Here is a 57,671-nt window from a genome sequence, read left to right on the forward strand (position 1 = left end):
CGCGACCGGCTGGCCGACGCCTTCGTCGTCACCCATCACGTGAGCGGCGGAAGCGCGGACATCGCTCTCGACTTCTACCGGCGGCTGCCGGCCGGCGACTACCGACTCGAGATCCGCGCCGAGGATCACCTGAGCCGCGGGCTGCTCCGGATGAGTCGCGCGCTCGAGGTGCCGGCGCTCGACGTGCCGCCCGGCGTCCCGGGCCTCGGCCTCCTGAGCCGTCGCGAGACGATCGTGCTCAACCAGTTGCCGAGCGTCGAGTTGCTGGCGCCCGAGGGCCGCGTCCTCGGTTCGACCGTCACCGCCCGTGTCGTCGCCAGCCCGGCCGTCGCTCGGGTCGTCTTCCTGCGCGACGGCGAGACGGTCGCAACCGCCCACGCCCCTCCCTTCGTGCGAGACCTCGAGTTGCCGAGCCGCCGCCACCGGATCGAGGTCCAGGGACACGACGCCGCGGGAGGGCTCCTGGCACGTCACGCACTGGAGATCGAGCGGGAAGAACACCCGTTCTCCATCGCGCTCGAGCGTCCGGATCCGACGTTCATCGAGGAGGCGCTCGACCTGTCCGTGCGCGTCGACGTCCCGTCCGGCCGAGAACTCGACCGCGTCGACTGCCATCTGGACGCCGCACTCCTCCAGACCATCACGTCGCCGCCCTTCCGTTGCCGGGTTCCGGCCGGACCGCGCCTGCCCCTGAGCTTCGTTCGGGCGGCCGCAACGCTCCGCACGGGCGAGACTGTCGAGAACCTCGTCTTCCTCGGGTCGGGAGCACCGGAAGAGATCGAGGTGCGCCTCGTCGACCTGCTGGTCTCGGTCGGAGGCCGGCGGGCGGGGCCCGCAACGGGACTCGACGCAGTCGACTTCCGCGTACTGCACCGGGGCGTCGAAGCACGGATCCGCGACTTCCGGAACCTCGCCGACCGACCACTCACCGTGGCACTGCTGATGGACATCTCGAGTTCCATGGGCCGCGGCGTCCGCGTCGCCGCAACCAGTGCCCAGCGTTTCTTCGAGGGCATCCTGACCGATCGCGACGCCGCCAGCCTCATCGTCTTCAACCACGACCTTGACCGTCTGGCGCCCTTCTCAGGCGACACGCGCCTGCTCCACTACGCCGCCGAGGCCCTGCGGGCATGGGGCTCCACCCGGCTCTACGACGGAATCGCCTATGCCGTCTCGTCCTTCGCCGGTCGTCCCGACCGGCGTGCCCTGGTCGTGCTCAGCGACGGCGCCGACACGGACAGCAATCTCGACTTCGAGACCGTGCTGGCGCAGGTCGAACTGGCCGGCGTCGTCGTCTATCCGATCGCCCTGCGGGTCAACGACCCGGCCACTGCCGAGGCTTTGGAACGCCTCGCGGATCGCACCGGCGGCCGCTACCACGCCGCCGCTTCCGTCGAGGACCTGGACCGCATCTACCGGGAGATCGAGCGCGATCTCCGCTCCCAGTACCTGATCGCTTTCGAACCGCCGCCCGGAGTCGAGGCGCGCGCCGACGGGCTGCGGGACATTCAGGTCGAGGTGTCGCGGGCGGGGCTGACAGTCACGGGAGTGAGGAGTCGGGGAAGATAGGCACCGAGGAACGTAGACTGCCGGAATGAGCGGGGCACGAGCGGCGATGGGGGCGATCGAGCGCGCCCTGATCCGGCCGTGCCGCGAGGCGGAGGGCAACGCGGGCTTCTGGCTCTTCGTGAGCCATCTCGTCACTACGTTCGGCATCGCACTGTCGAACTTCCTGCTCTTCTTCACCCTGATCTGGGCAGCCGTCCGGCGACGGCGGCTCCACTTCGCGAACGGCGACGAAGACAGGAGACGGAGGCGGCGGCTCCTGCTCCCCCTCGCCGTCTACTCCGGCTGCTTCGTGCTCTCGGCCGTCTTCTCCTACGGGCCGGCGACCAGCCTGGGCGAACTGTCCACGCTCTTCTCCGTCCTGACACTGCCGCTGGCACTGCTGCTCGTTCGGGGCGAGCGCCAGGTGCGGGTCGCCATCGCATCCGTCGTCGGGATCTCGGCCGTGCTCGCCGTCTACGGCCTGACCCAGTTCGCGTTCACGGACTACGGCCCCCTCCACCAGCGGATTCCCGGTCCGTTCTCGCACTACATGACCTTCTCCGGCGTCCTGCTGCTCGGTCTCGCGCTGATCGCCGGCCGCCTCAGCAGCGCGGGCGGCTGGCGCTCGCGCGTCAACTGGGTGGGTCTGGCGCTCGTCGGCGGCACGCTCGTCCTGACCCAGACCCGCAGCGCCTGGCTCGGCGCTTTCGCTCTCGCGATAGCGGCGATGGCCCTTCAGCGCCGCCGCGTCTTCCTGAGTTTCGCCGCCGCGCTGGTCCTGGCCGCCGCCTCGCTGGCCGCCGTGGCGCCTACCGTGTGGCCGACCTACTGGCAGCGAGCGACTTCGATGGCGGAGGTCCGCTATCCCTCGAACTACGACCGGTTGTGCATGCTCTGGGCCGGTGGCCAGATGATCGTCGATCGACCCCTTACCGGCATCGGCCCGGCCATGGTCCGCGAGTGGTATCCGGTCTACCGGCATCCGACGTCGGTTCGGGCGCGTGTGAAACACCTGCACAACACGTTCGTCCACATGGCCGCGAGCCGCGGCATACCGTCCCTGGTCGCCTATCTCTGGCTGATGGCCGCGGCGGCAGCGGTGGCGTTCGAGGGCTATCGCCGCGAAGGCGGCCGGGCCGGGCCGCGGGCCGACCTCTACCTGGGCGTCCTGTTCGCCCTCCTGGCGCTGAATGTGGCCGGTCTCTTCGAAGCGAACTGGCGCGACACGGAGATTCAGCGCTGGGCGCTGCTCCTGCTGGCCCTGCCGGTTATTCTCCGCGCTCCAAACGACCAGCCCGGAGGTTCGGCATGCACCTCGAACGCCTCAGCCTGATCCAGCTCCTCGACCTTCTGGCGGCGCGGGAGATCTCCTCCGCCGAGTTGATGAACGCGACGCTGGATCGCATCGAGGCCACGCACCCGAAGCTGAACGCCGTCGTCAGCCAGCGTCCGCGCGAAGAGTTGCTGGCCGACGCCCAAGCGGCCGACGCGCGACGCTCCGCCGGCGACGCGCGGCCGCTCGAGGGCGTGCCCCTCGGCGTCAAGGACCTCGAGGACGTGGCCGGCATGGTGACGTCGATGGGCTCGCGGGTGTTCCGCGATCAGGTCGCCGACACCGATTCGACCCAGGTGGCGCGGCTGCGAGGCGCCGGGGCGATCGTCGTCGGCAAGACGAACACTCCCGAGTTCGGGTTCACGGCGATCACCAAGAACCCCCTGTTCGGTGTCACGCGCTCGCCCTGGAACCTGGAGCGCACTCCCGGCGGCTCGAGCGGCGGTTCCTCCGCGGTGCTGGCGGGTGGAGTGCTGCCACTCGTCACCTCCTCCGACGGCGGCGGCTCGATCCGGATTCCAGCCAGTTTCACCGGCGCGTTCGGCCTGAAGCCCAGCCAGGGCCGGATACCGCGCGGGCCAATGAAGGCCTGGGACTACGGCAGCACCGCGGTCTACGGTCCCCTCACCCGCACAGTGGAGGACGGGGCCCTGTTCCTCGACCTGGTCGCCGGCCCCTCGCCCTGCGATCCGGGCTCGTTGCCCCACCCGGGTCTGAGCTACCGCGAAGTGCTCGAGTCGGGCCTCCCGTCTTCCGTCCGCATCGCATGGTCACCGGACCTCGGATACGCAAGGGTCCAATCGGACGTCGCACGCGTGGCCGCGGACGCGGCGGCTGCGTTCGATCAATCCGGCCTTTCGGTCGAACCGCTCGAGGACCACGTCCCCGGCGGCCCACCGATGCTCACGGCGGCCTGGGGCACGCTCGGCAACTTCCTGATCGCCGGCCAGATCCACGAGCCGCTTCGCAACCGGCGCCAGGACATGACGCACTCGTTCGCGGAGGCGCTGGAGCGCTCCTGGGAAATGACGCCCGAGACGTTCGGCGCCGCGGCGCGTGAACGGGCTCAGCTGAATCTCTGGTGCAGCGAGGTCTTCAATCGCTTCGATCTGCTGCTGACGCCGACGGTGCCCTACGACCCGCCGCCCGCGCGCGGTCCCTTCCCGACCCAAACCGAGGGCAGGGAGCAGGTGCCGGCCGGCGTCGCGGCGTTCACGATTCCGTTCAACATGTCCGGCCACCCGGCGGCGACGGTGCGCGCCGGCCTGTCCGACGCCGGCCTGCCGGTCGGCCTGCAGATCGTCGGACCGCGACACCGGGACGACCTGGTGCTCCGGGCCGCCCGCCTGTTCGAGCGCGCCCGTCCCTGGCACCCGAACTGGCCGGAGGTCTGAACTCGGCCGGCGCGCGGCCGAACATGGCTACAGCTTGCGCGGCATGCCGCCGTCGATGTTCACCATCTCACCGGTGAGAAACCGGGCCTCGTCCGAGACCAGGAAGAGCACGACGTTGGCGACGTCCTCGGGCATGCCAGGACCGGGAATGATCTGCATGTGTTCGAACATCGGCTTGAACCAGTGGTCGCCGGCCGGATTCGTCGCGCCGGGCGTGATCACCTGTCCCGGCCGCACGCAGTTCGCACGGATGCCGTGGCGTCCGCCCATGCTCGCCAGGTAGCGAGTGAACGCGTCGACACCCGCCTTCGCCGCGTAGTACGACGAGGATGGCAGTCCGCCGGCCAGTTCCTGGATCGCCTCGCTGAAGCCCGTGGTCGCCGCCAGGGACGACATGTTGACGATCGCGCCGCCGCCGGCTGCCAGGAGATGCGGCCAGACCGCCCTCGACATGTAGAAGGTGCCCGTCAGGTTGACCCGGATGACTCGATCCCAAACCTCGTTCGACTCGTCGGGGAAGTTCTCGCCTGCTCCGCCGCCGGCGTTGTTGAAGAGGATGTCGACGCGTCCGAAGTGGTCGACCGCCGCGGCGACAGCCGCTTCGACAGCCTCGGAATCGCCAACATCGCAGGCAAGGAACTTCGCGTCGCCGCCGGCAGCCCGGATCGCATCCTGGACCTCGACACCCTCCAGCTCGCGCCGTGCCATCAGCGCCACGCGGGCGCCTTCCCGGGCGAAGGTCGTGGCGGTGGCGGCGCCGATGCCGCTGTTGCCGCCGGTCACGATCGCCACGCGCCCTTCGAGTCTTCCGCTCATCGTCTGTGCTCCATCGGTTGGTTTCGGAAATCAGGGAACGACGGTCACCTTGACCGCGCCCGAGCGCTTGTCGCCCGCGATCTCGAAGGCGCGCTCGATCTCATCCAGCGGCACCTGGTGGGTGAGCAGGCTGTCGTAGCCGTTCCCACCCGCAATCAGTATGTCCACCGCCTCGGCGAAGTCGACTTCCCCCGGCCGCCGCGAGTAGCAGTTCGACCATTGCAGGCGCGCTTCCTTGCCGAGCAGCACGAGGGGGTCGAGGGTCAGGAGGCCCATGAACACACCGAGTACGCAAATCGTGCCGCCCGGTGCGAGCGCGATCCCCGCCGCCGTCATCGTGTCTGCCAGGCCGCCTACCGTCTCGACCACGAGATCAGCGTCGTATCCGGTCAACTCTTCTGGAGAGCCGGCGTCCAGCACCTCGTGCGCGCCGAGCCGCTTCGCAGACGCGGCCTGGTGCGGGTGACGGGCCGTGATCGCCACGTGACCGAAGTCCCAGGCCCGGGCCACCGCGACCACCGCGAGACCGATCGAACCGGCACCCAGGACCAGCAGCTTCGCCGGCGGCTTCTCCCGGTCCACGCCCGCGAGCCGAAGTCCATGGACCCCGACCGCAAAGGGTTCGGCGAGGGCGGCAAGAGACGGCGGCAACGAATCTGGAACGCGGTACAACCGATGGGCCGGCACAACGACGGCATCCGCGAAGCCGCCCGGCCGCCGCAGGCCGTAGAGCTCGAGTTCCCGGCAGATCGAGTCCCGGCCCTCGCGGCACGGGTCGCAGTCACCGCAGGATGCGAGTGGCTCCACGACGACCGGTTCTCCCGCTTCGAAGCCTGAGACACCTGCTCCCAGGTCGTCGACAACACCGGCCATCTCGTGGCCCATGATCGAGCCCGGTTCGATGATCGGCTTCGGACTGTGAACCAGATGCAGGTCGGTCCCGCACAAACCGCAGGCGGTGATCCGAAGCCGAACCTCGCCCGGGCCCGGTTCCGGTAGCGCCCGCTCGACGAGCGCTACTTCACCGGGGCCGCGATAAACGCCCGCGCGCATCGCGCGGATCGTAACAACGGCCTGAGATCAGAAACCGAGTTCGGAACAGTCGGCCGCCTCGCCGTTCACGGTGCAGGCGCAGTCGCCGTCCGTGCAGTCGACGTTCACTTCGCATTCGCCGGAGTCGCCGCAGGCCGAGGCCGCGAACTCGAAGGAGTTCGCGTTCTCGACATCGACCGTGCAGTCGTCGCCATCCTCGCAGTCGACGGTCACCTCGATCACGCGGGCGTCGGCCTGGCCGTCGGAGGCGGCCGAGACCGCGCGGGACATCTCGACGCGTCGCTCCCGCTCCTCCAGCGTGGCGCTGATCTTCTGCATCCGGCCATCGCGCCAGACCTCGAGCACGACGGTGTTGCCATCCTCGTGGCCGCGAATGGCGCGCGCCAGCGCCGCTGCGGATGCGACCGGCTCGCCGTCGACGGCGGTGACGATGTCGCCGACCTCGAGGCCGGCACGGAAGGCCGGGCTGCCGTCGACGAGCTTGCCGACCATGACGCCCGCGTCCTCGGGGACGCCGAAGTGAGTGCGAAGCTCCGGAGTCAGATCGGAGAGCTGCACGCCGAGAAACGCGCCGCCGCCGTGCCGCAGGTGCAGCCGCGAACCGCGCTCGCCGAGCCGCTGCATCACGCGGTGCACACGGTGCCGGATCGACTCGCCGGCTTCGCCGTCAGCCTCGTGTGCCTCGATCAAGACTACGTCGTGGCCGTCAGCCTCGTGTGCCTCGATCATGACGACGCCGCGCGCGCCTTCCTCGACCTCGGCAACCCACTCGTTGTCGCCGTCGCCCTCCTGGAGAACCTGGACGTCGCCATCGTCGCCAACGAAGATCAAACGGCGGCTCACCTGCTCTTCGCAGTCTTCGCCGTCCGCGCACTCGACGACCTTCTGCACCTGGATCTTGCGGACCTTCTTCTCTTCCCCGTCTTCGGCAAGGGCCGGCGCCACGACCGCCAGTGCCAGACCGACCACCAACCAGAGCTTCATTCTCGACATCGTTCGATTCCTCTCGTGTCTCCGCGTTCGTTCCACCCGGCTCACGCCAGTCTACCTTCGCGCCGTGCCCCGTCTCCGGAACCCGCCGCTGTATGGAAAACGCTCGTGCTCGCGAATTCGTTCCCGGGGCCGGGGCTCAGGAGTCCTCCATCGACGCCCGCACCGTCCGCAGATCCTGGAGCGCCGCCTTGGCCATCGAACCGCCGTCGCGCGCCACCTCGACGAAGCGGAATCCCTGCCTGATCCGCTTGGGGGCCTCCTTGACCGTGCCGGCGACTCCGGCGAACAGACCGTGACGCTTGCAGCCGTCGAGGATCTTCTCGATCGCGGCGGTGAACTTCTCGTCCTCCTGATCGGCCGCCGGCCGTAGCCCCAGCGACACGCTGAGGTCGCTCGGCCCGACGTAGACGCCGTCGAGGCCCGGCACGGAGAGGATGTCGTCGAGGTTGTCAAGCGCCTGCTGGGTCTCGATCATCGGGATGCAGTAGATCTGCTCGTTCGCTTCCTCCAGGTAGTTCCCGCCGTAGAGCAGACCGGCGCGGAACGGACCGAAGCTGCGCTTCCCGCGCGGCGGGTACCGGCAGGCGGCCGCCGCGGCTTCCGCCTCCGCACGGCTGTTCACCATCGGAATGATGATCCCGTGGGCGCCGGCATCAAGCATCTTGCCGATGATCCCGGGCTCGTTCCACGGCACCCGGACGATCGGCGTCGTGTCCGACGCCGTCATCGCCTGCAGCATCTCGGTGGCGCGCTGGTAGTCGACGAGGCCATGCTGCATGTCGATCGTCGCCCAGTCGAAGCCAAGCCGCGACATCAGCTCGGCGCTGTGCGTGTCCGGGAACGCGAGCCAGGCGCCGAGCGCCGGCTCCCCCTTGTCGATCTTGTCGCGCAGACGATTCTTCATCGGCATGGCCTACGACCCCTTCCTTCGAGTTTGCGTTGGTGTGGCGGCGAATACTACGAATTTGCGTCGCCGAGCGCACGAGACCGGCTCAGGGGATAAGCGATTCGTCAGGTTCGAGAGACGCCGCGAAGCCCGCGAGCAGATCGGCCGAGTGATCGATGTCGTCCAGCGAGATCGTCTCGACGGCGCTGTGCATGTAGCGGTTCGGGACGCTGATCAGCCCGGTCGCGACGCCCGCGCGGGTGATCTGAATCGAGTTCGCGTCGTTCGGCGCCGCCCGGCCGAGCGCCGCCAACTGGAACGGGATCTTCTCGGCTTCCGCGACTGCCTCGAGGCGGTCGCTGACCTTCGGGTTCATGTTCGGGCCGCGAACGATGACCGGCCCGCCGCCCAGCTTCAGGTCGCCCTCTTGTCGCTTGCTGATCGTCGGGCAGTCCGTCGCGTGTGTCACGTCGACCGCGATGCCCACGTCGGGGTCGACGCCGTGAGTGCTGGTCCGAGCGCCACGCAGACCGATCTCCTCGCAGACCGTCGACACCGCGTACACAGCCACCTTCGGGTTCTTCCTGGCGACGCGCCGCAATGCCTCGATGACCACCCACAGGCCGGTCGTGTTGTCCATCTTCGGGGCGTTCGCCAGGCCGTTGCGCATCTCCTGGAAGCCGAGGTCAAGCGTCACCGGATCGCCGACCCGCACCGCGCTCTTCGCGTCGTCGCCATCCGTCGCGCCGATGTCGAGCCAGAGGTTCTCCATCTTGACCACCCGCTTGCGTTCCTCCATGTCGAGCAGGTGGATCGGCTTGCGGGCGATGACCGCCGGAACCGGACCGTCCTTCGACCACACGGTCATCCGCTGGCCGATGAGCTGTTGCGGATCCCAGCCGCCGATCGGCTGCACCCACAGGAAGCCCTTGTCATCGATGTAGCTGACGATCAGGCCGATCTGGTCGCAGTGGCCCGCGAACAGCACGCGGCGACCGTCCGGCTTCTCGCCGGCCTCGACGTTCACCGCCGCGATCACGTTGCCGTGAACGTCGGTCGAAACGTCGTCGGCGAACTTGCCCGCGTAGGCGCGCACGACTTCCTGTACCGGCTCCTCGTGGCCCGAGGGGCTCGGCGCGGCCAACAGATCAGTAAAGAACTTGCGTGCTGTCTTGTTCACTTGCTACTCCCAGTCGCTACTTCGCCCGACCGCAGGTCACGGTCGGGCGACTACCGCGGCTGTCCGGTGTTCCTGGTGTCTCCGACTCTCAACGTCCTCTGCGGCGCTGGCGGCTGCTGTACGACCTCAAGGCGCGCAGGAGGTCGATCTTACGCAGAGCGGGCCAGTGCGTGTCGCAGAAGTAGTACTCCGAGTAGGTGCTCTGCCAGAGCAGGAAGCCGCTCAGGCGAACCTCGCCGCTGGTGCGGAGGATCAGATCGGGCTCGGGCTGGCCGGAGGTGTAGAGGTAGCGCTCGATCGACGAGGCGCTGAACTCGTCCGCGACCTCGTCGAGTGATTTGCCGACCGCCGAGTTGTCGAGCAGATAGTTGCGGAAGGCGCTCGCGATCTCCTCCCGGCCGCCGTAGGCCATCGCGATGTTCAGCCGGTAGCGGTCGTAGCCGCTGGTGGCCGCTTCCGCCTCCCGGATCGCGGTCTGGAGGCTCTCCGGCAGAAGTTCGACCTGTCCCAGGAACCGCACCCGGATGCCCTTCTGATGGACGTCGTCGTGGTTCGTGAGTTCCCGGGTCTTCTCCTCGAACAGATCGAACAGCGCCTGCACTTCCTTCGCGGAGCGATTGAAGTTGTCGAGCGACATGCTCCACACCGTGACGGTCGAGACGTCCGCCTCGTAGCACCAGTTGAGTACTTCCCACAGCTTCTCGGCGCCCCTGAAATGGCCCGCGCTGACGTTGCCCAGCCCCTGCTGGCGCGCAAAGCGCCGGTTGCCGTCCATGATCAGGCCGATGTGCTGGGGCAGGCGCCAGGTCCGCACCTTGGACTCGAGCCGACGCTGGTAGACGACGTAGAACGGCCACTTGATCAGGGCCTTGACACGGCGCCAGAGTTCGCTCGCGGGCCGTGTTTCGCGCACAGGAACGGCGCCTGACGGGGCGGAATCGAAGACGCTCACCGGGAATCTCCCCGCCGGTCGGACGGCTGGTCACACGGAAGCCGCTTCACGCCTGCAAGTCTCTCTCTTCGCTGTGTTACTTTCCACCGGCACTCAGCCGCCGCCCTTCGCCCAACCACCGAAGCCGCCACGAGGCCACGCAACAGATGCCATCGCGGAAGCCACGGGAGTCGACCCGGCATCATAGCGACGTTGGAAGACACCGGGGCGAGGCGTTTCGGAATCCGGTTCGGGATCGACAACGCCGCGCCTGGCGTTCGATCTTCCCGATCCTGTCACTTTTCGCTCTCGCCGGCCTGACCGGGCCCGCAAAGGCTGCGGCACCGGCACTCGAGACCACCGACGGCACGGAAGCACTGCGTCTCTACCTCGACTGCGACTGGGGCTGCGACTTCACGTTCCTGCGTACCCAGATCACCTACGTCAACTGGGTGCGCGATCGCCAGGACGCCGAAGTCCACGTCCTCGTGACCATCCAGGGCGGCGGCAACTCGCGCGAGTACACGTTCAACTTCATTGGTCTGGAGCGCTTCGAAGGCACCGATCAGAGGCTGATTCACGCGTCGTCGTACACCGACACGGACGACGAACGCCGGCGCGGCATCCAGCGCCTCCTCGAACTGGGTCTGGTGCGCTACGTGCTGGAGACGCCGCAGGCCGCAGGACTCGTCGTGGAGTTCCAGAACGGGGAAGCGGAGGACGAGCCACACACCCTGGTGGTGGACGACCCCTGGAACCACTGGGTCTACCGCCTGCGCCTGAACACCGACTTCCGAAGCGAGGATCGCAGGGACTCGCAGTCCTACCAGACGAGCGCTTCGGCGGGCCGCACCACGGACTTGTGGCGGATGGGAATGGGCGTCTTCTACTCCTACCGGGAGAGCAACTTCGAGTTCGAGGACGGCAGCACCTTCAAGAACGTCTCCCGGAGCACGAGCTACTTCGGCCAGGTGATCCGTACCCTGGCCCCGCACTGGGGCGTGGGCGTCGGCGCCAGCAGCAGGCGCTCCACTTTCCTGAATCTGGACAACTCCTACCGCGCGGCAGCGGCCATCGAGTACAACTACTTCCCCTACAGCGAGTCGTCCGAACGCGAGTTCACCTTCGCCTACTTCATCGGGGGCACCCGTCTCGACTATGAGGAGGTCACGGTCTACGACAAGCTGGAGGAGACCTACACGGACCAGGGCGCGTACATCGCCTTCGGCATGGAACGGCCCTGGGGCGAGGCCCACCTCGACCTCCAGTACAGCCACTTCATCGACGACTTCGATCGCAGCCGGATCGAGCTCAGTACCGATATCGAGTACCACATCGTGCGCGGGTTGAGCTTCGACGTCTACGCCGGCGTGTCGCGGATCCGGGATCAGATCTACCTGCCGAAGGGCGGCGCGACGGACGCCGAGGTCCTGGTCGCCAGACGGCAGTTGGAGACGGACCTCTCCTTCCGCGGCGGCATCCAGCTCCGGTACACCTTCGGCTCGATCTATAACAACGTCGTCAACTCGAGGCTGAGCAGCGAGAGCGGCGGCTTCTCGCGCATCTTCTAGATCTCGCAACGCGGCCCGCGGGCGCCGCTCCGGTATCGTGGACCGCGTGGCTGTCGTCATCGCCGGTGGCGGCGACATCGCGTACCTGCTTGCGTCCTCCCTTGCGCGGGAGGAGGACGTCTTCGTCATCCTGCCGACGGAGGCCGCCCGCGACCGGTTCGAGAACCTCGACCTGCAGATCACGGTGGGACCGGCGGCCAGCCGGTCCGTTCTCCAGCACGTAGGGCTCTCCGACCGCGACACCTTCGTCGCCTGCGCCGACTCCGACGAGCGCAACATCATCGCCTGTCTGGCGGCGCGCGGCCGGGCGCAATGCACCACGTACTGCTTCATCACGCAGGACGAGCACCACGAGAGCTTCAACGACCCTGAGCAGACCACTCTCGAGGAGGTCATCGACCACCTGATCTGGCCGCAGTGGTCGCTGGCCCGGGAGATCGGCCGCATCGTGCTCGAGCCTCGGGCCCTCGATGTCGAGAGCTTCCACCGCGGCCGCATCTGGCTCGTGGAGTACAGGCTGGAGGCCGACTCTCCGCTCTGCGGTCCCACCCTCGCCGAGGCGCCCCTGCCGCGCAACACCCTCATCGTGAGCCGGGTACGCGACGGCAAGCTGATCGTGCCACGCGGACTGGACCGCCTGGAAGCCGGCGACAAGGTGCTCTTCATGGGCCGGCGCACACCGCTTCGCCAGGTGGCGAAGCGCTTCTTCGCCGCTCCCGAAACCGTGGTCCGCAGCGTGACGATCGTCGGCGCCGGCCGCACCGGCCGACTCCTCGCGCGCGAACTCACCAGCGGCCTGTGGCCGGAAGTGAAGATCATCGAGTCCTCGCGACGGCGCTGCGAGGACATCGCCGACCAGGTGGGCCGGGCGATCGTCTTCCACGGCGACGGAACAGACCTGAGGCTGCTGGAGGAGATCGGCGTCGCCCGCAGCGATGCGCTGGTTGCCATGGCCGGCGACGACCAGACCAACCTGCTCTGCTCCCTGATCGCGAAGCAGCTCGGGATCCCGAAGGTGGTCACGGGCGTCAGCAACGAAACCAGCAGCGCCCTGTTCGAGCGGGTCGGCATCGACGTCACCCTGAACGCCCGATCCGCCGCGATCGCCGAGGTCCTCCACCAGATCCAGGCGCCCCGGCTGGAGTACCGCGCGACGCTCGAGGACGGCCTCGCGGAAGTCGTCGAAGTCGTCGTTCCGGAGGACTTCGAGGCCCGTCGCCTGAAGGAGATGGACATGCCGAACGGCGTGATCGTCGGCGGAGTGCTGCGCCAGTACAACACCATCGTGCCCGGCGGCGAAGACGAGGTGCGGCCGGGCGACCGTCTCCTGATCGTGACCACGACGGAGAGTTCGGGACTCGTCGGACCGACCTTCGGCCTGACGCCCGGGGCGGCCTGACGGGCGGCGCGAGCGAGCGTGCGCGGCTCACTGGTACTTCGCACGACCCTGGCCCTGGTCGGCTGCTTCGGCGTCGTCCTGCTCGCGCCCTCCGCGGTCGAAGCCGCCTATGGCAACGGCCGCAGCGCGACGGGTTTTCTCGGCGCCGCGGTCGTGGCCATCCTGCTCGGACTCGGGTCTCGCCTGTTGCCCGGGCGGGGCCTGGAGATGCGACGCATGGAAGGGCTCGCGACCGTCGGCATGTCCTGGCTGTTGCTGGTCCTGATCGGCGCCGCTCCCTACGTCGTGAACGGCTTCGATCCCGCCGATGCGCTGTTCGAGTCGATGTCCGGCCTGACCGGGACCGGCGCCACGATCCTCACCGACTTCGACGCGGCCAGCGAGGGCGTGCTGCTGTGGCGCAGCCTGAGCGAGTGGGTGGGGAGCATGGGCATCATCGCCCTCTTCATCGCGGTCCTGCCCGCGCTCCGCATCGCCGGCCGCCAGATGTTCTTCGCCGAGGCTCCCGGTCCGACGGAGGAGCGACTCACGCCCCGCATTCGCAACACGGCCGTGGCCCTCTACACCCTCTACGTCGGCTTGACCGTCCTGGAGACCGGACTCCTCGTCCGTCTCGGCATGCCGCTCTTCGACGCCGTCTGCAACTCGCTCTCGACCGTCTCGGCGGGCGGCTTCTCACCGCATCCGAGCAGTATCGCGGGGTACAGCAGCCCCGCGATCGAGTGGACGGTCATGGCGTTCATGCTCCTCGCCGGCGCCAACTACGCGTTCCAGTTCCAGGCCATCCGGGGGCGGCCGCTGACCCTGCTGCGCAGCGAGGAGTTCCGCCTCTACCTCCTGATCGTCCTCGTTGCGACCCTGCTCCTGGCGTGCACGCTGAAGAGCGACGAGGTAGCCCTGTGGGACTGGATCAGGGCCGGAGCGCTGTCCGAGGAGACTCTGAGGCGAGCGGGCTTCCAGGCGCTGACCCTCATCACCACGACCGGTTTCGCCACGGAGGACTTCGCGCTCTGGTCGGGAGCGAGCCAGACGATTCTCCTGCTGCTCATGTTCTGCGGCGGCTGCGGCGGTTCGGCAGCCGGCGGGCCGAAACTCGTGCGTATCTGGCTGATCGCCAAGTCATCTCTGCTCGAGCTGTTCCACACCGTCTTCCCGCGCGCGGTGCGGCCCCTGCGACTCGACGGCCGCCGGGTCCCGGAGGATGTGATCCACGCCATCGTCTCCTTCCTTCTGCTCTACCTCGTCCTGTTCGCCCTGAGCGTCGGAGTGGTCGGGCTGACCGGCGTGGGAATGGAGACCGCCGTGACCGCCAGCATCGCCACGCTCGGCAACATCGGCCCCGGGCTCGGGGATGTCGGCCCGTTCGACAACTACGCCCACTTCCCGGCGGGGATCAAGGTGTATCTCTCGCTCAACATGTGGATCGGGCGGCTCGAGATCATCACGGTCCTGATCTTCCTGCACCCCGCCGCCTGGCTCGGCCTCCGCTGGCGCTAGCGCGGCCGAAGGTCCAGAAGCCAGCGCTTCGCGCCGGATGCCGGCGAGGACGCCGGCGCACCCAGTTTCTGCCGCGCAGGCTCCCAGGCGCGCTGAAGCCGCTGCTACAGTGCCCGCCCCATGGAACTCCTGGCATCCGGCTACACCCTGGTCGAAGGACCGCGAGTCGACGCGGAAGACCGCCTCTACTTCAGCGACGTCCACAACGGCGGCGTCTATCGCCGCAGCCCGAACGGCGAGATCGAAACCGTCGTGCCGAAGCGCCGCGGCGTCGGCGGCATCGCGCTCCACGCCGACGGCGGCATCGTGTGCTCCGGCCGCAACATCTGCCACGTCCGGGACGGCGTGACCCGGATCCTCTTCGACCCGCCTGACACGCCCGGCTTCAACGACCTGTTCGCCGACTCCCAGGGCCGCGTCATCTGCGGAACGATGCGCACGAGCCCGTTCACCGGCGAGAAGGAACGGACACCCGGTGAGTGCTGGCGGATCGAGGCGGAGGGTGAAGCGACCGAGCTCTACGGCGACATCAGCCTGACCAACGGCATCGGCTTCTCGCCGGACGGCCGCACCCTGTACCACGCCGACACCGCGCACAAGCATGTGGTCGCCCACGACGTCACGGACGACGGCCGGTGCGTCAATCGGCGAACAATCGCCGAGCCCGACCGCGGCCGCCCCGACGGCCTCGCCGTCGACGAGGAAGGCTGCCTCTGGGTCGCCTGCGTAGCCGGCGGCTGCGTCACCCGCTTCGATCCCGCGGGCCGGATCCTCAGCCACCTGGAGGTACCCACGAGGAACATCACCAGCGTCTGCTTCGGCGGCAGCGACCGGCGCGACCTCTACGTCGTCACGACCGGCGACCCGGACGAGCCTGGAAGCAGCGGCTCGATCTTCCGGACGCGGTCGGCGGTGGCCGGGCTGCCGGTGCCGATGGCGACGATCTGAGTCGCAACGGCTCCACGACATGCCAGAGAAACCGCCAACTTCAGCCCAGCCACGGCGACCCACCGCCGCTGGCGCGGCCCCAGACCCCACCCGTTCGGCGGCTCAGGAAGCCAAGACTCACCGACTCGCACCTGTGGAAGAGAGTCCCAGACCCGCCGACGACACCCGCGCCAAGCTCGCGGAACGCGGAATCTCAGAAGAAGACGTCGCCGACGCCATCCGCTGGGCCCGCTCCAACGAGTAGCTAGCCACGTACCGGCCACTTTGAGGCAAAGGAGAAGGGGGAGGCGCCAACTCTACGGATCGAGATCCGCCACCCACGTAAGCACTTCGCCCTCGCCGGCCAGCAGCACCGTCCCCGGCATGACGCGAAGCCGCCAGGGCGTCAGGCGCAACACGGCGAACCCCGGACTGTCGGGGCCGTCCCATCCGGGGATCATCGCCGGGTCGTAACCGACCGGTGGAGGCGTCGACTTGAAGAGGTTCCAGGTCCGCTCCCGCGTGGGCAGGTCGAACGCCCACTCCGCCCGGCATTCCGCCACGCATGTGTCGTGGTTCTCGGTCCAGTAGTTGCACGAGATGTAGGGACTGGTCTCGAGGTGTGCGCGCTTGGTTGCCGTCGGGCCGGTACCTATCCAGCCGGTGAGGACGCCGTCCTCCCACTCCCAAATGGGGTGCAGGACGCGTGAGCGGGGCCGGTTCGCCCGGTCCACAGTCGCGGCCGAACACCAGACGATCCGGTGAGCCATGTCGACGAACGCCGGGGCCACTTCGGACAAAGATGTGGACAACTTCGGTTCCTCCTGATGCCGAGAGAGCGGCCGGACGTTAGCAGTGGACAGAATCCACAGGCCGACACGCGCATCGCTTGTACGATAGGCATCGGCAGAGTCGTGCCCTCCAATCCTGGAGATCCCGAAGATGGGTAAAGAGCAGTCTGGTAGCGGGACCACCCACGGCACCGACCTTCAGGTCCGCTTGACCCGCGCCCTAGAGCCGCGGCCTGAGATTCTCGACGCCTACCTCTTCGGTTCGCAGGCGCGGGGCGACGCGGGCACCCTGAGCGACATCGATGTCGCCGTGTACATCGACGAAGACCTGGCCGAGCCGGGGCCGTACGGCTACGACGCGGAACTCATCACCGACCTGATGACGGAGCTGGGAACGAACGCTATAGACGTCGTCCTCCTGAACCGGGCACCGCCACTGCTCTATCACCGCGTCCTGCGCGACGGGAAACTGCTGGTGACCCGCGACCTGAAGTCCACGACCACCCGCGCCGGCTACGCCCTTTCGCGCTACTTCGACTTCTTGCCGCAACTGAAGAAGCAGGCGGACGCACGCCGCTACGCGAACAGGAGCCGTCAGGAGTGAGCCCGGGCCAGGTCCAGCCGGAGATCATCGAGCGGCATCTCACCGCGCTGCGCGGGGCACTCGGAGAGCTCGAGCGGCACGCAGACGCCTCGGTGCGGTCACTGCGCACTGACACGAGCCTGCGCTGGGCGGTAGAACGGGGCCTGCTGCTCTGCATCCAGAACGCACTCGACATAGCCAGCCACGTTGCGTCGACCGAAGGTCACGACCCGCCGACCTACGGAGACTCCATCGACTCCCTCGTCGCGTCAGGGGTGCTACCTGCGGAGTTCGGCGAGAACTTCCGCGCCGTGGCCGGCTTCCGGAACATCATCGTCCACGGCTATCTCGACCTCGATCTGAACCGCGTGGCCCGGTTCCTGGGTGACGATCTGAACGACTTCGAGGTTTTCGCTCAGCACATCGAGCGCTGGCTCGAGGGCTGACGCCGGGCCTGGGAGCGAACTCGCCCTTCAGCTACGAACCCAGCCGCTCGATCTCGTAGACCACCCGGCCGGACACGTCGCGGTGCCGCAGGACGATCCGCGGCTGCTCGTCAGTCCAATCGACATCGACACTGAGGAACCCGCCGCCGACGCGGTGGAAGCGGTGGTACCCGGGGTCTTCGCCCGGCGTGCCGCCGGCGTGGGCGTCGCTGGCCGGACCCACCGAGAACTCGTCCAGCCCCGTCTCCGGGTGGACCGAGTGGTACTGCCAGTGGCGGTCGCCGACGATGACGAGGAACCGCTCGTCCAGGTTCGCGCGAAACCACTCGCGGACTTCGTCGCCTTCGTGGCTGAAGGCGGCGTTGGCGTGGTTGTCGGCCTTGTTCGTCCGATCCGGACCGACGATCGGCGTGGGCGACACGAGGATCTTCCAGTCCGCGTCGCTCGCGAGCAGGGAGTCCCGAAGCCAGCGCCACTGTTCGGCACCCCAGATCGTCTTGCCGGGACCGTCCGGCATGTCGTTGGGTGAGCGGAAGTCGCGGCCTTCGACGAGCCAAAGCTGCAGGCCCTTGCCCCAGCGGACGGTCCGGTAGGGACGTTCCGGCGCCGGCATCTGCTCGACGAACACCGCAAGACCCTCCTCGAAGGTCATCGGCGCGGAAATGCCGGGTTCGATCGCCGGCCAGGAGTCGTTCAGGAGCAGATCGTGGTCGTCCTTGAGCCAGTAGCCCGGCACTGAGCGCAGGAAGGACGCGATCGCCGGCAGGGTGAACATCCGTTGCCAGTGGTAGCGCGCCAGCTCGACGGTGGTCGCCCGCGGCGACTCGTTGTCGTAGTACACGTTGTCGCCGATGGACAGGTAGAAGTCGGGCCGGCCGGCGGCCATCGACGGATAGATCTGGAAGCCGTCCGGCCGGTCGCGCCGCCCGTAGTACTGGCAGGTCATCGCCGCAAACCGTACGGGCAACCGCTGGTCAGCGGCCGGCGCGGTGCGGAAGGTCGCGGTCTCGACCGCCGTCGCGGGCGCCTCCGCATTACCGCCCGCAGGCCGCGCCTCGACCGTAACCACGTAGCGAGTGTTCGGAGTCAGGCCGTGGAACGTCGCCTGGTGCGTGAAGTCGCGTTCGGCCCCGGTCGAGCGCCAGCCGGGGATCCGTCTCGCCGGGATGCCGTTTGCCTCGCCCGCCGGCACCGCCGGTCGCAGCACGACCCGCACTTCGCCCGGTGCGCCGGGCACAGCGCCTTCGAGGGACGACACGTCGGTGCCCGGCGCCAGGGTGACGACCGGCCGGCCCGAGATCTCCCGGCCGGCGCGCCGTAACGGCTCGGCCGTCGTTCGCGTCCAGACGATCGCCGAGTCCACGCCGACTTCTCCCACGCGAACGCCGCTCGCGAGAAAGACCCCACCAGCCTGGGCTTTGACCGCGGTCGTGCCTGCGGCGGCGCCCACGAGGGCCAGGAGAACCACCGCTCCGAAGGCCGAGCGGCAACGCACACGAGGCCGGAACGACATGATCACTCCGCCGAACCGCCCAGGTCGAGCGCGCGAGGCTCCTCCACCCCTAACCGCAGCCCAGCACTCCGCCGTCGACGGTGAACGTCTGGCCCGTCGTCCACGAACCCGCACGCGAGGCGAGGTAGACCGCGATCCCCGCGCAGTCGACCGGCTCGCCGAGGCGCCGGAGCGGTGTTCGCCCGGCGACCGCCTGCTCCCGCTGCGGATCCTCCCACAACGCGCGGGCGAAGTCCGTCTTCACCAAACCGGGGCAGACGGCGTTCACACGGATGTTGTCGGGACCGAATTCTGCCGCGAGATTGCGCGCGAGCTGCATGTCCGCCGCCTTGGAGATCGCGTAGGCGCCGAGCACCGCGTTGCCCCGAAAGCCGCCGACCGAGGAGACGATGACGATCGATCCGTCCTTGCGCTCCTGCATCTCGGGAATCACCATCTGGCACAGCCAGTGGACGCTCCTGATGTTGACCTCCATCACCTTGTCGAAAGCCGAGTCCGGAATGCCAAGGCTCGATCCGTAGTACGGATTGACCGCGGCGTTGACGACGAGATTGTCGATCTTCCCCCAGCGCTCGCGGGTCGCCGCGACCAACCGTTCCAACTGATCCTTGTGACCGACGTGACAGGGATGCGCGATCGCCTCGCCGCCGCTCTCATTGATCGCGGCCGCGACCGCCTCGCAGGCATCCGCTTTGCGGCTCGAGATGACGACCTTCGAGCCGAAGGCAGCCAGGGCTTCGGCCATCGCCTTGCCGATGCCCTTCGTCGATCCGGTGATGACGCTCACCCTGCCGGTGAGGTCGAAGAGATCCTTCATCGTACGCTTCTCCTTGGTCGAGGGTCGAGGGCCGCAGAGGGTAACAGCCCGCGGCCGCTGCTACAGTCCCCGCCGCGATGACAGACGCCCCACGCTCAAGCCACCCGCCTCTGAATCCGATCCCGATGCGGGTCGGCATGACCGCGCCCGAGGCCTTCCCGGCGGCCGAGATGGCCGAGGCGGCCGGCCGCGCGATCCTAGACATCGGCAAGGACTTCGCCTTCTACCCCGGCGACCTGGGTCATCCCGGTCTGCGCGAGGTGTTGGCCCGGCGCGAAGCGGATCGCGAGGGCACGGACTTCGACCCCGACGAGATCGCGCTGACCAACGGCTCCATGCAGGCGGTGACGCTGGTGGGCAGGGTGCTGATGGAAGAGCCGGGCGACATCGTGATCACCGAAGAGACGACCTATTCGGGCACTCTCGGCGCCTACCGGGGCCTCGGCTACCGCCTGGTCGGCGTGCCGCTCGACGAGCAGGGGATGGACATCGGCGCGCTCCGCCGGACACTGGAGAACCTGACCGCGGCCGGTGAAAAGCCGCGCTTCATCTACACGCTGCCGACCTACCACAACCCGACGGGCGCCGTGATGCCCCGCCAGCGCCGACTCGAGATGATCGAGGCCGCGCGCGACTACGACGTCCTCCTGGTCGAGGACAATTGCTACGGCGACGTCCACTACGACGACGCGCCGCGGCCGCCGCGGAGCCTCTACGCGCTGGCAAGCGGCGAGGGCGTCGTCTACATCGGCTCGCTGTCCAAGATCCTCGGCGCCGGCGTTCGCATCGGCTATCTCCTGGCCAGGCAGCCGCTGCAGCAGCGGTTTCTCGACGAGCGTTTCGACGCCGGCCAGAGCACGCTGTCATCCAGCATCGTGGCGGAACTGCTGCGCGGCCGCCTGCCCGCGCAGATCGAGCGCAACAACGCCGCCCTGCTGCCGAAACGTGACGCCTTGCTGGCCGCGCTCACCGAGCAGCTCGGCGGCATCTGCACCTGGCGAAAGCCGGCCGGGGCCATGTTCCTTTGGGTCGGCCTGCCCGAAGAGGTGGACCGCGAAGCGCTGTTCGCGCTGAGCGAGCAGCGCGGCCTCGAGTACGGCTACGGCGCCGCCTACCACGCAGGCGACGAAGACGTGCCGTTCCTGCGTCTGGCGTACGCCTGTCCCTCCGTCGGCAGGATCCGGGAGGGAGTCGAGTTGCTGACCGGCTGCCTGCGGGAACTCGCGCCGGGGCGTTTTCCTCAATCCACGTAGCCCAGCGCCCTGAGGCGCCGGCGCACGTCCTCGTCGAGTTGGTCGTCCTCGATCTCTTCCGCGGATTCGACTTCGTCGGCCAGGTTCCGCTCGGTCAACAGCCCGAGCATCCGTTCGACGATATCCGGCCGTTCGGAGGCCAGGTTCTCCAACTCGCCTGGATCCGCATCCAGGTCGAAGAGCATCGGCTTGGTTCCCTGGGAGGGTGACTGCGGCAGCACGAGCTTGTAGTGGCCGCGCATCACGGAGGCGGCACGGTGACCGTCGACGTCGAGGTGGGTGTAGACATCCGGCGGATCGTCGCCGCGGCGGCGCGCCGCCAGCAGATTCCGCCCGTCGTTGGGCGGCGCCTCGATGCCGAGATAGCCGAGCAGCGTCGGCAGGACGTCGACGTGCTGCGCCGGCGCTTCCACGCGGCGCGGCGGCACGCCGGGCAAGCGCATGACGAGCGGGACCCGCAGCACCTCCTCGTAAAGCGAAAGCCCGTGCTCCCAGCGGCCGTGCTCCGCGAACTCCTCGCCGTGGTCGGAGACGTAGATCACCGCCGTATCCTCGTCCAGGCCACGGACCGACAGTTCGTCCAGCAACTCGCCGAAGGCACGGTCGTTCTGGGCCACCTCGGCGTCGTACAGCCGCGAGAGGGCCTCGGCGGTCCCCGGCTCGGGCTCCACTTCGCCACGGTTCAACCCCAGCAGGTAACGGACCGTGCGGTAGTGCGCCGGCGCGCCGTCGGCCTCGAACATCTCCTCGAACTCCGGCGCCGGGTCGTAGGGGCCGTGGGGGTCGATCGCGTGCAGGAAGAGGAAGAACGGCCCGTCCGCGCTCTGCCGCTCATCGAGCCACAGGCGAACACGGTCCAGCATCGTCTCGTCGCGCTCGCGGTCCTCGCTGCGGAAGCGGGTGAAGCCCTGTGCGAAGCCGAACGCACGGCCGACGTTCGGGTTGCGGACGAGCCCCAGGCCCTCGTAGCCGTTGGCGGCCAGGATCTCGGCCAGGGTATCCGCGTCCTCGGGCAGCACGGAACGCCGGCCGACGGTGCGATGCGCCGGCGGCAGCAGGCCGGTGAACAGGGACGCCACGGCCGGCCGGGTCCACGAAGACTGGGCGTAGGCGTTCTCGAACAGAACGGCGCCAGCCGCGAACGCGTCGAGTCGCGGCGACGTCGGCTTCTCGTAACCGTAGACGCCGAGACGGTCCGCACGGACCGTGTCCACGACGTAGAGCACGATGTTCGGCCGCCGCGGCTCGGACGTCCCGTCCGGCGGCCCGGCGCCGCAGGCGGCCAGCGCGACGGCCACCGCCGCTCCACCCACCAGGCGACAGACGGAACCGGCGGCGCCGCTCAGCGCAGCGAGCGCCAAACGTGAGTCGTGCAATGGCGAAGAGGATGGCGGCATGTCGACAGGAGGGAGCAGCGGCCGGCCCGACCGTAGCAAGTCCCGGCCTGCTACCCTCCGCCGCGATGAACTCCCTTACCGCTCTCGCTTCTCCGCTGATCTCGGCCACCGCGCTCGTGGTCGGTCTGATCGGCGTGCTCGAGGCCCGGTTCGGCCTGGTTTCGCCCCTCCTCGGCTTCGCCCTGTTCTCCTTTCTGATGCCCCTGGGCGTCTTGTTCGGCCTGCTCCTCGGGTTGATCGGCCTGCTCCGGACCCGCCGCAACCAGCGCCGTGGCGGGGCGTCGCAGGCGTGGGCTGGAGCGCTCCTCTCCGTCGCGGTACTCGGCTGGGTGTTCGTGCTCGGCTACGCAACCGCGCAGGCGCCGCCGATCCACGACATCACGACGAACATCGACGACCCGCCGGCCTTCGAGGCCGCAGCCGCCCAGGACAGCCGCGGCACCGGCTTCGCCTATCCGAGCGGCGGCGCCGCGGTACCCGATCAGCAGCGCCGGGCCTACCCCGACATCGACACGCTCCATCTCGCTATCTCAGGAGACGAAGCGGCGTGGCGGGTCCGCCACGCGGCCGAGGACCTCGGCTGGGCGCCGATCCTCGAAGACCCGCAGAACGGGCGCTTCGAGTTCTCGGACGTCACGCCCTGGTTCCGTTTCATCGACTTCGTCGCCGTCCGCGTACGCCCCGAAGCCGCGGGCACGGCCATCGACGTACGCTCCGTGTCCCAGGTCGGAGTCGGCGACCTGGGTGAGAACGCGGCCCGGATCCGTCGGTTCCTGGACGTGCTTGGCCACGGCCACTGAACGGCTACGATACCGGCCCGTTTCACCAACGATCCCCACGTCAACGCACCGGCGCGCCCGCGCCAGGAGACACCATCGACATGACTGCACTCACCGACATGGTCGACTACGAAGTCCGCGGCCAGGTCGCCCTGATCGTGATCGACAACCCGCCCGTCAACGCGCTCAGCCACGGTGTGCGCGCCGGCATGGTCCAGGGACTGGCGAAGGCCGAGGCCGATGAACAGGTGGCCGCGGTGCTCCTGGTCTGCAAGGGCCGTACGTTCATCGCCGGCGCCGACATCACCGAGTTCGGCAAGCCGATGAAGGAACCGGGGCTCAACGAGGCGATCGAGGCGATGGAGAACGCGACCAAGCCCGTCGTGGCGGCGATCCACGGCACCGCCCTGGGCGGCGGCCTGGAGACGGCGATGGCCTGCCACTACCGGGTGGGTGTCGCATCGGCCCGCTTCGGCCAGCCCGAGGTCAAGCTGGGGATTCTGCCGGGCGCGGGCGGCACGCAGCGGCTGCCCCGGCTGGTCGGCTATCCGAAGGCGCTGGAGATGTGCGTGATCGGCAACCCGATCGGCGCCGCGGAGGCACTCGAGGGCGGCCTGATCGACGAGATCGTCGAGGACGTGTTCGAGGGCGGCGTCGCCTTCGCCGAGAAGCTGATCGCCGAAGACCGGCCGCTCAAGAAGATCCGCGACCTGGACGAGAAGGTCAACGAGGCGCGGGCCAACAGGGAGGAGATCTTCGACGGATTCCGCCGCAAGATCGCCCGCCGCACCCGCGGCTTCGAAGCGCCGGAGGCGAACGTGCGGGCGATCGAGGCCGGTCTCGACATGTCCTTCGACGAAGCGCTCGACTACGAAAGGAAGCTGTTCGGCGAGCTCATGTCCGGCAAGCAGTCGATCGCCCAGCGCTACTACTTCTTCGCCGAGCGCGAAGCGGCCAAGGTGCCCGACGTGCCGCGCGACACCCCGATGCGAAAGATCGAGAAGGTCGGCGTCCTCGGCTGCGGCACGATGGGCGGGGGCATCTCGATGAACTTCGCCAACCGCGGCATCGGCGTGACGATCGTCGAGGCCGAGCAGAGCCGGCTCGACCACGGCTTCGGCGTCATCCGCAAGAACTACGAACGGACCGCCAGCCGCGGCCGGATGACGATGGAACAGGTCGACCAGTGCATGGGCCTGTTGAGCGGCGTGACCGAGCGCGAAGCGCTCGCCGACTGCGACCTGGTGATCGAAGCCGTGTTCGAGAACATGGATCTGAAGAAGGAGATCTTCGCCAGCCTCGACCGGATCGTGAAGCCGGGCGCGGTGCTGGCGACGAACACCTCGGCGCTCGACGTGAACGAGATCGCCGCCGCCACCAGCCGTCCCGAGGACGTGATCGGCATGCACTTCTTCTCGCCGGCCAACATCATGCGCCTGCTGGAGGTCGTGCGCGGCGAGAAGACGGCGAAAGACGTGATCCACACCGCGATGACGATCTCCAAGCAGATCGGCAAGGTGCCGGTGCTGGTCGGCGTGTGCCGCGGCTTCGTCGGCAACCGGATCCTGTTCCAGCGCCAGCAGCAGGCGCAGCAGATCATCCTGGAAGGCGCGAAGTACTACGACGTGGACCGCGTCCTGTACGACTTCGGCTTCCCGATGGGTCCGTTCGCGATGAGCGATCTGGCAGGCCTCGACATCGGCTGGAACGAGAAGGAGTCGGCATCCCGCGACATCCGCGACATCCTCTGCGAATCCGGCCGGCGCGGCCAGAAGAACGGCCGCGGCTACTACGTCTACGATCCGGAAACCCGCGCCTCGGCGCCCGATCCGGAAGTGCTGCAGATCATCAGCGACTTCGGCTCCGCCAAAGGCATCGCGCAGCGTGATGTCGGCGAGGAGGAGATCCTCGAACGCTGCCTCTACCCGATGGTCAACGAGGGCGCGAAGATCCTGGAGGAAGGGATCGCGATCCGGCCGTCCGACGTCGACGTGATCTGGGTCAACGGCTACGGCTGGCCGGTCTACCGGGGCGGCCCGATGCACTGGGGCGACAGCGTGGGCCTCGGCAAGATCGCCGACCGGATGCGGGAGTTCGCGGACCAGACGGGCGACGACTTCTGGCAGCCCTCGGCCCTGTTGGCGGACCTCGCCTCGGAAGGCAAGAGCTTCAGCGACTGGAGAGCCGGCTGAAGGAGAGCCGCATCGAGATCGGGCTGACCCCCTGGGTCAACTACCTGGGCGACGAGGCGGGGTCGATCGCCGACCAGGCGGAATTCGCCGACCGGCTCGGCTTCCACTCGCTGTTCCTGCCCGAAAGCCACTTCACAGGCGCCGCGGCGTGCCCCTCGCCCATCGTCGTTCTCGCTGCGGCAGCGGCACGAACGACGAACCTGCGGCTGGGCACCACCTCCTACCTCCTGCCGGTTCGCAACGCCTTCCAGGCGGCCGAGGAGGTCGCCGTCCTCGACCGCCTCTCTAACGGCCGCGTGATCCTCGGCCTGGGCCGCGGTTTCCGGCCGGCGCTGTTCGCGGCCTTCGGCGTTGATCCCCGCACCAAGCGCCAGCGTTTCCTCGAGTCGCTCGACCTGATGAAGCGGGCCTGGGTCGGCGAGGCGATCGAGGTCGGCGAACCCGGCACGCGTCAACCCGTGCGCATCGCGCCGCTGCCGGTGCAGCAGCCGCATCCGGAACTATGGGTGGCCGCATTCGGCCCGCTGGCGCTCAAGCAGGCCGGCGAACTCGGCCTGCCCTACCTGTCCTCTCCCCTCGAAACGATCGGCCGGCTCACGCGGAACCACGAGCTCCACCGTGAGGCCCTGCCGCAGGGTGCGCCGCGACCGATCGTTCCGGTCATGCGCACCGTCTTCATCTCGGAAGACCGGTCCACGTGCGAGCGCGTCGGCTCCGCCCTGACCGCGCAGGCGCTCAGGATGGCGCGCGCCGGCACCCGCCTCGTGCAGGAAGAGGAGCTCGCGGATATCGAGAACTGGGCGATCGTCGGCGGCCGCGATCAGGTTCGAGCCGGTCTCGACCGCTACCGTCAGCGCATCGGCATGACCCACCTCATCGCCCGCTGCGGCGTTCCCGACGCGGCGCCGTGGGAGATCGAGGAGTCGATCCAGGCTCTGGCCCGGATCCACGCGTGATGGCGTCCGCTTAGCTGGTCGCCGGGCAGGCGTCGGGGAAGGCGCCGACTTCGGTCAGCGCCGGGTGGCCCTTCGCGAGGACGTTCTGCTCGTAGTCCTCGTCCGACTCGTCCGGGCCCTGAGGCCGCCTGGTGATAGGCGGGAACTCGTACATCCTCGAGTTGACGATCATGCCGCCGTCGGCATTCTGGTCCGGAAGAGTCGTGTCCCGAACGATCAGCCGGAGGCCAACGTCGCTCGCGGTGGCAGCGAACACCCAGTGATGCTGGTTGACCCCGCAGCCGTCGAGCACCTTGAGCAGCATCTCCCAGTTGTTCCGCTCGAAGAAGTAGAACAGTCCAGAATCCCTTGTACGAGGCCTCGCCACCTTGGCGCGCATCGTCTCGCTGTTCACCGTGAACTCGACCGTAACCTCGTAGCGGCCTTCGTGCAGGCACAGGACGGTGTCGCCCTCGATGCAGCCGCCAGTCCCGCTGGCCGACAGAACCGAGTCGGTATCTGATACCGCCTCGGCTTCACTCGCGTTAACCGGCACTCCCTGCCACGCCAGGAGGAAGAGGCCGAAGCCGACACCGCCGAGCGACCGGATTCTCCACCCCCGGCTCGCCGCGATCAGCCGCGCGACAGGCTGTGACCCGGGACTCTGCGACTCGGACATGTTTCCCCTTCTCCTGATGTTGACTCTCGCCTAGACAGCGCTGCTCAGAAGAGCGTAACCGATACTAACAACGAGGAGCACGTAAGTCCAAGCTTCCCGCCCCATCCCACCGCGCTTCCCCTTTCCAGTACTCCGGGTTTCGTTCTCGGTCACCCCAAAACGGGATATCGCCACATCGTTTCTTTGTCAACGATTATCTGGTATCTCCCGCGGTCCTGAACCAGCCGGACAACCTACCAAACGGTAGGTGACAACTCCCGAAGTTCTGCTCAAACTTCCGGGATGGTCTCAGGCAATCGCCCCCCCCCCCCCCAAGGTGCCGGGGACGGTCGCGGTCGTGGGTGGCGTCCGCCTCCCTCATCTTTTTCCTGTACGGCGCCGGGGCCGCCGGGGCGCAACCAGTGACGGTTCTGGTCAGCAACTCCGACCAGACGAATGATGCCGCGTCCAATCTGTTCACAAAGGACTACGCCACGACGTTCACGACCGGCGGCAAGTCCGCCGGCTACTTACTGACCCAGATCGCCCTCTACCTCCGTCATCCGGCTGGAATCAAGTTACCGACCTACAGCCTGAAGATCTTCGAGGGTAGCTCGTTCGCCGTTTTTGCTGAGATGGAGGCTCCGGCCAGCTTGCCCACCTCATTTGATCGCGTGGTCTTCGCGGTACCAGGGGAGGTCCTCCTGAAGGCCAACACGAGGTACTGGGTGACTATCGACGTCACATCGAGCAGCAACCGCACCGAGGTTCGCACGACATCGTCGGGTGCGGAGAATCCCGGCAGCGCGTTGGGCTGGAGCATTGCGGACACCGGCTTTTCGCGGTTCTTCCACTTCGGTAGTGAGTGGACCACCATATCCCCCTTGAAGCTCGAGGTCACCGGCCGCGAGAAGGACACACAACCTCCGGAGTTGATCGCAGGCACGATTGACGGAAAAGCCGTGGCTTTGTACTTCAATGAGCCTCTGGACACCTTCGGGACGTTGAATGCCAACCAGTTCACGGTCACCGGCAATCCGACCGACCTGGGAGCCGTCACCGGCCCGGCGATCGATGATAGCGAGAACAACAGGATCTCGATGACGATGACCAACGCCGCGACCGCGAGCGACCAGGTCACCGTCACGATTCCCACCACCACCAACATCCTGGACCGCCAGGAGAATCAGCTGGAGGCGATCACGTCGGCGTTCACGCTGACCAACACCGGGACCGGCGATCCCGGCGCCCCGACGCTCACTTCCGCGTCGGTCGATGGGCACACGCTGACGCTGACCTACGACCAGACGTTGCTGCCGAGATTCCCCGACAAGAGTGCCTTCACTGTCTCGCCGAGTGCGACGGCAACGGTCCTCCGCGACTACGCCATCAACCCCGGCGCGTCGAGTTCAACCGTGGTGCTGACCATGACTCCGGCGGTGAAGCACGGCGAGACGGTGACGGTGAGCTACAACGCTAGCTTCCCCCCCGCGATCCAGAACCCTTGGGGCGAAGCGGTGGCTGCGCTTTCCAATCACGCGGTGACCAACAGTACCGACCCGCCCGTGGCGAGCGTCTCGGGCGGCCGTGCGGTCGCCGAGGGCGGAAGTGCGGAGTTCACCGTGACCGTGGCGCCGACGCCCGCAACGAGTGCCATCGTCAATCTGACGATTACGGAGACAGGTGGCTTCGTGGAAACCGGTAACCTGGGCAAGAAGACCGTGACCGTGACGACCTCGGGCACTGCGACCTACTCCGTGCCCACCAGGGTGCTCCAAGGGACGACCACGATGGGCGGGTCGGTGACGGCGACGCTCAACGCGGGCACGGGCTACACGGTCACGACCACGACACAGAACACCGCCACCGTGACCGTGACCGAGGCGGGCCCGCAGGTCACTGCGGTCGCCATCTCGTCGACGCCCCTTCACGACGCGGACAACAACGGCACGGCGGAGACCTACGGGCTGAACGAGAAGATTCGGGTGCAGCTCACCTTCAGCGAGGCGGTGACGGTGACAGGCACGCCGCGCCTGACAATCAAGATGGATCCGAACTACGGCGAGCTTCCGGCGAACTACGAACGCGGCAGTGGCAGCGCCAAGCTGACCTTCGCCCACACGGTGGTTTCGCCGAACCGCTCCGACCCGGGCGTTGCGGTGCTTGAGAACACTCTGGCTCTGAACGGCGGGACGATCAGGGCCGGGACCAGGAACGCGGAGCTCGGACATGTCGGGCTGGCCCACAACGCCGCTCACAAGGTGGACCACACCCGCGGGGTGCCGGCGCCTCCCCCGCCGCCTGAGCCGGAGCCGGAACCTGAGCCGGAGCCTGAACCTGAGCCTGCGCCTCCCGGTGGCGGCGGTCCGCCGCCGCCCGAGCCGGAACCCGAACCCGAACCCGAGCCGGAACCCGAACCCGAACCCGAACCCGAACCTCCGCCTCCGCCGGTGCCGCCGGAGGCGGCCTTCACCGTCGACGCGCCGTGCGCGGAAGGCCTGTGCCGGGCGGTCACCGGCGATGAGGTGACCTTCAGGGACGCGAGTTCCGGCACGGTCGCCCGTCGCTCCTGGGACTTCGGCGTCCCTGCCCGCGGGTCGCCGTCCGCCGGAACGGTGCGGCACGCCTGGTCCTCGCCCGGCTTCTACGAGGTCACCCTGACCGTCAGCGGCGCCGGTCACGAGTCCATGGCGTCGCGCGTCTTCCTGGTCGAGGCCGCGAACCCCGCCGGAACCTGCGAGCCGGACGGCGAGACGATCTGCCTCCAGGACTCCCGCTACCAGGTGCGGGCCACCTGGAGCAACACGGACGGCGAGTCTCGTCCGGCGCGCGCGGCGCGGGCCGGCACGAACGACTCGGCCCTGCTCTGGTTCCACGACCCAGCGAACTGGGAGTTGCTTGTCAAGGTGCTGGACGGCTGTGCGATCAACGGCGCGGACTGGGTGTTCGCTGCCTCGGCGACCACGCTGGGATTGGAGATCGAGGTCACCGACACGGTGACCGGGGAGGTCAGGGCGTACGGCAACGAGCCCGGCCGCCAGGCGGACGCCGTCGCCGACACGGAGGCCTTCACGAACCGCTGCGGGAGTCAGTAGAGCTTCGCGCAGCGCTACCACGGTTCCGGCCCGCCTGCGGGCGTGTAGAGTGAGCGGCCCGTCATTTGACAACTGCACGCCACCTCTGGAGGAAACATGGCCAGGACTTGCCGCGGAACAGGTGTCCTTTCGAGCGCCGCCGCGACGGCGGCGCTGCTGTTCGCTAGCACAACACCGGGCGCCAGCACGGACGCCGGCTCGGTCGGAATCGACTCCGGCAAGTTGCATGGCGAGGTGCTTGATACGAACACCGGCCTCACGGTCTACCGCGGCATTCCGTTCGCGGCAGCGCCGGTTGGCGAACTGCGCTGGAAGGCGCCGCAGCCGGTGGCGACGTGGAGCGGCGTGCGTGACGCGACGAAGTTCGGCGCGATCTGCCCGCAGGCGCCGGTTCTGGCGATGATGACCGGCGAGTCCCTGCCGGAGTCGTCCGAGGACTGCCTGTTCCTGAACGTATGGACGGCGGCTGGGGACGGCGACGATCCACGGCCGGTGATGGTCTGGATCCACGGGGGTGGCCTGAGCCTCGGCTGGAGCAACCAGATCGGCTATGACGGCGCCGCCTTCGCTGGCAAGGGCGTTGTCCTCGTTTCGATCAACTACCGGCTCGGGCCACTCGGTTACCTCGCGCACCCCGCACTGTCCAACGAGGCAGGCGGTGAATCCGGCAACTACGGCTTCCTCGATCAGATCGCGGCGCTCCAGTGGGTCGAGCGGAACATCGCGCAGTTCGGCGGCGATCCGGACAACGTGACGATCTTCGGCGAGTCCGCGGGCGGGACAAGCGTTCACGCGTTGATGGCGAGTGCGCTGGCAGCGGGGCTCATCCATCGGGCGATCGCGGAAAGCCCGTGGGTCACCGACACGAACATCCGCCCGCTCAGCGGCGCGAACGGCATGCACGCCAGCGCCGAGGACGTCGGCGTCGCCTGGGCAACGGCGATACTCGGTGACGGCGCCAAACAGACGGCAAAGGCGCTGCGGACCCTCGACGCGAAGACGATCATCACCGGAACCCCCCAGGCGGGCCAGCCCGGCGCCTACGAGCCGCACGTCACCTACGGCACGGCCTTCATGCCCGAGTCCAGCGAAGACCGCTACACGGCCGGGAAGCAGAACGACATCCCCCTGATCGCCGGCACGAACCGCAACGAGGGCACGATGTTCATGGCCTTCCAGCCGCTCACCGAGCGGGCGGAGTTCCTCAAGATGCTGAAGGGCGTCTACGGCGACCAGGCCGAGGAAGTGGCGAAGCTCTACCCGTCGTCGAACACCGACGAACTCAGGGTGCAGCAGGACCGCTTCCTCACCGACACCTGGTTCCTGCGCGGCACGCGCCGGATGCTGCTCGGCATGGACAAGGTCTCCTCTCCCGCGTTCCAGTACTTCTTCACCCGGGTGAACCCGGAGAACCCGGCCTGGGGAGCGCATCACGCAGCCGAGTTGGGCTACGTCTTCAATACCCTTCAGGGCGAGAACTACGACGAGACGGACGATCGTCTCGCGGCGCTGATGATCGACTACTGGGTCCAGTTCGCCCACACCGGCGACCCGAACGGCGGCGGCAGGCCGGCCTGGCCGGAGTTCGATGGCGACAAGCAGGCGTATCTCGAACTCGGTGACGAGGTGAAGACGGGGGCGGCGCTGGAACGGGAGATCAACGACCGGCTCGAAGCGATCCGCGGTCAGTAGTCGGCGGCAACGGACACACGAGACGACACAGGCGAAGCGGGAATGACGAGCAACCCGCCCCGCCGCTTCCTCGGATGGCAGATGGTCGGGCTCGGCTCGGTCTGCTACGGCTTCGGCATCTCGCCGATGTACTACAGCTGGGGCTTCTTCCTGCCCGAGATGCAGCAGGACCTCGGCTTGAACGACACCCAGTCGGGTCTGGTGTTCAGCGTCTTCAACTACCTCTACCATCTGCTCGGCCCCGTCGTCGGCATGGCGATGGCCAGGTACGGCATCCGCTCGGTGATGGGACTCGGTTCCGTCGTCGCGGTGCTGGCCTTCTGGCTGTTGAGCCGGGCGGATTCGTTTGTCGACTGCCTCCTTGCATACGGCGTCCTGGGCGGCGTCGCCATCGGTCTTTCGACGATCCTGCCTGCCCAGACTCTGGCCTCCAACTGGTTCGTGCGTTTCCGGTCGCGGGCGATCGGACTGGTGCTGGCCGGCGGCGCTGTCGTCGGCATCCCGGTGAACGCCTACTTCGCCCCAGGCATCCTGCGGGTGGCCGACTGGCGGGCCGGCTGGCTTGTGATCGCCGGAGTCTCCGCCGCGGTCGCGGTGATCGCGGTGCTCTTCGTTCGCGGCACCCCGGAAAAGGTCGGTCAGCAGCCGGATGGCGGCCCTGCACGGGGCGAGGCGGCCGGAGCGGCAGACGAAGAGGAGAGGTCGGGACCGTCAGGCCTCGGCGAGTGGACCGCGCCGCTGGCCATGCGCACCCATCAGTTCTATGTCCTCATTGCCCTGTCGATCGCCTACGGGGTGCCTTGGGGCATCATCACCGTCTACGGTCGCAAGCACCTGGAGGCCCTGGGCTTTACGACCGCCGTCGTAGGCGCGATCCTCGGCGTCCGCGTCGCGGTCAGCCTGCTGGGTCGCCTGAGCGCCTTCGTCGGTGACTACATGTCGCCCCAACGCCTGCTCGGCATCGTGCTCCTGGTCGAGGGAGTCGGTTGCGCCGGCCTCGTGAATGCGAACACGGCGCTCGTCGCCTACGCGTCCGTCGTACTCGTCGGCCTCGGTTTCGGCTGCGCCTACGTCTGTATCCCGGTCGTGTACTCCTCCTTCTACGGGAGGCGCGCTTTCGGCACGATCATCGGTACCCGCTTCGCGATCACCGGCCTGATCTCGCCCGCGGCGCCGACCATCGCCGGACTGCTCTCCGACTGGTCCGGCTCCCATACGCTGACCTTCTGGATCATGGCGGCCTGCTGCCTCGCCGGCGCCTTCGTCGCCTTCGGGCTGCACGCGCCGGTGCTGGGAGCGCGACCGATCCAGCCAGTGGCCACGAGTTCTCCGGGCAGTTAGAAGTGCCTATGCTCCAGCCCGTCATTGCCGACCAGGCGGACGTCGACTGGGAGTATTGGGCCGATCCGGCCAATACCTCCCCGAGCGCCATTCGCTGGAAGCTCCTGATCAGCCGCGAGCGCAGTACGAGCGGCGGGCTCGTCACCGGCGTGGCGAAGATCGAGCCGGGTGCCGCGCTTTCGCGGCACCACCACGAGCCGGAGGAGACCTACTACGTGCTCAGCGGCCGCGCTCTCATCGAGATCGAGAACACGCGGGAAGAGATTGGCCCGGGCACGGCCATCTACATCCCACCAAACGCCAGACACGCCCTTCGCTGCATCGGCCCCGAACCGCTGGTCTTCATCTTCACGTTTCCACGCGACCGATTCGAGGACATCGACTACCACCTGGATCCGTAGTCGTCACGAGAACCCGCGCGTGGCCCGTGCGGTTCCGGTCGAGCTAGCTTCCTGGCACTTACGACCTGAGGCCGGCGACCGTCGTCTGCCAGCGATGCTCGCCCCAGGACAGCTTGAGCGTCCCCGGGGTGTCGCCTTCGGGCGGCTCGATCTCGATCGTCAGGCGCGGCTTCCCGCCCTCCACGATCGCGTGCTCAAGCCGGATTTCGCCCAGGTCCTTCGCCGGATCGTGCATCGTGCCCCAGACGTCGGGCTCGTTGTTCACGATCAGCACCCACTGACCGTCGTCGTCGAGGCGGAGCCACAAGCTGTAGAGGCCGGCGAAACCGGGCGAGACGTTGCCGGCCGGCACGACGAGGTCGCCGACCACGATGTCGGCCTCCGTGCGCAGCTTGATCGCGGCCGCGGTCTGAAACTCGAACAGGCCCTGTTCGTGCTTCTGCAACGCCTCCCAGTCCACGCCGAGGAGCGGCAGCCTTCCGGCGTTCACCTCGACCATGCCGCCGCCGATCTCGGCCCGGTCGATCGAACGGGTCGCGTTGACCAGTAGCGCGAAGGCGTTGGTCAGTCCGGACGCATCCAGCTTGCGACCCTCACCCTCCTTCGAGGGCTTCTCGATGACTTCGCGGGTCTCGGCAAACTGACCCGCCGCCGGTGCCGCGAACCCCGCTACCGAGAGCAGCAGAACGGCGGCGACCGGAGCCAGCCGCCGGCCGCACAGACCGGTCATTCTCGCCTACCTACTCCCCGCCGCCGGTGCTCTGAATCGAGGCGACTCCAAGCCGCAGCGCGATCGGATCGACCGGCTCGACCGGCGCCCAGGCGACGAAGCCGAGCATCATCTCGTCGGTCGTGGCCGTACCGTTGACGACGTTGTCCGCCGGGTCGAAGCCTCGCTCCTCGCCGCGCTCGGGCGAGTTCTCGAACCACATCGACACCTCGACCCGGGTGCCGGCGGGGATCGTCTTCGGCTTCTTGTACTGGTACGTCGTCTGCCACTCCTGGTCGTAGTTCGGCACGTCGAGAAGAACCTCGGTCGTGCCGTCGGGGTAGAAGGCGTCGTAGCGCACCGCGACCGACCGGAGGTGGGCGTGAGGCCACAGGGCCAGGATGTCAGTCTCGACCGGGAACACCCGCGCCGCGCCGACCTTCCAGCGGTCGTGGCCGGGCGGGATCTCGAAGGTCAGGTTGCCGATCGAGTCGAACTTGACCTCGCGCAGCTCGCTCTCGGGCGCGTCGGCGAAGACGAAGCCGATCTCGGAGCGGTCATGGAACCCGCTGCCTTCGCCGGCCTCCTTGTTGTAGTGCAGGGAGAACTCGATCGTCGAGCCGGGCTCGAGCTTCATCGCATAGCCGGGCTCCATCAGGTGGCTCTCGGCGCCGAGAGCGATACAGCCCAGGGAGCTGTCGCTGAACTTGCCGAGCGCCGTCGCGCCGCCAGGGGGCCGGATGCTGGCGCACATGTGATGAACGTCGCTGCCGCCGACCTTGAACTCGACGCCGCGCACCCAGACCGGCTCGGGGAGCATCTCCTCAGTCAGCTCGGTCTCGAAGTTGATGTTGATGTCCGCGATGTCGTCGGCCACCCAGTAATCCTCGGGCATCTGCACGACTAGATCGGGCCGGCCGAGCGACCAGCCGCCGGAGCCTTCCTCGACGAAGGTCTTCGGCGGCGGAGCATCCGCCGCGTCACCGGCCGGCGCGCCGCCGCGGGCCCAGGCCATGACCGTCTCGATTTCCTCGTCGGTCATCACCCGCTCGTGGTGAAACTGACCGCGGGTCGCCTCGGTGGCGAACCACGGCGGCATCGAGCGGTTCTCGACCGCCCGCGCGATTGACCGCGCCCAGGGGCGCGTCTGCTGATACGTCATCAGCGGCATCGGCGCGATCATGCCGCCGATGTTCTCGCCCTCGCCTTCGGGCCGGTGACAGGTCTGGCAGTTCTGCTGGAGAACCGGCAACACGTCGGCGTAGAACGTCGGCGTATCCGCTTCGGCGGCCACGACCATGCCCGGGAGGACAAGGGCGGCAACGAGCACGACGAGGACGGGGCGAGAGGTCGCGGTCTTCATGAGTCTGGTCTCCGGTTTGCCGCCAGCGGCGCCAGGGGCGGGCATGGAATCGAGCGCAGGCTCGGATCCTAGGTCAGTGCTCAGCAAGTGTACTCCAACGGGCGGCTTGTATACTGCCGGCGGCCTCCGGTGACCCCACCTTCTTCTCCCCGAGTACGCAACCAGATCATGCGCAAGTGTCTGATTCCGCTAGCGCTGAGCATGGCCGTCGGCACGGCGCACGGTCTTGCGCAAGGCGACGAGGAGAACGCTCCTCAGGAGCCGGCGACGCTTGGACAGGCCATCCGCGACGCGGACGTTTCGCTCGGTCTCCGGTACCGGGTTGAGCAATCCGACGACGACGCGTTCGACGCCACGGCGCTCGCTTCGACCCTTCGCACGAGCCTCAAGCTGGAGACCAAGGCGTTCCGCGGCTTCTCCTTCCTGCTCGAGGCGGAGGAGGTGACGCCGGTCGGCAACGACGGCACGTACCGCAACCTGGGCTACGGCGGACTCGACAACGGCGTACGCGATCGACCGGCCATAGCCGACCCGGCGCTGACCGCGATCAACCAGGCCGCGGCGAAGCTGGAGCGGGGGCCGGTCGCGTTCACGCTCGGCCGGACAGAGCTCCTGATCGGCGACCAGCGCTTCGTCGGAGCGGTCGGCTGGCGCCAGCATCACCAGGCCTTCGACGCGGCCGCGCTCGACGTGAAGCTGGCCTCGGACTGGTCTCTTCGCTACGCCTTCCTCGACCGCGCCCACCGGATCACCGGCGCCGAGGAGGCGATGGGTTCGCATCTGATCTACGTGTCCGGCCCGGCGGGCCCCGGCACTCTGGCCCTCTTCGGCTACCTGCTCGACTACGAACGGCCCGGCGCCGCGGCCAACTCCACGTCCAACTGGGGCGCCAGCTACAACGGTTCGCGCGACGCGGGCGCGGCCTCGGTTCTCTGGGAACTCCAGTACGCCGTGCAGTCGGACTGGGCGGACCATCCCGGCAGCGTTGACCTCGACTACCAGAAGACCGGCATCGGCTTCACCCGCGGCGACGTCAGCGTGCGGGCGGTGCGGGAGGCCCTGGACGGCGACGGCACGTACGGTTTCCGCACGCCGCTGGCGACGCTGCACGGTTTCAACGGCTGGACCGACAAGTTCCTCGGGACGCCGGCCGACGGCCTGGTCGACGTCTACCTTCGGCTCGACCACAACCTCGACAACTGGAACTGGACGGTCCGCTGGCACCAGTTCCGCTCCGCGGTCGGCAGCATGGACTACGGCACAGAGATCGACGCGATGGCGGTGTGGTCCACCGCGTGGAACCAGGACTTCGGCATCAAGCTGGCGCAGTACGATGCGGACGAGTTCGGCAGGGACACGTTCAAGGTCTGGATCTGGACGTCCTGGAACGTCAGCCTGCGATCCGCAGACGGCCGCTGACGTCGACGGAAACCTCGGCGCCCTCGCCCAGAGCCTCCCAGTCCGCCGCTTCGAGCAGGACCACCGGCGGCGACCGTTCGTAGAGCTCGCGGGCCACCGCGGCGCCCAGCGCCAGAATGCCGTCGAGTTCGCGCAGCACGACGGCGGCCGGCGCCGTGCCGAGACGCACGCCTTCGAGAAGCACCGAACTCGAGCTGCTTGAGCCACGTCCGTAGGGCATGACGAGGACACGGCCGGCGACGCTCGCGCCGCAGCGCGGGTGACGCCGGTCGATGATCCGTCCGGTCACCGGATCGACGCCGCCCCAGAACGACAGCGGCTCGGCGAGCCGCAGCACGCAGCCCGCGCCGACGCCGCCGACCAGGACCCGGCCCTCGAGCTCCACGCCGGTCACGGCCACAGCTCCCGGTCGCGCCACAGCCGGCCCGCCTGGGCAGAACGCACGCACTCGGCCAGACTGCCGAAGACGACATCGAATCCGACGTTGCCGGGCGCGTAGTGCGCGAACTTCCCCGAGTTGGTCATCAGCACGCCGCCCGCGGCTGTACGGAGGATCGGGGCCACGACGACGCAGGTGTCGACGACCACGCGCACGCCAAGCGCGCGCAGCCGCTCGAGGCCGCCGCTCTGTTCGAGATGGCCGAGCGAGAGGCGGTTCGTGCAGACCACGAACTCGACGCCAGCCGACGGCGGATGGCGCTCGACGAGCGGCAGCAGCTCGGCGAACTCGCGTGGCGAGAAGTGGGGGCTGCCGAGCGCGACGACGTCGATCGTCAATCCCTCGCCATTCGGACCACCGCCCGCAGCTTCGCCCGTGTTCGGCGTCGTCGACAGACTCCGCAGGCCGGCGCGCAGGTCGGAAACGCCGATCTCGATCCATTCCTCCGCGTCCTTGCCGCCCAGCGCCGCCTCCAGCGTCGGCGCCTCGGGCGTAACTCCGACCGCGTGGAACAGGGCGACGGCGCCGGAGGACGCCGCGGCCGCCCCCAGCGCCTTCAGGCCGTCCTCGTCCGCCTCCTCCAGGCCGAGCAGAACGGGCACCCGGTTGCCGCAGCGCTCCCCCACCAGGTAACCGATCGCCGGCAGCAACCAGGACGCGCTCCTGAGAGCGTGCGGCAGCGCCCGCAGGTCGAAGACGATCTGGCCACGACGGTTCTCCTCCAGGTGCAGCCCCACCGCCGGCGCGCGACCGGTGATCGCCGCGCAGATGTCGATGAAGTCGCCGTAGCGGTGCGTGCGCGCGCCGAGGACCGAGTTCGCGAACACGATCGCGTTGCTCTCGGCCCAGGCCACCTGCTGCCCAAAGGCCGGCCGCGGCGTCGTCTGGTAAGGCGCACAGGTCCAGATGGTCCGGCAGCCCATCTCGTCGTAGCACTCCATCAGCCGCAGCGCCTTCGCCCGGCGCTCCGCGGTGCCGGCGAACTCCTCCGGGTGAAGCAGGTCGAGGCCGCCGACGTTCAGGGTCGTCGGCACGCGGACGCGGGCGCCACCCGCGACCAGGAGCTCCGCGAAGTCGACGCCCGAGTCGCCGTGGTACAGGCAACCGTCGATGTGAGCGCCCTCGATGTCGAGCAGCCGCTCCGCGCCGTAGACGCCGGCCATCGTAACCAGGATGCGCATCGCGACCGCCGCGGCTTCACCGAAATCTCCCTCAAGCATGGCCCGGTCACGCTCGGTCAGCTCGACCGTCTCGGGCGTGTTCGCGGCGGCCATGGGCAGTCAGTGTAGCTATGGGTACACTCGCGGCTCTTATCAGGAACACGGCTCCAGAAAACCAGAGCAAGGCAACGAGAAAACCAGGGCGCCGGCCTCTTTCGGCGCCCGCGGAGAGGCCCGCATGGCGATCGACGCAGCACTGCAGGAACGACTCATGGCCGCCGCGCCCCACGGCATGGGCATCGCGGTGCACGCGGAAGAAGCTCCCGAGCGAATGGCCGTGCTGTCGAAGTTCGGCGGCCGGACGCTCGGCGAACTGAACGCCAACGCCAATCGCCTGGCCCGCGTACTGCGGGCCCACGGCGTCGGTCCCGACGTCGGCGTCGCCCTGCTGTGCCGGAACCGGCCGGAGTTCATCGAAACGGTCGTGGCCTGCCAGCGATCCGGCGGACGCATGACGCCGATCAACTGGCACCTCGCGCCACCCGAGGTCGCCTACATCGCCGACAACTGCGAGGCCCTCGTGTTGATCACCGACGAGGCCTTCGCGCCGGCCGTCGCCGCGGCTCAGGCCGCCTCCAGCCACTTGCGCCTGACCCTGGCGATCGGCGGCGAGATCGAGGGCGCCGAGTCCTACGAGGAAGCGCTCGCGGCCGAGGAAGGTTCGAACATCGACAACCCGATTCTGGGCGCGCCGATGCTCTACACGTCCGGCACCACCGGCCACCCCAAGGGCGTCTACCGCAAGGCGGATCCGACGCCGACTCCGTTCCTGCTGGCGGTCCGCGAGTCGGGCGACTTCGAGCCGGACACGGACTGCTCGCTCGTCACCGGGCCGCTCTACCATGCCGCTCCGCTGGGTCTCAACCTGGCGATGCCGATGGGTGCCGGCGTCGGCTCCGTGCTCATGGACAGATGGGACGCCGAGGAAACGCTCGCCCTGATCGACAGGCACCGGATCACCCACACGCACATGGTGGCGACGATGTTCCACCGCATGCTCGCGCTGCCGCCGGAGGTCCGCGAGCGCTACGACGTCTCTTCGATGCGCTGGCTCTGCCATGGCGCGGCGCCGACGCCGGTCCACGTCAAGCACCAGATCATCGAGTGGTTCGGGCCGGTGGTGTGGGAGTACTACGCCGCCACCGAGGGCGGCACGTTCTGGGTCGACTCAAGCGAGTGGCTCGAGAAGCCCGGCAGCGTCGGCCGCACCGTGGAGGGAACGAGCTACAAGGTGCTCGACGACGACGGCGAACCGGTGGCGGCGGGAACCACCGGCACCGTCTACTTCGAGGCCGCCGAGAACCGCTTCGTGTACTTCAAGGCTCCCGACAAGACCGCCTCCGCCTACCGGGACGACTTCTTCACGATGGGCGACATGGGCTACGTCGACGAGGACGGCTACCTGTTCCTCACCGGCCGGTCGGCGGAGACGATCATCGCCGGCGGCGTCAACATCTACCCCCAGGAGATCGACGACGTGCTCCAGCAGCACCCCGCGGTCTACGAGGTGTGCACCGTCGGCGTGCCCCACGAGGAGTGGGGTGAGAGCGTCAAGTCGGTCGTCGAGGTAGGCGACGGCTACGAGGCGGGCGACGAACTGGCCGAGGAACTGCTGGCCTGGTGCCGCGAGAACCTGCCCGACTTCAAGCGTCCGCGCTCGATCGACTTCGCGACGGATCTGCCACGGATGCCTACCGGCAAGATCCAGCGGGGCCTCGTCCGGGCGCCGTACTGGAAGGGCCGCGAGCGGCAGATCTGACCCACGATTCCAACCCACACCACGCGAGGCGAGAGCATGAAGGCAGTCGTTTGCAGTGAATTCGGTCCCCCGGAGAACCTCACGATCGAGGAACGTCCCGATCCGGTCGCGGGGCCCGGCGAGGTCGTCGTCGACATCCACGCGGCGGCGATCACCTGGCCCGACACGCTGATCATCGAGAACCGGTACCAGTTCCGGGGAGAGCCGCCCTTCGTGGTCGGCGGCGAGGTAGGCGGCAAGGTCGCCGCGGTCGGCCCGGATGTCGACGGCCTTGCGGTCGGGGACGACGTTGTCGGCGGCGGCGGGACCGGCGGCTTCGCCGAGCAGATACTGCTCAAGGCGTCCCAGGTGCGCAAGCTGCCACCGGGGCTCGGCCACGCGGAGGCCACGGGGTACGGCTACGCCTACGGCACGGGTCACTACGCCCTGAAGTACCGGGGCAATCTCAAGCCCGGGGAGACGCTGCTCGTGCTCGGCGCCGCCGGCGGAGTCGGCCTGGCAGCCCTGGAGCTCGGCAAGGTGATGGGCGCTCGCGTAATCGCCGCCGCTTCGAGCGAGGAGAAGCTGGCGCTCTGCCGCGAGCGCGGCGCGGACGAGACGATCAACTACTCCAGCGAGGATCTGAAGAACCGCGCCAAGGAGCTGACCGGCGGCAAGGGCGTCGACCTCGTCTACGACGCGGTGGGCGGCGAGTACGCGGAGGCGGCGCTGCGGGCCACGAACTGGCGTGGCCGGTTCCTGGTCATCGGCTTCACCGCCGGTATCCCGCGCATGCCGCTCAACCTCACCCTGCTCAAGGGTTGCGACATCGTCGGCGTGTTCTGGGGCGCTTCCCGGATGCGCGAGCCGGAGATCTTCGAGGCGACGCGGGTCGAGACGGAGGCGCTCGCCGCCGAGGGCAAGATCCAGCCCTGGATCTCGCGCCGGTATCCCCTGGAAGAGGTGCCGCAGGCGCTTCGCGACATGATGGACCGCAAGGTCATCGGCAAGATGGTCATGCAGCGGGGCGCCTAGCGTCGCAGCAGGAGAGGAGCACGACATGAAGTTCGGTGCGCAGGTCACCGTCTACCGCAACACCTGGGACAGCGTTCGGGAGGTGGCCGAGCTGCTCGACCAGGGCCCCTGGGACAGCATCTGGTACGCCGACCACTACCTGCCGCCCCCGGGGCTCAAGGAAGAGGAACATCTCGCGGCGCAGGAAGCGTTCACCGTCGCCGCGGCGACCGCGAGCATCACGAGGAACCTGAAGATCGGCCACCTGGTTCTCGGCAACACGTACCGGAATCCCGGTCTGGTCGCCAAGATGGCGGGCACCCTGGACCACATCTCCCACGGCCGCTTCGTGCTCGGGATTGGCGCGGCCTGGTTCAAGCGGGAGCACGAGGCCTACGGCTGGACATTCCCTTCGATGAAGGAGCGCCAGGACCGCTTCGAGGAAGCGGTCGAACTGATCCGGGCCCTGTTCCGCTCGAACGAGCCAGTCGACTTCAAGGGCGAGTACTACGACCTCGACTCCGCGCCCCTCTCGCCCGGTTGTTACGGAGACCCCATACCCATCCTGATCGGTGGCACCGGCGAGAAGCGCACGCTGCGCACCCTGGCGCGCCACGGCGACGTGATGAACCTCGATGGCTGGGCCCGTGGTCCGATGACCCGGGAGTACTTCCGGCACAAGGTATCCGTCGTCAACGGGCACTGCGAGGACGCCGGCCGCGACCCCGGCGAGATCCGGCACACGGTGCTGATGCCGACCTTCGTGACGGACGACGAGGCCGCCGCCGGGCGGTTCATCGCGGCCCGCGGCCTCGGCGAGGGAACGGCGGCCGGCCCGAAGAGCTACGTCATCGACCGGATCGGCGAGATGATCGACGCCGGCGCCCACGAGATCATGATCGGCGGCATCCCCACCCAGAAGCTCGACCACTACCAGATGGTCGCGGAAGAGATCATTCCCGCCTTCGACTGAGGCGGATGTCCGGCAGGGCCCAGTCGGCAATGGCGGCGCCCGCCGCCGCGCTCATGGCCGCCGGACTCGCTCTGCCCGGGGTCCTGCCGGCTCAGAACCGCGACACCGACTGGCCGACGATCACCGGCGGCAACGACGCAGGCCGCTACGCCGCGCTCGACCAGATCGACGCCGGCAACTTCGCGCGCCTCGAACCGGCCTGGCGCTGGCGCCTGGCGGACAACGACCTGATGGCGCACGACCCGCGTTTCGAGGACGCGTCGATGCAGCAGCGCACGCACGTGACGACGCCCATCAAGGTCGGCGACCGGCTCTACGTCGTCACGGGCTACGGCATCGCCGCCGCTATCGACCCGGCCGAAGGCACGACGATCTGGCAGCACGATCCGCAGAGCTACGGCCACGGCCGGCCGACGAACCACGGCTTCACCCACAAGGGTCCCAGCTTCTGGCACGACCCCGAGCGTCCCGAGGCGCCGGGCCGCCTGATCTACGCCAGCACGGATGCCATCCTGCGCGCCGTCTACGCCGACGAGGGCACGCCGGTGCGTTCCTTCGGCAACCACGGCGGCGTCGATCTCACCACCGGCCTGCACCGGGCCGTAGAACGCCGCAAGTACACCGTCAGCTCGCCGGCGACCATCTGCCGCGACGTAGCGATCGTCGGCTCGTCCATCTCGGACGGTCCGCTCGGCCCCGAGGACGGGCCGCCGGGCGACGTGCGCGGCTTCGACGTGCGTACCGGCCGGCAGCTCTGGACCTTCCATACCGTGCCCCAGGAGGGCGAGCACGGCACGGACACATGGGAAGACGAGTCCTGGCGGATCACCGGCGGCGCCAACGTCTGGGGCCTGATGAGCGCCGACGAGGAACTCGGCATCGCCTACCTTCCGACCAGCACGCCGACCAACGACTGGTACGGCGGCCATCGTCGCGGCGACAACCTCTACGCGGAGAGCCTGGTCGCCGTCGACTGCGAGACCGGCGAGCGCCGCTGGCACTTCCAGGCGATCCACCACGGCCTCTGGGACTACGACTTCGCCGCGCCGGCCGTGCTGGGCGACCTCGTCGTCGACGGTCGCGCCGTCAAGGCGGCGATGCTGCCCAGCAAGCAGGCCTTCCTCTACGTCTTCGACCGGGAGACCGGAGAGCCGATCTGGCCGATCGAGGAACGGCAGGTCCCCCAGACGGGCATCCCGGGCGAGCAGACGTCGCCCACCCAGCCCTTCCCGACCCGGCCGCCGCCGTTCGACCGCCAGGGCATGCAGCTCGCCGACGTCATCGCCTTCACGCCCGAGATTCGCGCCGAGGCGGAGCGCATCCTGACCTCGCACCAGTACGGGCCGATGTACACGCCGCCCACCGAGCGCGGCACCGTCGCCATGCCCGGCTTCGAGGGCGGCGCGAGCTGGCCCGGCGGCGCCTTCGACCCGGACACCGGCAAGCTCTACGTGCCTTCCTTCACGGCGCCGATCCTGATCACGCTGCGCAGGCCCGACCCGAACCGCTCGTCCTTCGACTTCGTGGCCAGGGTGTCGGCCTTTCACGGCCCCTTCGACCTGCCGATCTCGAAGCCGCCCTACTCGCGGGTCACCGCCTACGACATGAGCCGCGGCGACATCGCCTGGCAGATTCCGCTCGGCGAGGGGCCGCGGCGACACCCCAGGCTCGCCGGCCTCGACCTGCCGCTCCTGGGCTCAGGCGTTCGCGGCCACGCCCTCGTCACGAAGACCCTCCTGATCGTCAGCTCCGGCTACTCACGCTCGTTCCGCTCCCAGGAGGCGAAGGCGGAGCGCGAGTGGCGGGAGAGACCCGAGGAAGTGACCGGCGGCCTGGCCTGGACCAATCCGCAGTCGGCGGCGCGCGAAGACTGGCGCTACACGGTGCCGGCTGTCCGCGCCTTCGACAAGGCGACTGGCGAGCTGGTGGCCGAAGTCGAGCTGCCGGCCCACTCCGATGGCAGCCCGATCACCTACCTGCACCACGGCGTGCAGTACCTCGTCGTCTCCATCGGCGGCCGCGGCGAGCCGTTCGAGCTGATCGGGTACCGCCTGCCGGGCTAGCCCGAAGGCCAGGGCGTCCCCAGGTCCTCCTCCGGCACCGGCCACATCCCCAGGTTGACGAACTTCTGCAGCCGCTTCCCCTCGTAGGTCTCGGTCGTGTAGATGTTGCCCTTGGAGTCCGTGGCAATGCTGTGGACGGCGAAGAACTGGCCGGGCTGGCGGCCGCCGTCGCCGAAGGCGTAGAGCACCTCCATGCTCGCGCGCTCGATCACGTGGACCTTCATGTTCTGGCCGTCGGCCAGGTAGAGGAACTTCTGTTCGTCGTCCGGCGAGAAGGCGACGTCCCAGGTCGAACCCTGGGAGAGCGTCTCCGGCGCGATGAAGACTTCTTCGACGTAGGTGCCGTCGGCCTCGAAGACCTGAATGCGGTCGGCGGCCCGGTCACAGACGTAGAGCAGGCCGTCGGCCGCGATGTCGGCGCAATGGACCGGGCCGCGGAACTGGGTCGCCGGCGGATCCCCGGGGGCGTACTGGCCCAGATCCAGTTCGTCGTCCGGCGCCTCGCCGTAGGCGCCCCAAAAGCGCTTGAACTCGCCGGTGTCGGCATCGATCACGACGACCCGGCGGTTGAGATAGCCGTCGGCGACGTAGATCTCGTTCGCTTCCGGATCGACCGACAGCTTCGCCACCCGGCCGAAGTTCTCCATGTCGTGGCTGTTGCGCACGAACCGCGGCTCGTCCTCGCCGGCCCCTTCGTTGACGAGGGCGTTCGCCTTGCCCACCTGCATCAGGAACTGGCCGTCGCGGGTGAACTTCAGGGTGTGGGAGTCGCCGCCGCCGTTGCCGCCGATCCAAACGTTGTCCATGTGGTCGACGAGGATGCCGTGGTTGGAAGTCGGCCATTCGTACTCGCCCGTCTCGCTCGGACCGCCCCAGTGCCCGACCAGGTTGCCGTCCGGGTCGAATTCCAGCACCGGCGGCGCCGGGATGCAGCACTCGGAGAGCGGCGGATCCTGCGCCGCGCCGATCTCGTTGATCGCGCCGAAGGCGCCCGGCGTGTTCCGGTGGACGATCCAGACGTGGTCGCGGGAGTCGACCGCGACGCCGATCGCCGGGCCGAGAATCCAGTGGTTCGGCAACGGCTGCGGCCAGAAGGGATCGACCTCGAAGCGCGGCGCCATCGGGCCGTCGCCGGCTGCATCTTCGCCGCCGCCGTAGCCGCCGCCACCGCAGGCGGCGAGCAGGAGCAGGGAGGCCGCCGCGCAAGTCAAGACACAGGTCGAACGGTTCAATTTCATCGGCGGCCTTCCTCGTGATTGGAGTCCGTCATGTTCCGCGGTTCTGCCGCGAGTCTGCTGCTGCCAAGGCGGAAAGCCAGTGTACAACGGGGCTCCGGCGGCTAGCATCGACACCCCTGAGTCGTCTCCACGCCAACTACAACCGCCGACCCACGCACCTCGGCGCCCTTCTTGCCGCGGTCTTACTCTTCCTCGCCGGCGAGCCCGCCGCCGCCCACGAGGTGCCCGGCAGCGTCACGGTCCAGGTCCTCGTCAAACAGCAGGACGACCGGCTTCAGGTGCTCGTGCGCACGCCGCTCGAAGCGATGCAGGAGATGCAGTTCCCGGTCAACTATCGAGGCATCCTCGACCTCGAGGCGCTACGCGCCAGCGGCCTGCTCGTGGAAGCCGCCAACCGCTGGATCACGCCCAACCTCGACCTGTACGCCGGCCGCGACCAACTGCCGACGACGACCGTCCAGGCGGTCCGGCTGTCGATCCCGTCCGACCGCTCCTTCGCCGACTTCGACCGCGCCCTTGCCCACATCCGCGAGCCACCCCTGCCGGCCACAACGCAGCTCGTCTGGCGGCAGGCGCTGCTCGATGTCCACCTGGAGACGCCGCTCGGCACTCATGGCGCCAGCGAACGACCCCGGTTCTCGATCGACCCCCGTTTCGGCCGCCTGGGCCTGCAGGTGCTCACGGTCATTCGCTACGAGTCGTCCGACGGCGATGCGCGAGCGCTTCAGCTCGCCGCCGAACCCGGCCGGGTCCGCCTCGACCCGAACTGGGCGCAAGCCTCGATCCACTTCGTCGCGATGGGCTTCGAACACATCCTGAGCGGCCTCGACCACCTGCTCTTCCTGGTCTGCCTGGTGGCGCCGCTACGCCGCCTGCGCCAGCTCGTGCTCGTCGTGACCTCGTTCACGGTGGCCCACTCAATCACCCTGATCGCCTCGGCGGCTGGTCTAGCGCCACGCGCGCTCTGGTTCCCGACTCTGGTCGAGGTCCTGATCGCGCTCTCGATCGTCTACATGGCCTTCGAGAACATCCTCGGAGTGGGCCAGGACCGCCGCTGGACCGCCGCCTTCGGCTTCGGCCTCGTCCACGGCTTCGGCTTCTCATTCGCCCTCAGCGAGTCCCTCCAGTTCGCGGGCTCGCATCTCGTCACCTCGCTGCTCGCCTTCAACGTCGGCGTCGAACTCGGCCAGCTCCTGGTCCTGCTGCTGCTGATTCCCCTGCTGGACTTCGCCTTCCGCCGCCTGCCCAACGAGCGCCTCGGGATCATCCTCGTCTCGGCCCTCATCGTCCACACCGCCTGGCACTGGACCGGCGACCGGGGTTCAGACCTGCTGCAGTACCGCCCCCAAGCGCCGCTGCTGGATCGGATCCCCGACGGCGTCCTGCCCTGGGCTCTGGTGATCGCGGCGGCCGCGGTGCCCACCAGCCAGTGGTTGCGCCGACGACCCGCAAACGGTCATCGTTGCCCAAGCAACCTGCGACGATGGAGAAACGCGCTCCCCAAGCGGCGCAGAGAACGCGCTGCCCATTACCGCTCGCCTACCCGCGATCAGTGACCGCGATGTCCGACGGCGAGCCCATCAGCCTCCTCGCGGCGGCCCGTCGCCAGAGCCTGTCTACCTTCGCCATTCCTCGGTGTACACCCGTCCGAAACGATCTGTGGCTTCGACCAGGACGACTCGCTCACGGCCCGTCAACGCGACGCGGAAGAGATGATCCGTGGGGACCGGCTCGACCCACTCGCGCCGCGGCGGCAGGTCAGGCCCGGTGTGCAGCTCCACACTCAGGGGATCGAGTCTGCGGTGGCGCTCCATCTCGCCTCGAGGCTCGCCGTCGACGAACCAGCGGACCGTCCATTCGGGGTCCCAGTCCCAGATGTTGGCGATCAGCTCGCCGGGGGCGGCCGGATCGGACCCCGTGCGGTAGAGACGCATCTGGTGATCGGCGGGGTAGCCGGTGGCCTTGTAACGCCAACGCACCTCCTCGCCGCGGATCGAGTAGACGCAATAGCCGTTGGGGGTGCCGTCGTAGCAGATCGGGCCGCTCCACCAGGCGCCGCAGACGGCCGCGGTGACGTGCTCGTGCGTGCCCTGCTCGAAGACGTGCTCGCTCTCGTGCGTGTGGCCCGTCAGGATGTGCGCGTTGAAGGGCTCGAGGAGGCGGTAGAGCGCGTCGCGGTTGACGACCGCAACGTTGGTGCGCGGCTTCTCGTCGCCCATGCGAGTGTGCCGGCTGCCCAGGACGGGAATGTGGGTGGCGACGATCACGGTCGAGCCTGGTTCCACCCTCGCCAGGTCCTGCTCCAGCCAGGCCAGGACGTCGGCTCCGAGGTATCCCAGATATCCCTCGCCGTACCAGAAGACGTCATCGAGCACCACGTAGTGGACGGCGCCCCGGTTGAAGGAGTACCACGTGGGCCCGAAGTGGTCGCTGAAGGTCTCGGCCGACGCGCGGTCCGTGAAGCTGTGGAAATCGAGGTCGTGATTGCCGACCACCTGGAAGAAGGGAACCTCCATCATGCGCACCCCGCGCTCGTAATCGGGATAGAGGTAGAGGTTGTCGTACATGATGTCGCCGCACGAGATGCCGAAAACGTGCTCGCCGCCGAGCCCGGCGATCGTTTCGCTGATATCGGGCACCGACTGGCCCAGGAAGAGGCCGATCTCCCGCTCGTCCTGCGCCTGAATGTCGCCGAGGAGGAGCAGGGTGTGGTCGTCCTGGGGCACCGGGTCGGGTTCGAGGTCGAAGGTCGCTGTTTGCTGCTGCCGGCCCGACAGCGCCTGGTAGAAGCGGGCGGTCCCGGGGCGGTTGAGGGGGATGCGGTAGCCGGATGGCGGCGTGAACCACACGAACCCGCGCTCGGACCGGGTGAGGATCTCGAAGGCGCCATCTGCGTCAGTGTCCACGACCTGAACGCCGTCAGAGACCGGGACCCGGGGGATGCCGCGGCCGCGGGAGCGCACCACGCCCTGAACGACGATGGGAGAGGAGCGGGTGGTCGGCGCGGCTGGCATGCCGGGCCGAGTCGGGGTCGGCTGGGAACCGAGCGGGGCGTAGGGATCGGCGAGAAGCCCTTCCGGGCGGAGTGCCGCGCCGGCGAAGGCTGCGGCGCCGGTCCTGAGGAAGGTGCGGCGGGAGGTGGCGTGTCGGTTCATGGATCGAATCTGCTTTGCAACGCTACCACTGAGTCGTGGTGACCACCGGGCCAGGTGCGGAACGGCCGCCAGGCGAGTGCGGCGCCGCCGACGCGCCGCTACCGCACGGCGTCGGCGAGCGCCGCGACCAGGGCCGCGCGGTGGCGGCTGTACTCCGCGTTCGTCGCGTATGGCCAGGCGCTGTGGGTCACGATCACGGTGTTCGACGACGGGTCCATCCACAGGTACTGGCCGAAGATGCCGATGCCGGCGAAGACGCCGTCACCGACCAGCCACCAGAGGTAGCCGTAGCCGTCGTAGCCGCTGCTGGGGATGGTGGACTCCTCCATCCAGCCTTCGGGCAGCACCCGCGTACCGTCGCGCAGGACACCGCCGTTCATCGCGAAGATCCCGATCCGGGCGTAGTCGCGGAGCGTCGCGTTGATGCAGCAGCCGCCCAGTTCGCCGCCGCCCTCCTCGTGGAGCAGCCAGTTGGCGTCGGCCTCCATGCCGAACGGGCCCCAGATCTTGTGCTCCAGGTAGGTCGAGAGGTTGTTGCCGATCGCCGCCCGCAGCACGGCGCCGGCCATGTTCGTCTCGCCGGTGTTGTAGTTGAAGACCTCGCCCGGAGCATGGAGCTCTTCGAGCCCCGCCATGTACTTCGTCTGCTCGACGATCGGCCCCGGCAACGTGGCCACGTCGGACTCGGGGTCCGCGTAGTCCTCGTTCCAGTCGACCCCTGAAGACATCTGCAGTACGTCCCTGATCGAGACGTCGTCGTAGCCGCCGCCCGCGAGCAGCGGCAGGTACTTCGTGACCGGGTCGTCGACGCTGCCGATGTAGCCGTCGGCGATCGCGGCGCCGTAGAGCATCGAGACGACCGACTTCGCGATCGAGAAGGAGATCCAGCGGCTGTGCTCGTCGTTGCCCAGGCCGTAGCGCTCGAACACGACCTCGTCGTCCTTGACCACGAGCAGGCCGGCGATCCGCCGGTCGCGGATGTAGTCCTCGACCGTGAAGGTCTCGCCCTCGACCTCGTAGGTCACCGACGACAGGTCCCGCGGCGCCGGCGTCAGCGGGTACGGATCGTCTGACGCCTCGAACCAGCGGGCGGCGCCGACGAGGTCGGCGTTCCGGTAACCCGCGATCTGCTGCTCCGGTGTCCAGAACAGCACCTGATCCCGCGGGCCCAGGTTTTCCAGATCGGGATTCACCGGCTCGGCCGCGCCGGCAGGCTCCGTGTCGGCCACAGGTCCGGCACACGCGGCGAACGCCAGCATCATCGCGACTGCGACGACCAACCACTGGTTACTCCGCTCTCGTGGACTCCTCATCTGCTTTCCTCGCCTTCCAGACATCTCATCGTCCTCCCTCAGGTCCGAACGTCTGATCGTACCCCCCCGCTGGCCCTCTGAAGGCCGGTCCCGGTAGGCTGACCTCCGGTTGCCATGAACGACGAACCATCCGCCGCCCGACCGGCCGCCGCCGCCCTCGCCGCGGTCCACTCGGCCGATGGTGACGATGGCGTCCACGAGCTGTTCGAGACCCGTGGCTGGACGGACGGGTTGCCGATCGTGCCGCCCACGCCGGAACGCGTGGCCGCGGCGCTCGAGGCCGCGCTCGTGGAGCCGGGCCAGGTGTTGGGCGTGGAGACGGTCCGCGGCCGGGCGATCACGGCCCAGAAGGCGGCGATCAACGCGGTGATGGCCGGCTGCCGGCCCCGCGACTTCGCGGTCGTTGCCGGCGCCGTGGAAGCGATGTGCGACCCGGCGTTCCTGCTGCATGGCGCCACTTCGAGCACCGGCGGCTGCGCGGTGATGGTCATCGTGAACGGTCCGATCCGCCGCGAGCTCGGCATGACCGGGACGTTCAACGCGCTCGGCGGCGCCGACCGGGCCTCGCTGGCGATCGGCCGCGCCGTGCGGCTGATCCTCCGCAACCTGCTCGGCGTCAGGCCAGGGGAACTCGACCGCTCCACCCTGGGGCATCCCGGCAAGCTCAGCTACTGCCTGGCCGAGGACGAAGAAGGCTCGCCGTGGCCGTCGCTGGGAGCCGACCGCGGTGCACCCCACGGCAGTTCGACGGTGACCGTCTTCGCCGCCGGTTCGCCCCGGCAGATCATGAACGAGTGGACGACGGAACCGGAGGCGATCCTGGACACGATCGCGGCCGAGATGCGGGCGAATCTCCTCCACTACTCGATCTGGGCCGGCAATCACTGTCTCGTCCTGCCGCCGCAGTTGCGGGACCGCTTCGCCTCCGCCGGCTGGAGCAAGGCGGACATCCGGGACTACCTGCACCGGCACGCCCGGGTGCGGCGCGGCGACTGGGAAGGGGTCGGCAAGGCGTCAGTGGTCAGCGACGCCAACCGGAACCAGGAGTACGCGGCGCTCCAGTCGCCAGACGACCTGCTGATCGTCGCCGGCGGCGGCCCGGCCGGAGGCTTCGCGGCGGTCATTCCGCCCTGGTTCGGCAACAAGTCCCGGGCGGTGACGGCCGGCGTCGGATTCTGTCTGGAGTGCTGAGGGCCTCAGCCCTCGCAGGACGCGCTGAGCAGTTCGCTCAGCGCCACTCCCGACACGAGGCCACGGTAGCGGGCGCAGATCTCACCGTCCTCCAGCCGGACCACGAAGACCGCTTCCTCCTGATTCTCCTCTCCGCCGTTCGAGCCCGCCAGATCCCTCCAGGGCTGAGCGCCTTCCTCGACCACCAGGAACGAGTCCTGGCGCGCGGCGGGAACGTCGCCACGGAGCGCCCGAACCACCATCCGGCGGACGAATCCAGGCGCTCCTTCCAGCACGATAACGGTGTAGATCGACCAGCCCTCGACCCGCGGGTCGTCGTCGAGAACGCGCCGCCACTCCCGCGCGCTCCCGTTCGCGACGCGGTGGAAGCTGACGACGAGCAGCGATCGCGCGCCCAGGTCCTTCGTCGCCTCGACCTCGTTCCCGGCTAGCGTGACCGCCCGCGGAATCTCGCTGGACGCGCCAGCGCCGGCGGTGTTCAGCACCAGGCACAGGCCCAGAGCGGCGACGCACCGCCAGCGCATCCGCCCTAAGGCGCGCTTCGGAAACGCATGACCCGATAGCGCCTGGTCATCGCGAAGGCCTCCGGATCCAGCAACCGGTCGAGCCGGTCCAGGCGGCGGGTCACCGGCCCCGCCAGACGCCAGGCGGCGCCCGCCAGCCGTGGGAAGCGCGAAGTCGAGGCGTCGCGCAGCAGACTCAGGATGCCGTGGCCGAAGCGATCCACGATCATCTGCCCGAGCCGGAGCGTCGGTAGCACCGAGAGGGTGACGTCCTCGTCAATCTCCAGCACGAGGCCGGCCGCATCGGCCCGAGCCAGGAACTCGTCCAGCGGGTGACCACTCCTCGGCCTTCCCTGGTCGAACTCCACAGTGAAGTAGTCGCAGAGCAGGACGCTCCCTCCCGGCGCCAGAGATCGTTCGATCGCCTCGAAGAGATCCTCCAGCCAGACGTACTGCGCCGACTCGCACAGGAACAGGAGGTCGTACCGGCGATCCGGCTCGAACTCCTGGAACCGGCCCAGGTGGAAACGTCGCTCCGGGAGCCGCTCGGCGAACAGCCTGCCGTGATACGGATCGGGCGACAGGCCCTCGACGTCGTAGCCGAGGCCGGTCAGCCGCTCGCTGATCACGCCGGTGCCGCAGCCGACATCCAGCACGGAGGACACGCCTGGAGGCAGCAACTCGAGAAGTCGCGCCACCAGGCGTTCCTGGGCCCGGCGCAGGCCTGCCACGTCGAGCGGATCGTCCTCACTCCAGATCCCGAAGTTCAGGTGCTCCAGGCCGAGGATCCGGTGCAGGAACTGAAGCGCGAAGCTCGTCTTCACCTGGCGCGGGCTGTTTCCGTCCGCAGCCTGCCTGAACAACTGCCGGCCCTGCGGCCCGGGCCAGCGTGGCGGCGCCGCCGGAGCCGGTGCGGGGACAGCAGCCACGCGCGAGCGCGGAGGCGGCGGGACGATGCGCAAACTCACCGGAGGAGAGTGTACCGCCCCTGGCGCGCGAGATAGGGTCGCTTCATCGACCGGAAGAGTCATCGCGCCGGCCGACGCATCCCATCCGGCGGCGCGGTACAAGGAGCCGCCATGCGCAAACCGCCGCTGATCGTCCTCTTCGCCGCTGCCCTGAGCGCCGGGCTTCCCGCCCTGGCAGTGGATCATCCGCTGGATCCCCTGAGCCACCAGGAAGTCTGGCGCACACTGGTGCTCCTCCGTGACGCCGGCCATCTGGACAGAGACACGAAGTTCTCCCAGTTGACGCTCCAGGAGCCAGCCAAGCGGGACGTCCTGGCCTGGAAGGCTGGCGATTCGATGCCCCGCCGTGCCTACGCACTGGTCCGCAGGGACAAGGACTCCTTCGAGGCGATCGTCGATCTGGCGGCGGATGAGGTCGTGTCCTGGGAACCGCTCGAGGGAGCCGAGCCGAACTGGCACGGCGGCGAGTACGGGTCGCTGACGGACAAGGTCCTGGAACACCCCGACTTCCTCGCCGGCCTCGAGGCGCGCGGCATCACCGATCTGACGTTCGTCGATTGCAGCGCCGGGCCGCGCGGCTACTTCGGGACGGAGGAGGAGCAGGGCCGGCGCATCGCGCACGTGAGCTGCGACGAGCCCGGCGGCGTCAGCCGGCAGGCGGTCGAGGGCCTGGTCGCGGTCGTGGACCTCGAGTCCGAGGAGGTGCTCCGCGTCGTCGACGAGGGCCCCGGTCCGATTCGCGCCGTCCCGACGGACTTCCGCGACATGCTCGGGGAAGCGAGGGAGATCACCGGCCCGCTCGAGATCCGCCAACCGCTTGGCCACGGATTCGAAGTCGACGGCTACCGGGTGAGCTGGCAGAACTGGAGCTTCCACCTCCGCCCCGACCAGCGCACGGGCCTCGTCGTGTCGCTGGTCGACTACCACGAGCATCCCGAAGCCGCGGCGCGCCGGGTGCTCTACCAGGGGCATCTGTCCGAGATCTTCGTGCCCTACATGGACCCCAGGTTCGGCTGGTACACGCTGAACTTCATCGATGCCGGCGAGTTCGTCGCGGGTGGCCTGGGCAAGCCGCTGATGCCTGGAGACGACTGCCCGGATCACGCCCTGTACGTCGATTCGACAAAGACCGGCGCCAACGGCTATCCCCGGACCGTGCCGGGCACGATCTGCGTCTACGAGCGTGAGACCGGCGACCCTTCCTGGCGGCACTTCTCCGGCGAGCGGCCGGAGAGCCGGAAGAGCAGGGACCTGGTCGTACGGGTCGGAGGCAACGTCGGCAACTACGACTACCTGCTGGACTGGATCTTCCGGCAGGACGGTTCGATCGAGGTCCGCGTCGGTGCAACCGGCATCCTGGCGTACGAGACCACGGTCGCCGCCTCCGCCGACAGGCCCACGCCCGCCGCCGGACCGGTGAACGCCGGCGCCGCGGACGCCCTCCTCCAGAAGGCCTCCGCCGACGCCTACGGACGCTTCGTGCAAGAGAACGTCGTGGCGATCAACCACGATCACTACTTCAGCTTCCGGCTCGACATCGACGTCGACGGCACGGACAATCGCTTCGTCGCCGACCGCCTGGTCGCCCGCACCCTCCCCGACGGCCATCCCCGGCGCAGTCTGTGGGTCCAGGAACCTCGAATCGCTTCGAGCGAACACGAGGCCCGGCTGAACATCGACCTGAACCGGCCCACGCTGTGGCGCGTGCAGAGCACCAGCCGTCGGAACGCCGTCGGCTACCCCACCAGCTTCCAGGTGATGCCCGGGCGGAACACGAACACGCTGCTGTCGGCGGACGACTATCCACGGCGTCGCGCCGGCTTCATCGACCACCACCTCTGGGTGACGCCGCAGCGCGACGCTGAACGCTTCGCCGCCGGCGACCACCCGACCCTCAGCGAGCCGGGCATGGGGCTGCCGGAATGGACGGAGGCCGACCGGGCGATCCAGGACACCGACATCGTCCTCTGGCACACGGTCGGCATGCTCCACCTGCCGCGTGCCGAAGACTGGCCCGTCATGCCCACGCTCTGGCACGGCTTCGAGTTGCGGCCGTTCGACTTCTTCGACCGCAACCCGGCGCTCGACCTGCCCTGACCATTAGACTGCCGGGGCCCGGACCCTGGGGCAGCCACCGACCAGGCCTCAGCGTCCGGGACCTCAAGGGAGCAACCATGCGCAAGCCGACCGTCCGCCTGACTCTCTGTCTTCTCGCCGCCGCAGCCGTCCCCGCGGCGGCAGCGAACCATCCACTCGATCAGCTCAGCTACCAGGAAGTGTGGCGGGCGCTCGTGATCCTGCGCGACGCGGGGCGGCTCGACGCTGAAACGACCTTCTCGCAACTCACGCTGAGCGAGCCGGCCAAGAACGTCGTCCGCGGCTGGCGGGAGGGTGACGAACCGCCGAGGGCCGCCTACGCTCTCGTGCGCCAGGGCGAGGACACGTTCGAGGCGACGGTCGACCTCGTCGCAGGACAGATCTCCGCCTGGACGCAGCTCACCGGCGTTCAGCCGAACTGGAGCCTCGGAGAATTCGGCGCGGTGGTCGGCAAGGTGCTCGAACATCCCGATTTCATCGCGGGGCTCGAGAAGCGGGGCATCACCGATACGAGCTTCCTGGACTGCACGACCATCCCGCCCGGCTACTTCGGTACCGAGGAAGAGAAGGGACGGCGGCTCGGACACGTCCGTTGCTCCGAGCCTCGCGGCGCCAGGAACACCTGGGCGCGCCAGGTCGAAGGCCTGACCGCGGTGGTCGACCTGACCGCCGGCGAGGTGCTCAGGGTCGTCGACGACGGCGTGGCGCCGATCCCGGACGTGGACGCCGACTACGACCGGACCACGCTCGACGATCCGCGCGAGATCGCGGGCCCCTTCGAACTGGACCTGCCCGAGGGCGTCGGCTTCGACATGAACGGCTACCAGGTGAGCTGGCAGAACTGGAGCTTTCACCTGCGGCCCGATCAGCGCACCGGCCTCGTCGTATCCCTCGTCGACTACCGCGAGAGCTCCGACGCCAGTCCGCGCTCGGTCATGTACCAGGGCCAGTTGTCTGAGATCTACGTGCCCTACATGGACCCGGCGTTCGCCTGGTACGCCCGCAACTTCATCGATGCCGGCGAGTTCCCGGCCGGCGGCCTGGCCAAGCCCCTGCTGCGCGGCCGGGACTGCCCGGATCACGCGGTCTACATCGACTCGATCAACACGAACGCCCAGGGCCGGCCGCGCACAGTGCCCCGGACCACCTGCATCTACGAGCGGGAGACCGGAGACCCGTCCTGGCGGCACTACGAGGACGAACAGCCGGACAGTCGAAAGAGCCGCGACCTCGTCGTCCGCACCGCCGCCGTGGTCGGCAACTACGACTACCTGCTTGACTGGATCTTCCGCCAGGACGGCTCGATCGAGGCCCGCGTCGGCGCCACCGGCCTCCTCGAAGTCAAGGCAACGAGCGCCGTGTCGGCCATCCCGCCGACTCCGGCGGCCGGGCCCGCGAACGCAACCGCCGTCGACGCCCTGCAGGCGGGGACGGCCGCCGACGCCTACGGCCGCTTTCTCGACCGCAACGTCATCGGCGTAAACCACGACCACTACTTCAGCTACCGCCTCGATCTCGACGTCGACGGGGCGGACAACCGCTTCGTGGCGGACCGCCTGGTCACGCACAAGCTGCCAGCCGACCATCCCCGCCGCAGCCTCTGGGTTCAGGAGCCCCACGCCGCCCAGACCGAGCAGGACGCCCAGCTCGACATCAACCTCGCGCAGCCCGCGCTGTGGCGGATTCTGAGCACGAGCCGCCGGAACGCGGTCGGCTACCCCACCAGCTACCAGTTGATGCCGGGGCGCAACGCCAACCACCTGTTCGTGGCCGACGACTACTCGCTCCGCCGCGCCGGGTTCATCGATCATCACCTCTGGGTGACGCCATACGATCCGGACGAACGTTTCGCCGCCGGCGACCATCCCACCCTGAGTGAGCCGGGAATGGGTCTGCCGGCGTGGACCGAAGCGAACCGGTCGATCAGCGACGAGGACCTCGTGATCTGGCACACGGTCGGCATGCACCACCTGCCCCGGGCCGAGGACTGGCCAGTGATGCCGGTCATGTGGCACGGCTTCGAACTGCGGCCGTTCGACTTCTTCGACCGCAACCCGGCGCTCGATCTCCCCTGAAACGGGGCGCAGAGCGGGCGAGACAAATCTGTCGCGCTCAAACACTGGCCGCACATTCCTGTGCGGCAACGTGGCTTCGAGCGTCTCGCCGAGCTCGGCGCCGAGCCGGTTCGAGGGGACTCCGGAACATCCCGTGACCGGGCCTAAACCCCACTGAACCGGGGGTTTCCGGCTCCTCGTCGGGTTAGCGGCCATACCGGCGACCGCGACCGGCGCCAACGCGCGCCGTTGGCACGATTCTCGATACGTACGGGGGCACACCCGGCCGTCAGTTCCGGAACCTGACCTCGGCTGAGACCCCAAAGGGGGCGACAACCGAGACGCTCGGCCGGGCCAACCGAACTACGAGGAGGTACTCGAATGAGCTTCAGAACGCGAGGCCGGACGTTTCGTCTGGTTCCGGCCCTGGGACTGACGTTGCTCCTGGCCCTGCTGGCCGCTTCGCCGGCAGCAGCCCAGGACGGCGTGGACAGCGGCGACACGGCCTGGATGCTGACGGCCAGCGCCCTGGTGCTGCTGATGACGCCGGGACTGGCGTTCTTCTACGGCGGGCTGGTCCGCCGCAAGAATGTCCTCTCGATCCTCATGCAGTGCTTCCTCTGCATGGGAATCATGACGGTGCTCTGGGTCATCGTCGGCTTCAGCCTCGCTTTCGGTTCCGACGCCCTGGGCGGCGTGATCGGAGGCGGCGACTACTTCCTGCTGGGGGGCCTCGGCTATGACGCCTGGGACGGCACCGGCATCCCGGCGCCGCTGTTCATGATCTTCCAGG

Annotated in this window: 47 protein-coding genes (2 of these 47 running past the window's edge); 27 read left to right on the forward strand and 20 right to left on the reverse strand. The window is 68.5% G+C overall.

The genetic code is table 11. The features are described 5' to 3' along the window. The 3 genes in view from OXI49_11010 to OXI49_11020 are tightly spaced (at most 25 nt apart) and all read left to right on the forward strand, a layout consistent with a single transcriptional unit that may run on beyond the window. On the forward strand, positions 1-1,569 hold the 3' portion of the coding sequence (locus OXI49_11010) for a VWA domain-containing protein (GenBank protein MDE2691033.1). 819 nt of this gene lie to the left of the window's left edge; only the last 1,569 of its 2,388 coding nucleotides appear in the window; the start codon falls outside the window, past its left edge; the stop codon is at positions 1,567-1,569. Positions 1,570-1,594: 25 nt separating this feature from the next. Next, positions 1,595-2,881, forward strand: a complete 1,287-nt coding sequence (locus OXI49_11015; GenBank protein MDE2691034.1) for an O-antigen ligase family protein — start codon at positions 1,595-1,597, stop codon at positions 2,879-2,881. Continuing rightward, a complete protein-coding gene (locus OXI49_11020; protein MDE2691035.1) occupies positions 2,857-4,275 on the forward strand; it encodes an amidase in 1,419 nt (472 codons plus the stop codon). Before OXI49_11015 ends, OXI49_11020 begins: the two co-directional genes overlap by 25 nt. A 27-nt stretch (positions 4,276-4,302) precedes the next feature. Here the strand turns inward: OXI49_11020 and OXI49_11025 are convergent, their stop codons facing one another. The 6 genes from OXI49_11025 to uppS all read right to left on the reverse strand — a co-directional run bounded on the left by OXI49_11025 (position 4,303) and on the right by uppS (position 10,116). Further along, positions 4,303-5,091, reverse strand: a complete 789-nt coding sequence (locus OXI49_11025; GenBank protein MDE2691036.1) for an SDR family NAD(P)-dependent oxidoreductase — start codon at positions 5,089-5,091, stop codon at positions 4,303-4,305. A gap of 30 nt (positions 5,092-5,121) precedes the next feature. Continuing rightward, the gene (locus tag OXI49_11030) at positions 5,122-6,144 is read right to left on the reverse strand and encodes an alcohol dehydrogenase catalytic domain-containing protein (GenBank protein ID MDE2691037.1); all 1,023 of its coding nucleotides are present in this window, start codon (positions 6,142-6,144) and stop codon (positions 5,122-5,124) included. 27 nt (positions 6,145-6,171) lie between these two features. Beyond that, a complete protein-coding gene (locus OXI49_11035) occupies positions 6,172-7,137 on the reverse strand; it encodes a PDZ domain-containing protein (GenBank protein ID MDE2691038.1) in 966 nt (321 codons plus the stop codon). Positions 7,138-7,273: 136 nt separating this feature from the next. Continuing rightward, positions 7,274-8,047 (reverse strand): aldolase/citrate lyase family protein, encoded by a 774-nt coding sequence (locus OXI49_11040; protein ID MDE2691039.1) that lies wholly within the window; start codon positions 8,045-8,047, stop codon positions 7,274-7,276. 82 nt (positions 8,048-8,129) lie between these two features. After that, on the reverse strand, positions 8,130-9,203 hold the full coding sequence (locus OXI49_11045) for a M42 family metallopeptidase (GenBank protein ID MDE2691040.1): 1,074 nt from the start codon (positions 9,201-9,203) through the stop codon (positions 8,130-8,132). An 88-nt stretch (positions 9,204-9,291) separates the two neighbouring features. Continuing rightward, positions 9,292-10,116, reverse strand: a complete 825-nt coding sequence (gene uppS, locus OXI49_11050) for a polyprenyl diphosphate synthase (protein ID MDE2691041.1) — start codon at positions 10,114-10,116, stop codon at positions 9,292-9,294. A gap of 185 nt (positions 10,117-10,301) precedes the next feature. On the opposite strand from uppS, the gene OXI49_11055 reads away from it, so the two are divergent. From OXI49_11055 to OXI49_11070, 4 genes are all read left to right on the forward strand, one after another. Next, a complete protein-coding gene (locus tag OXI49_11055) occupies positions 10,302-11,705 on the forward strand; it encodes a hypothetical protein (protein ID MDE2691042.1) in 1,404 nt (467 codons plus the stop codon). 46 nt (positions 11,706-11,751) lie between these two features. Continuing rightward, a complete protein-coding gene (gene trkA / locus OXI49_11060; protein ID MDE2691043.1) occupies positions 11,752-13,104 on the forward strand; it encodes a Trk system potassium transporter TrkA in 1,353 nt (450 codons plus the stop codon). Between the two features lie 18 nt (positions 13,105-13,122). After that, complete coding sequence (locus OXI49_11065) at positions 13,123-14,601, forward strand: TrkH family potassium uptake protein (GenBank protein MDE2691044.1); 1,479 nt, start codon at positions 13,123-13,125, stop codon at positions 14,599-14,601. Positions 14,602-14,721: 120 nt separating this feature from the next. Then, entirely contained in the window at positions 14,722-15,549 is an 828-nt protein-coding gene (locus tag OXI49_11070; GenBank protein ID MDE2691045.1) for an SMP-30/gluconolactonase/LRE family protein, read from the forward strand. 296 nt (positions 15,550-15,845) lie between these two features. Here OXI49_11070 and OXI49_11075 read toward each other — a convergent pair whose 3' ends face one another. After that, positions 15,846-16,298 (reverse strand): pyridoxamine 5'-phosphate oxidase family protein, encoded by a 453-nt coding sequence (locus OXI49_11075; GenBank protein MDE2691046.1) that lies wholly within the window; start codon positions 16,296-16,298, stop codon positions 15,846-15,848. Positions 16,299-16,527: 229 nt separating this feature from the next. Between OXI49_11075 and OXI49_11080 the strand changes: the two genes are divergently transcribed. Further along, positions 16,528-16,923 carry a nucleotidyltransferase domain-containing protein gene (locus tag OXI49_11080; GenBank protein ID MDE2691047.1) on the forward strand — a complete coding sequence of 132 codons (396 nt, stop codon included), beginning with the start codon at positions 16,528-16,530 and terminating at the stop codon, positions 16,921-16,923. Further along, complete coding sequence (locus tag OXI49_11085) at positions 16,920-17,348, forward strand: DUF86 domain-containing protein (protein ID MDE2691048.1); 429 nt, start codon at positions 16,920-16,922, stop codon at positions 17,346-17,348. The genes OXI49_11080 and OXI49_11085 overlap by 4 nt, the downstream gene beginning before the upstream one ends. Before the next feature lie 31 nt (positions 17,349-17,379). Here the strand turns inward: OXI49_11085 and OXI49_11090 are convergent, their stop codons facing one another. Further along, the gene (locus tag OXI49_11090) at positions 17,380-18,816 is read right to left on the reverse strand and encodes an alkaline phosphatase D family protein (protein ID MDE2691049.1); all 1,437 of its coding nucleotides are present in this window, start codon (positions 18,814-18,816) and stop codon (positions 17,380-17,382) included. Positions 18,817-18,910: 94 nt separating this feature from the next. Beyond that, entirely contained in the window at positions 18,911-19,678 is a 768-nt protein-coding gene (locus OXI49_11095; protein ID MDE2691050.1) for an SDR family oxidoreductase, read from the reverse strand. A gap of 77 nt (positions 19,679-19,755) precedes the next feature. On the opposite strand from OXI49_11095, the gene OXI49_11100 reads away from it, so the two are divergent. Continuing rightward, positions 19,756-20,931 carry a PLP-dependent aminotransferase family protein gene (locus OXI49_11100; GenBank protein ID MDE2691051.1) on the forward strand — a complete coding sequence of 392 codons (1,176 nt, stop codon included), beginning with the start codon at positions 19,756-19,758 and terminating at the stop codon, positions 20,929-20,931. Here OXI49_11100 and OXI49_11105 read toward each other — a convergent pair. Next, positions 20,919-22,328: a sulfatase gene (locus tag OXI49_11105; GenBank protein MDE2691052.1), complete on the reverse strand. Its 1,410-nt coding sequence runs from the start codon at positions 22,326-22,328 to the stop codon at positions 20,919-20,921. The genes OXI49_11100 and OXI49_11105 overlap by 13 nt on opposite strands. Positions 22,329-22,393: 65 nt before the next feature. Here OXI49_11105 and OXI49_11110 point away from each other — a divergent pair, with 65 nt between their 5' ends. From OXI49_11110 to OXI49_11120, 3 genes are all read left to right on the forward strand, one after another. Then, positions 22,394-23,128: a DUF1499 domain-containing protein gene (locus OXI49_11110; protein ID MDE2691053.1), complete on the forward strand. Its 735-nt coding sequence runs from the start codon at positions 22,394-22,396 to the stop codon at positions 23,126-23,128. An 80-nt stretch (positions 23,129-23,208) separates the two neighbouring features. Next, positions 23,209-25,299 carry a 3-hydroxyacyl-CoA dehydrogenase NAD-binding domain-containing protein gene (locus OXI49_11115; GenBank protein MDE2691054.1) on the forward strand — a complete coding sequence of 697 codons (2,091 nt, stop codon included), beginning with the start codon at positions 23,209-23,211 and terminating at the stop codon, positions 25,297-25,299. A 65-nt stretch (positions 25,300-25,364) separates the two neighbouring features. Continuing rightward, positions 25,365-26,255 (forward strand): LLM class flavin-dependent oxidoreductase, encoded by an 891-nt coding sequence (locus tag OXI49_11120; GenBank protein ID MDE2691055.1) that lies wholly within the window; start codon positions 25,365-25,367, stop codon positions 26,253-26,255. Positions 26,256-26,265: 10 nt separating this feature from the next. On the opposite strand, the gene OXI49_11125 is transcribed toward OXI49_11120, so the two are convergent. Next, the gene (locus OXI49_11125; protein ID MDE2691056.1) at positions 26,266-26,913 is read right to left on the reverse strand and encodes a hypothetical protein; all 648 of its coding nucleotides are present in this window, start codon (positions 26,911-26,913) and stop codon (positions 26,266-26,268) included. Between the two features lie 401 nt (positions 26,914-27,314). Between OXI49_11125 and OXI49_11130 the strand changes: the two genes are divergently transcribed. From OXI49_11130 to OXI49_11145, 4 genes are all read left to right on the forward strand, one after another. Further along, complete coding sequence (locus tag OXI49_11130) at positions 27,315-29,987, forward strand: SwmB domain-containing protein (protein ID MDE2691057.1); 2,673 nt, start codon at positions 27,315-27,317, stop codon at positions 29,985-29,987. Positions 29,988-30,083: 96 nt separating this feature from the next. Continuing rightward, the gene (locus OXI49_11135) at positions 30,084-31,679 is read left to right on the forward strand and encodes a carboxylesterase family protein (protein MDE2691058.1); all 1,596 of its coding nucleotides are present in this window, start codon (positions 30,084-30,086) and stop codon (positions 31,677-31,679) included. 42 nt (positions 31,680-31,721) lie between these two features. Then, complete coding sequence (locus OXI49_11140) at positions 31,722-33,020, forward strand: MFS transporter (protein ID MDE2691059.1); 1,299 nt, start codon at positions 31,722-31,724, stop codon at positions 33,018-33,020. Between the two features lie 8 nt (positions 33,021-33,028). Continuing rightward, positions 33,029-33,421 carry a dimethylsulfonioproprionate lyase family protein gene (locus tag OXI49_11145; GenBank protein MDE2691060.1) on the forward strand — a complete coding sequence of 131 codons (393 nt, stop codon included), beginning with the start codon at positions 33,029-33,031 and terminating at the stop codon, positions 33,419-33,421. Between the two features lie 58 nt (positions 33,422-33,479). Here OXI49_11145 and OXI49_11150 read toward each other — a convergent pair whose 3' ends face one another. Next, on the reverse strand, positions 33,480-34,151 hold the full coding sequence (locus OXI49_11150; GenBank protein ID MDE2691061.1) for a DUF2911 domain-containing protein: 672 nt from the start codon (positions 34,149-34,151) through the stop codon (positions 33,480-33,482). A gap of 10 nt (positions 34,152-34,161) precedes the next feature. Next, positions 34,162-35,493, reverse strand: coding sequence for a c-type cytochrome (locus OXI49_11155; GenBank protein MDE2691062.1), 1,332 nt, complete (start codon positions 35,491-35,493; stop codon positions 34,162-34,164). 168 nt (positions 35,494-35,661) lie between these two features. Here OXI49_11155 and OXI49_11160 point away from each other — a divergent pair, with 168 nt between their 5' ends. Continuing rightward, entirely contained in the window at positions 35,662-36,912 is a 1,251-nt protein-coding gene (locus OXI49_11160; GenBank protein ID MDE2691063.1) for an alginate export family protein, read from the forward strand. Here OXI49_11160 and OXI49_11165 read toward each other — a convergent pair. Together OXI49_11165 and OXI49_11170 are read right to left on the reverse strand one after the other, a co-directional pair. Continuing rightward, entirely contained in the window at positions 36,884-37,306 is a 423-nt protein-coding gene (locus OXI49_11165; GenBank protein MDE2691064.1) for a DUF126 domain-containing protein, read from the reverse strand. The two genes, OXI49_11160 and OXI49_11165, sit on opposite strands and share 29 nt — an antisense overlap. Beyond that, complete coding sequence (locus OXI49_11170) at positions 37,303-38,625, reverse strand: aconitase X catalytic domain-containing protein (protein MDE2691065.1); 1,323 nt, start codon at positions 38,623-38,625, stop codon at positions 37,303-37,305. The genes OXI49_11165 and OXI49_11170 overlap by 4 nt, the downstream gene beginning before the upstream one ends. A 124-nt stretch (positions 38,626-38,749) precedes the next feature. On the opposite strand from OXI49_11170, the gene OXI49_11175 reads away from it, so the two are divergent. The 4 genes from OXI49_11175 to OXI49_11190 are packed head-to-tail and all read left to right on the forward strand — an operon-like array spanning position 38,750 to position 44,359. Next, a complete protein-coding gene (locus OXI49_11175) occupies positions 38,750-40,330 on the forward strand; it encodes an AMP-binding protein (GenBank protein ID MDE2691066.1) in 1,581 nt (526 codons plus the stop codon). Positions 40,331-40,366: 36 nt separating this feature from the next. Next, entirely contained in the window at positions 40,367-41,344 is a 978-nt protein-coding gene (locus tag OXI49_11180) for an NADPH:quinone oxidoreductase family protein (protein ID MDE2691067.1), read from the forward strand. A 25-nt stretch (positions 41,345-41,369) separates the two neighbouring features. Then, positions 41,370-42,296: an LLM class flavin-dependent oxidoreductase gene (locus tag OXI49_11185; GenBank protein ID MDE2691068.1), complete on the forward strand. Its 927-nt coding sequence runs from the start codon at positions 41,370-41,372 to the stop codon at positions 42,294-42,296. A gap of 5 nt (positions 42,297-42,301) precedes the next feature. Continuing rightward, positions 42,302-44,359 (forward strand): PQQ-binding-like beta-propeller repeat protein, encoded by a 2,058-nt coding sequence (locus OXI49_11190; GenBank protein ID MDE2691069.1) that lies wholly within the window; start codon positions 42,302-42,304, stop codon positions 44,357-44,359. Here OXI49_11190 and OXI49_11195 read toward each other — a convergent pair. After that, positions 44,356-45,597, reverse strand: a complete 1,242-nt coding sequence (locus tag OXI49_11195; protein MDE2691070.1) for a hypothetical protein — start codon at positions 45,595-45,597, stop codon at positions 44,356-44,358. The genes OXI49_11190 and OXI49_11195 overlap by 4 nt on opposite strands. 221 nt (positions 45,598-45,818) lie before the next feature. Between OXI49_11195 and OXI49_11200 the strand changes: the two genes are divergently transcribed. Beyond that, complete coding sequence (locus OXI49_11200) at positions 45,819-47,153, forward strand: HupE/UreJ family protein (GenBank protein ID MDE2691071.1); 1,335 nt, start codon at positions 45,819-45,821, stop codon at positions 47,151-47,153. A 60-nt stretch (positions 47,154-47,213) separates the two neighbouring features. Here the strand turns inward: OXI49_11200 and OXI49_11205 are convergent, their stop codons facing one another. Together OXI49_11205 and OXI49_11210 are read right to left on the reverse strand one after the other, a co-directional pair. Then, positions 47,214-48,752 (reverse strand): calcineurin-like phosphoesterase family protein, encoded by a 1,539-nt coding sequence (locus tag OXI49_11205; GenBank protein ID MDE2691072.1) that lies wholly within the window; start codon positions 48,750-48,752, stop codon positions 47,214-47,216. Between the two features lie 98 nt (positions 48,753-48,850). Further along, positions 48,851-50,065: a serine hydrolase gene (locus OXI49_11210; GenBank protein ID MDE2691073.1), complete on the reverse strand. Its 1,215-nt coding sequence runs from the start codon at positions 50,063-50,065 to the stop codon at positions 48,851-48,853. A 114-nt stretch (positions 50,066-50,179) separates the two neighbouring features. Here OXI49_11210 and OXI49_11215 point away from each other — a divergent pair, with 114 nt between their 5' ends. Then, on the forward strand, positions 50,180-51,256 hold the full coding sequence (locus OXI49_11215) for a hypothetical protein (protein ID MDE2691074.1): 1,077 nt from the start codon (positions 50,180-50,182) through the stop codon (positions 51,254-51,256). A 5-nt stretch (positions 51,257-51,261) separates the two neighbouring features. Here the strand turns inward: OXI49_11215 and OXI49_11220 are convergent, their stop codons facing one another. Both OXI49_11220 and OXI49_11225 read right to left on the reverse strand, forming a co-directional pair. Beyond that, a complete protein-coding gene (locus OXI49_11220; GenBank protein MDE2691075.1) occupies positions 51,262-51,780 on the reverse strand; it encodes a hypothetical protein in 519 nt (172 codons plus the stop codon). 5 nt (positions 51,781-51,785) lie between these two features. After that, positions 51,786-52,583 carry a class I SAM-dependent methyltransferase gene (locus OXI49_11225; GenBank protein MDE2691076.1) on the reverse strand — a complete coding sequence of 266 codons (798 nt, stop codon included), beginning with the start codon at positions 52,581-52,583 and terminating at the stop codon, positions 51,786-51,788. A 255-nt stretch (positions 52,584-52,838) separates the two neighbouring features. Here OXI49_11225 and OXI49_11230 point away from each other — a divergent pair, with 255 nt between their 5' ends. The 3 genes from OXI49_11230 to OXI49_11240 all read left to right on the forward strand — a co-directional run. After that, positions 52,839-54,824 carry a hypothetical protein gene (locus tag OXI49_11230; protein MDE2691077.1) on the forward strand — a complete coding sequence of 662 codons (1,986 nt, stop codon included), beginning with the start codon at positions 52,839-52,841 and terminating at the stop codon, positions 54,822-54,824. Positions 54,825-54,901: 77 nt separating this feature from the next. Beyond that, positions 54,902-56,899, forward strand: a complete 1,998-nt coding sequence (locus tag OXI49_11235; protein ID MDE2691078.1) for a hypothetical protein — start codon at positions 54,902-54,904, stop codon at positions 56,897-56,899. Positions 56,900-57,364: 465 nt separating this feature from the next. Beyond that, positions 57,365-57,671, forward strand: partial view of an ammonium transporter gene (locus OXI49_11240; GenBank protein MDE2691079.1) — the 5' portion only. 929 nt of this gene lie beyond the right edge of the window; 307 of the gene's 1,236 nt are visible here — the first part of the coding sequence; the start codon lies at positions 57,365-57,367; its stop codon lies off the right edge, out of view.

Source organism: Acidobacteriota bacterium (genome assembly GCA_028875725.1).
In the GTDB taxonomy this organism is placed as follows: Bacteria; Acidobacteriota; Thermoanaerobaculia; order Multivoradales; family Multivoraceae; genus Multivorans.

What these genes read in the sequence shown, in the direction of transcription:
- OXI49_11110 (MDE2691053.1), top strand. Translation starts at nt 22,394, where the DNA reads ATGAACTCCCTTACCGCTCTCGCTTCTCCGCTGATCTCGGCCACCGCG.
- OXI49_11215 (MDE2691074.1), top strand. Translation starts at nt 50,180, where the DNA reads ATGAACGACGAACCATCCGCCGCCCGACCGGCCGCCGCCGCCCTCGCC.
- OXI49_11145 (MDE2691060.1), top strand. Translation starts at nt 33,029, where the DNA reads ATGCTCCAGCCCGTCATTGCCGACCAGGCGGACGTCGACTGGGAGTAT.
- OXI49_11185 (MDE2691068.1), top strand. Translation starts at nt 41,370, where the DNA reads ATGAAGTTCGGTGCGCAGGTCACCGTCTACCGCAACACCTGGGACAGC.
- OXI49_11030 (MDE2691037.1), bottom strand. Translation starts at nt 6,144, where the DNA reads ATGCGCGCGGGCGTTTATCGCGGCCCCGGTGAAGTAGCGCTCGTCGAG.
- OXI49_11155 (MDE2691062.1), bottom strand. Translation starts at nt 35,493, where the DNA reads ATGAAGACCGCGACCTCTCGCCCCGTCCTCGTCGTGCTCGTTGCCGCC.
- OXI49_11100 (MDE2691051.1), top strand. Translation starts at nt 19,756, where the DNA reads ATGACAGACGCCCCACGCTCAAGCCACCCGCCTCTGAATCCGATCCCG.
- OXI49_11095 (MDE2691050.1), bottom strand. Translation starts at nt 19,678, where the DNA reads ATGAAGGATCTCTTCGACCTCACCGGCAGGGTGAGCGTCATCACCGGA.
- OXI49_11210 (MDE2691073.1), bottom strand. Translation starts at nt 50,065, where the DNA reads ATGAGGAGTCCACGAGAGCGGAGTAACCAGTGGTTGGTCGTCGCAGTC.
- OXI49_11025 (MDE2691036.1), bottom strand. Translation starts at nt 5,091, where the DNA reads ATGAGCGGAAGACTCGAAGGGCGCGTGGCGATCGTGACCGGCGGCAAC.
- OXI49_11105 (MDE2691052.1), bottom strand. Translation starts at nt 22,328, where the DNA reads ATGCCGCCATCCTCTTCGCCATTGCACGACTCACGTTTGGCGCTCGCT.
- OXI49_11235 (MDE2691078.1), top strand. Translation starts at nt 54,902, where the DNA reads ATGCGCAAGCCGACCGTCCGCCTGACTCTCTGTCTTCTCGCCGCCGCA.
- OXI49_11150 (MDE2691061.1), bottom strand. Translation starts at nt 34,151, where the DNA reads ATGACCGGTCTGTGCGGCCGGCGGCTGGCTCCGGTCGCCGCCGTTCTG.
- OXI49_11170 (MDE2691065.1), bottom strand. Translation starts at nt 38,625, where the DNA reads ATGGCCGCCGCGAACACGCCCGAGACGGTCGAGCTGACCGAGCGTGAC.
- OXI49_11035 (MDE2691038.1), bottom strand. Translation starts at nt 7,137, where the DNA reads ATGTCGAGAATGAAGCTCTGGTTGGTGGTCGGTCTGGCACTGGCGGTC.
- OXI49_11230 (MDE2691077.1), top strand. Translation starts at nt 52,839, where the DNA reads ATGCGCAAACCGCCGCTGATCGTCCTCTTCGCCGCTGCCCTGAGCGCC.
- OXI49_11070 (MDE2691045.1), top strand. Translation starts at nt 14,722, where the DNA reads ATGGAACTCCTGGCATCCGGCTACACCCTGGTCGAAGGACCGCGAGTC.
- OXI49_11205 (MDE2691072.1), bottom strand. Translation starts at nt 48,752, where the DNA reads ATGAACCGACACGCCACCTCCCGCCGCACCTTCCTCAGGACCGGCGCC.
- OXI49_11020 (MDE2691035.1), top strand. Translation starts at nt 2,857, where the DNA reads ATGCACCTCGAACGCCTCAGCCTGATCCAGCTCCTCGACCTTCTGGCG.
- OXI49_11220 (MDE2691075.1), bottom strand. Translation starts at nt 51,780, where the DNA reads ATGCGCTGGCGGTGCGTCGCCGCTCTGGGCCTGTGCCTGGTGCTGAAC.
- OXI49_11140 (MDE2691059.1), top strand. Translation starts at nt 31,722, where the DNA reads ATGACGAGCAACCCGCCCCGCCGCTTCCTCGGATGGCAGATGGTCGGG.
- OXI49_11160 (MDE2691063.1), top strand. Translation starts at nt 35,662, where the DNA reads ATGCGCAAGTGTCTGATTCCGCTAGCGCTGAGCATGGCCGTCGGCACG.
- OXI49_11040 (MDE2691039.1), bottom strand. Translation starts at nt 8,047, where the DNA reads ATGCCGATGAAGAATCGTCTGCGCGACAAGATCGACAAGGGGGAGCCG.
- OXI49_11015 (MDE2691034.1), top strand. Translation starts at nt 1,595, where the DNA reads ATGAGCGGGGCACGAGCGGCGATGGGGGCGATCGAGCGCGCCCTGATC.
- OXI49_11075 (MDE2691046.1), bottom strand. Translation starts at nt 16,298, where the DNA reads ATGGCTCACCGGATCGTCTGGTGTTCGGCCGCGACTGTGGACCGGGCG.
- OXI49_11055 (MDE2691042.1), top strand. Translation starts at nt 10,302, where the DNA reads ATGCCATCGCGGAAGCCACGGGAGTCGACCCGGCATCATAGCGACGTT.
- OXI49_11115 (MDE2691054.1), top strand. Translation starts at nt 23,209, where the DNA reads ATGACTGCACTCACCGACATGGTCGACTACGAAGTCCGCGGCCAGGTC.
- OXI49_11175 (MDE2691066.1), top strand. Translation starts at nt 38,750, where the DNA reads ATGGCGATCGACGCAGCACTGCAGGAACGACTCATGGCCGCCGCGCCC.
- OXI49_11180 (MDE2691067.1), top strand. Translation starts at nt 40,367, where the DNA reads ATGAAGGCAGTCGTTTGCAGTGAATTCGGTCCCCCGGAGAACCTCACG.
- OXI49_11195 (MDE2691070.1), bottom strand. Translation starts at nt 45,597, where the DNA reads ATGAAATTGAACCGTTCGACCTGTGTCTTGACTTGCGCGGCGGCCTCC.
- OXI49_11135 (MDE2691058.1), top strand. Translation starts at nt 30,084, where the DNA reads ATGGCCAGGACTTGCCGCGGAACAGGTGTCCTTTCGAGCGCCGCCGCG.
- OXI49_11190 (MDE2691069.1), top strand. Translation starts at nt 42,302, where the DNA reads ATGTCCGGCAGGGCCCAGTCGGCAATGGCGGCGCCCGCCGCCGCGCTC.
- OXI49_11125 (MDE2691056.1), bottom strand. Translation starts at nt 26,913, where the DNA reads ATGTCCGAGTCGCAGAGTCCCGGGTCACAGCCTGTCGCGCGGCTGATC.